Here is a 44,189-nt window from a genome sequence, read left to right as displayed (position 1 = left end):
GCCCACAGGCCGAAGTGGTATACGACCTGTTCCATGTCGTGGCGCGTTATGGCCGCGACGTGATTGACCGCATCCGGGTCGATCAGGCCAACGCGTTGAGCCATGACAAGCCCACCCGCAAAGTGGTCAAGCAGAGTCGTTGGCTGCTCCTGCGCAACCGGGACAACCTCAAAGATGAGCAGGCGGTGCAATTGCAGGAGCTACTGGTCGCCAATCAGCCACTGGCCACCGTTTACGTGCTCAAAGACGCCCTGAAAGAGATCTGGTATGCCCCCAGCGTGCGTGAAGGCTGGCAACGCTGGAGGGCCTGGTTACGCCATGCGCGGGATAGCGATCTGGCACCGCTACAGCGCTTTGCTCGAAACCTCAGGCGCTACGCCCGAGGCATCCTCGCCAGCGCTCGCTTCCACATGCATACCAGCCTGCTGGAAGGGGTGAACAACCGCATCAAGGTGATCAAGCGTATGGCCTATGGCTTCAGAGACTCGGACTACTTCTTCCTGAAAATCAAGGCCGCCTTCCCCGGGAAAGCGCGATGAACCAAATAAATGGGGCTAGTGCTGCAGCAACGCACCACTGACCCTGGCACGTTCGTGACACAACAGCAGCACCTGACGGCGCTCGGCGTTGTCCATGCGGCTCCAGCGAGTAATCTCAGCGACACTGCGCTGACAGCCTATGCAGATATCATCCTCGTCCAGCGCACAGACCTGTACACAAGGCGAGGCGAGCGGGCGTTCGACGTCCATCAAGCGTCCTGCTCGACCAGGTCGCGCGCGTAACGCTGGGCGTTATGCAGGTAATGCGCGGCGCTGGCTTCGAGCATCTGCTTCTGCGCATCGGTCAGCTCACGCACCACCTTGCCCGGTGAGCCCACTACCAGTGAGCCATCGGGAATTTCCTTGCCTTCGGCGATCAGGGTATTGGCGCCGATGATGCAATATTTGCCGATTTTGGCCCCATTGAGCACCACGGCATTGATCCCGATCAGACTGTAGTCGCCCACCGAACAGCCGTGCAGCATGGCGTTATGACCAATGGTCACGCCCTTGCCAACGGACAGCGGGAAGCCCATATCGGTGTGCATCACCGTGCCATCCTGCACGTTACTCTGCTCGCCGATGTGAATCAGCTCGTTATCGCCGCGCAGTACGGCGTTGAACCAGACACTGGCACCCGACTCCAGCCTGACCTTGCCGACCAGCGTGGCATTCGGAGCCACCCAGCTCTGCGGGTGGGCTTCGACGTGCGATTGTCCCAGGCGATACTTCATGGCTGCGTCCCCATCCTAAGCGTCAATTCAGGTTGATGAAATGTTCCGGTGGCTGATGCAAAGCGATGCCGGCGTCGTACACCAGGTTGACCAGCTCTACCAGCATGATGGCCGTCAGCCCCCAGATCTTGTATTCGCCATAGCGGTAACTCGGCACGTACCAGCTGCGCCCGAGGTAGTCGATGCGATGGGTCATTTCCCGGGGGTCGCTGCGGAAAAATGCCAGCGGTACCGAGAACACCGCCGCGATCTCGTTATCGTTGGCCTGGTACTCGACGTAGTCCGGCACCAACCCGACATAAGGCGTGACCTGAATACCGTGGCGCGATACCAGGGAGCTCAGGGGCCCGATCACCTCGACCAACCCAGGGGGCAGGCCGATTTCCTCTTCCGCCTCACGCAGTGCAGTGCGAATCAAATCGGCATCTTCCGGGTCGCGACGCCCACCGGGGAACGCCACTTCACCGCCATGGGTAGACAGGCCGCTGGCACGCAAAGTCAGCACCACTTCCGGCTCATCGTTGCGGGTGATCGGAACCAGCACCGCCGCCTCGGGGAAGCTGTGGTCGGTCTCCAGTAAACGCGGGCTGTAGCCACGCACGCGTTGGAGTAACTCGTCGAGCATGGGTACTCTCGGTGTTTTTTATGTTCCGGATGATGGCACGAAAGCGCCGACAGGCCCAAGCCCTGCACCGCCAACGGGCAATATTCAGACGACCTATCCAAGCCCCCATTGCACTTGCCGCTAAGCCCCGCCGCGCGCCAAGATATGCCGTGCACCAAGAGGATTCGGCATGAAGTTCTGCAGCCATTGCGGCAGCCCAGTCACCCAGCGCATTCCCGAAGGCGATAATCGTCTGCGCTTCGTGTGCGAGCAATGTCACACCATTCATTACCAGAACCCACGCATCGTCGCCGGCTGTCTGCCGGTATGGAATGGACAGGTTCTATTGTGTCGGCGCGCGATCGAGCCGCGCAGAGGCTACTGGACCCTGCCAGCCGGTTTTATGGAAAACGGCGAAACACTGGAACAAGCCGCCGCCCGGGAAACCCAAGAGGAGGCCTGCGCACGCGTTCGCGACCTGACCCTGTACACCCTGTTCGACCTGCCACACATCAATCAGGTGTATATGTTCTTCCGTGCCGAGCTGGTCGACCTGGATTTCGCCGTAGGCGAGGAAAGCCTGGAGGTCCAGCTGTTTCACGAGCGCGACATCCCTTGGTCAGAGCTGGCTTTCCCGACTATTGGACGTACTTTAGAATGCTATTTCACCGACCGGCAACGGCAGGTCTACCCAGTACGTAACGAGCCGCTCGATGCATTGCGCGCGCACTACAGAAAAACAGTTTGATCCTTGGGATATCGCTCCGATGCGCTGGTTACTCGCCCTACTCTGCTTGCCCATGGCGCTCGCGGCCTATGCCAATGCCACGCCCACAACCGAGGCGCTAAACGTCGACAAGGTGCTGGTGGTCAAATCCGAACGCAAGCTGCATCTGATCAGCCGTGGCCAACCCTTCAAGTCCTACCGCATTTCCCTCGGCAAACAACCAACCGGCGCTAAACAACGCGAAGGCGATCGCCGCACCCCCGAAGGCCTTTACTGGATCGACTGGCGCAAAACCAGCGAAAATTACCAGTTGTCCCTGCACATCTCCTACCCGAACGCCCGCGACCAGGCCAAAGCGCACGACAACGGGGTATCGCCGGGCGGCATGATCATGATTCACGGCACGCCAGTGGATGAGGAGTACCCGGAGTGGTTCTTCCACACCCTGGACTGGACCGAGGGCTGTATCGCCATGCAAAACAGCGACATGCGCGAAGTCTGGAAGCTGGTCAAGGACGGCACCCTGATCGAGATTCGTCCGTAGGCTGGGTGCACCCCAGCAAGCGCCACCCCGTCGCCCAGCAAAAAGGCGCCCCTCGGCGCCTTTCCATATGCCGTGACAGCTAGAACTGGATGTCGGACAAACGCCATACATCGAAGGCCGGGGTTTCATAGGGGTGAGTGCTCTTCAACGCCTTGACCGCCGCATGAATCAGCTCATCGGCGACCACCAGCTCAACCTTCCACTCCGCCACCCGCTCGATCGTGCCAACCTGCCCGAGAAACGGCTGACTGCCCTGCAACGGCCGAAACTGGCCCTGCCCCAAGACTTGCCAGCAGCAACTGTCATAGCCACCGACCCGGCCAGCACCGACGGCAAACACGGCCGTTTTAACCGCCTCTAGGTGACTTTCCGGAACATAGAAACACAGCTTGTACATCGAGGTCTCCGCAAGCAGGCCAGTTTGAAAACAGCAAAATAATGACGCCAACAAATAATGGCACTTAGCCACAATCACAGACAGCGACATCCATCACAGGTCTAAACTTCGACTGGCCAGTCGTCTGAGCGTTCAATCGGTGCATCACTCACGCGCGCCAATAATCGTCAACGACACGACCAGAAACGCTACCCCTTGGCTTTCAAAGAGCACGCCGCAGCGGCATGACTGCCATCGCAATAGGGCAGCCGTACCGAGCCCGCGCAGCGGCAGAGCAGCAACCACTGCTCACGCACTGGCTGCAGGTACAGACATGATTGGCATTCGGCAGGGCAATCGGGAAGCGTGGGCGAGCGCCCACAGCGGCACAACGACAAGTAGTCGCCGGGCTTGACCCAGCGAACCTCGGGGAGAATCGGCGCGCCCTCATCCGGCATGAGGGCGCGCCACCAGGATCAATCCACCCAAACGCGAGCGTTACGGAACATGCGCAGCCAGCCGGCATCTTCCTGCCACTCCTCGGGCCGCCAGGAGTTCTGCACGGCGCGGAACACCCGCTCCGGGTGCGGCATCATGATGGTCACCCGGCCATCGCGACTGGTCAGGCCGGTAATCCCGCGCGGCGAACCGTTCGGGTTCGCCGGGTAAGTCTCGGTGACCTTGCCGTGGTTATCGGTGAAGCGCATGGCCACACAGCCAGACAAGTCGGCCTCAAGCAAAGCCTCCTCGCTCTCGAACTCGGCATGCCCCTCGCCGTGGGCGATGGCGATCGGCATACGCGACCCGGCCATGCCCTGCAGGAAGATCGACGCCGACTCCTGCACCTGAACCATGGCCACGCGCGCCTCGAATTGCTCCGAGCGGTTACGCACGAAATGCGGCCAGAACTCGCTGCCAGGAATCAGTTCGTGCAGGTTGGAGAGCATCTGGCAACCGTTGCACACGCCCAGACTGAAGCTGTCATTGCGTTCGAAGAAGGCACTGAAGGCATCCCGCGCACGGTTATTGAACAGGATCGACTTGGCCCAACCCTCACCAGCACCGAGCACGTCGCCATAGGAGAAGCCGCCACAGGCGACCAAACCTTTGAAGCTGTCCAGATCGACGCGTCCGGCGAGGATATCGCTCATGTGCACGTCGACCGCGTTGAAACCGGCGCGATCGAAGGCCGCAGCCATTTCCACCTGACCGTTGACCCCCTGCTCGCGCAGTACGGCGATTTGCGGGCGCAGGCCTTTCTTGATGTACGGCGCTGCGATGTCATCGTTGACGTCGAAGCCAAGCTTGATATTCAAGCCAGGATTATCCTCCTCCAGCAGGGCGTCGAACTCCTGATCGGCACACTGGACGTTATCGCGCAGGCGCTGGATCTGGTAGCTGGTTTCCGCCCACTGCCGCTGCAACAGACGGCGCTGGCCGGCGAATACCGGCTGACCGTTGAAGCTGATTGCCACCTCATCGTTGTTCACCGGTTGCCCGATCACCGCCACACAGTCACCCAGGCCGGCGGCACTGAACTGCGCCAGCACCTCGGGCGTAGCATCCTGATGCACCTGAATCACCGCACCCAGCTCTTCGTTGAACAACACGGCGGCCAGCTCCTCGCTGTTGTCGGCCAGCGAGTCAAGGTACAGATTCAGACCACAGTGCCCGGCGAAGGCCATTTCCAGCGCACTGACCAGCATGCCGCCGTCGGAACGGTCGTGGTAGGCCAATAGGTAACCGTCGGCATTCAGCCCCTGGATCACCGCGAAAAACGCCTTGAGGTCTTCGGCATCATCGACATCCGGCGCCTGCCGGCCGAGCTTGCCGTGCACCTGAGCGAGAATCGAGGCACCCATGCGGTTCTGCCCTCGGCCCAGGTCGATCAGGATCAGGTCGGTTACTCCCTTATCCATGCGCAGTTGCGGAGTCAGGGTCTTGCGCACATCGCTGACTGGGGCAAAGCCGGTAACGATCAGCGACAGCGGCGAGGTGACGCTCTTTTCCGCGCCCTCGTCCTGCCAGCGGGTCTGCATCGACATCGAGTCCTTGCCCACCGGAATGGTGATGCCCAGCTCGGGACACAACTGCATGCCGACGGCCTTGACCGTGTCATACAGGCGCGCGTCTTCACCTGGATGACCGGCCGCGGCCATCCAGTTGGCGGACAGTTTGATGTCGGAGATAGCGTCGATGCGCGAGGCCGCGATGTTGGTCAGGGTTTCGCCGATGGCCATGCGTCCGGATGCCGGAGCATCGAGCAGGGCCAACGGGGTACGCTCGCCCATCGCCATGGCTTCGCCGGTGTAGACATCGAAACTGGTAGAGGTGACCGCACAATCGGCCACTGGCACCTGCCACGGACCGACCATCTGGTCGCGGGCGACCAGGCCGGTGATGCTGCGATCGCCGATGGTGATCAGGAAGTTCTTGCTGGCCACGGCCGGGTGGCGCAGTACGCGGGTAACCGCCTCGTCCATGTCCAGACCGCGGGCATCGAAATCATCGCCCAGCTCGGCCTCACGGTCGGCGCTGCGGTGCATGCGCGGCGCCTTGCCGAGCAGCACGTTGAGCGGCATGTCCACCGCGTTATTAGCGAAATGGCTGTCGGCAACGGTCAGGTGCGCCTCCTCGGTGGCCTCGCCGACTACCGCGAACGGGCAGCGTTCACGCTCGCAGATCGCCTTGAAGCGCTCGAAGTCGGCCGCACCGACCGCCATGACGTAACGTTCCTGGGACTCGTTGCTCCAGATTTCATGGGGCGCCATGCCCGGTTCGTCGTTCGGCACGTTGCGCAATTCGAAACGTCCGCCACGCCCGCCATCGTTGACCAGCTCGGGGAAGGCATTGGACAAGCCGCCGGCACCGACATCATGAATGAAGCTGATCGGATTGTGCTCGCCGAGCTGCCAGCAGCGGTCGATCACTTCCTGGCAACGGCGCTCCATTTCCGGGTTCTCGCGCTGCACCGAGGCGAAATCCAGGTCGGCCGAACTGGTGCCGGTGGCCATCGACGAAGCGGCGCCGCCGCCCAAGCCGATCAGCATGGCCGGGCCGCCGAGCACGATCAGCTTGGAGCCGATGGTGATCTCAGCCTTCTGCACGTGCTCGGCGCGGATGTTGCCCATGCCACCAGCCAGCATGATCGGCTTGTGGTAGCCGCGTACTTCTTCACCGCGCGGCGTCTGGATCGCCTGTTCGAAGGTGCGGAAGTAGCCGGTCAGCGCCGGCCGACCGAATTCGTTGTTGAACGCGGCGCCGCCCAGCGGCCCCTCGATCATGATGTCCAGGGCGGTAACGATGCGCTCGGGCTTGCCGTACGGCACTTCCCAGGGCTGTTCGAAACCGGGAATTTGCAGGTTGGAGACGGTGAAGCCAGTCAGGCCGGCCTTGGGCTTGGCACCGCGGCCGGTAGCGCCCTCATCGCGAATCTCGCCGCCGGAGCCGGTGGCAGCGCCGGGAAACGGCGCGATGGCGGTCGGATGATTGTGGGTTTCCACCTTCATCAGGATGTGCACCGGCTCCTGGGTCGCACCGTACTGACGGGTCTCGGCATTCGGGTAGAAGCGTCCGGCGGTATGCCCGACGATCACCGCGGCGTTGTCCTTGTATGCGGACAACACGCCTTCGCTGTGCATCTGATAGGTGTTCTTGATCATGCCGAACAGCGACTTTTCCTGGCTCTCACCATCAATGTCCCAGCTGGCATTGAAGATCTTGTGCCGACAATGCTCGGAGTTGGCCTGCGCAAACATCATCAATTCGATGTCATGGGGGTTGCGCCCCAGCTCGGTGAAGCTGCTGACCAGATAGTCGATCTCGTCCTCGGCCAGAGCCAGGCCCAACTCGACGTTGGCCCGCTCCAGGGCGGCGCGACCACCAGCCAACACATCGACCACGGTCAGCGGCTTGGGCTGAGCGTGACTGAACAGTGCCGCAGCATCTTCCAGTGCACTCAGTACCAACTGCGTCATGCGGTCATGCAGCACGTCGGCAACCTGCCCGGCCTGGGCAGCGCTGAGCTCGCCAGAGACGTAGTAGGCGATGCCGCGCTCGATGCGCTGAATCTTGGCCAGCCCACAGTTGTGGGCGATATCGCTGGCCTTGCTTGACCACGGCGAGATGGTGCCGAAACGCGGCACCGTGAGGAACAGGCGCCCTTGTGGCTCCTGCACCGCCACACTCGGACCGTATTTCAGCAGACGAGCCAGCACCTGCTCTTCATCGGCGGCGAGCACACCGCTGACCTCGGCAAAATGCGCGAACTCGGCGTACAGCCCAGTCACAGCGGGTACTTTGCTGGTCAGTTGCTCAAGCAATTTACCGTGGCGAAAAGCAGAAAGGGCGGGAGCGCCGCGCAGGATCAACATCGGGGACAGCCTCTGGGAAGGGGTGTACTTTGAGGCCGTGCATTCTAGCCTAAAGCGCTCGCCACGGCACCCGTGGCAGAGCATCCACAGCTGCAAAAACGACTAACAGAGATGCCTGACGCTGTCGATATATGGCGAGCCGAAGGCTTTGCGTATACTGCGCCAATGTTTGCCCAATCTGCGTTCCGTGCACGCTGCATGTGCTGGCTGTCAGCAATCGGAATCCTCCTGCTGTTCGGTGGCTGTGCTGAAGAGCCCAGCACACTCGAACGCATTCAGGCGGAGGGTGTGCTGCGCGTGATCACCCGCAACAGCCCGGCCACCTATTTTCAGGACCGCAATGGCGAAACCGGCTTCGAGTACGAGCTGGTAAAACGCTTTGCCAACGACCTGGGTCTGGAACTAAAAATCGAGACCGCCGACAACCTCGACGAACTATTTGCCAGCCTGAACAAGGCCGACGGACCCGCGCTAGCCGCCGCCGGCCTGGTAGACAGCGTTGGGCGACGAGCGCAGGCGCGCTTCTCCCGTCCTTATTTAGAAGTCACCCCGCAAATCATTTACCGCAATGGCGAGCGCCGCCCCACCCGCCCACAGGACCTGATCGGCAAACGCATCCTGGTCCTCAAGGGCAGCAGCCACGCCGAGCAACTGGCGGCCCTGAAAGTTGAACTGCCCGAACTGAACTACGAAGAGTCCGCCGCGGTGGAAGTGGTCGATCTGCTGCGCATGGTCGACGAAGGACAGATCGACCTGACCCTGGTCGACTCCAACGAGCTGGCAATGAATCAGGTGTATTTCCCCAACGTGCGCACCGCCTTCGACCTGGGCGATTCACTTGGGCTGGGCTGGGCCGTCGCACCTGGCGAGGACAACAGCCTGCTCGACGAGATCAACGCCTTTCTGCTCCGCGCCGAGGCGAACGGCAGCCTGAAACGCTTGAAGCAACGCTATTACGGCCACGTCGATGTACTGGGCTACGTCGGCGCCTACACCTTCGCCAAACACCTGCAACAACGCCTGCCGCGCTATGAAAAGCACTTCCGCCAGGCGGCGCAGAGCAACACCCTGGACTGGCGTCTACTGGCTGCCATGGGCTATCAGGAATCGCTCTGGCAGCCGACCGCCACCTCGAAAACCGGGGTGCGCGGCCTGATGATGCTGACCCTGCGCACCGCCCAGGCCATGGGCGTGTCCAACCGCCTCGACCCCAAGCAGAGCATCGAAGGTGGCGCCAAATACATCGTGCGGGTGAAGGAGCGGCTGCCCGACAGCATCGAGGAGCCGGATCGCACCTGGTTTGCCCTGGCCGCCTACAACGTCGGCGGTGGCCATCTGGAAGATGCGCGCAAGCTCACCGAGGCCGAGGGACTGAACCCGAACAAGTGGCTCGACGTGCAGAAGATCCTGCCACGCCTGGCGGAGAAACAGTGGTACAGCAAGACGCGCTATGGTTACGCCCGTGGCGGCGAACCGGTGCACTTCGTGCGCAACATCCGCCGCTATTACGACATCCTCACCTGGGTCACTCAGCCGCAGCTGGAGGGCAGCCAAGTGGCGGCGAGCGGTACCCACCTGCCCGGGATCAATAAAACCCAGCTACTGGAAGACACGCCGCCGCTGTAACGCTCCGCCCTTCCGCGCCCCTAACGGCCGCGCCGAGCCTTGAAGAACTCGCTCAACACCGCGCCGCACTCCTCGGCCAGCACCCCCCCCTCGATCAATACCCGGTGATTGAGAAAGCTCTGACTGAAAAACTCGCCGCGACTGAGCACCACGCCCGCCTTGGGTTCGGTGGCGCCATACACCACCCGCTGAATTCGCGCGTGCACGATCAAACCCGCACACATGCTGCATGGCTCCAGCGTCACATACAGGGTGCTACCGGGCAGGCGGTAATTGGCCAGGCCCTGCGCCGCGGCACGAATCGCCACCATCTCGGCGTGGGCACTGGGATCATGGCTGGAGATCGGACAGTTGAAGCCGCGCCCGACGATCTCGCCATCGCTCACCAGCACCGCCCCCACCGGCACCTCACCCAATACAGCGCCCTCGGCAGCCAAGGCCAGCGCCTCACGCATGAAGCGCTGATCCTGACTTCTGTCGATAATCTTCGGTTGACGCATTACTCGAGCCCCAGAAGCAAGCGTCGCGAGCGAGCCGAGAGCAAGGCGGACGGAACGCAGCGACGAGACATATCAGCTAGATAGGCGAGAAGCGAGTACCGCCCAACGCGGCTATCGGCTTGCGCAGTAGCTTTCCTCATGGGCTGACCTGAATCGCGGCCATCAGGCCGGTTTCCATATGATCGATGACATGGCAGTGAAACATCCACACCCCCGGATTGTCGGCCACCAGGGCGATCCGCGCGGTCTCATTTTTGCCCAGCAGGTAGGTATCGGTGTAATACGGGGTGATTTTGCGCCGATCCGAATCCAGCACCTTGAAGGTCATGCCATGCAGATGGATGGGGTGCAGGTACTGGGCCATGTTACGCAACACGAAGATATAGTGACCGCCCTGCTTGAGGGTCGCAATCGGCCGATCCGCGCAGGTCTTGTCGTTGATATTCCAGGCCTGGCCGTTGATCTGCCAGTAACGATAACCCGCGTTTTCGACGTTCTCCGAGAGCGCCGCGGTCCACTCGAAGTTGAAGCGCAGGGTCTCGGCTTTAGCCAGGTCCGGCTCGGCTATCGGGTTGGCCGGCAGTGCGGCTGGCCAGTCACCAAGCGGCTCACTACTGACTTCGCTGACCAGCGTCGCCAGGCGCAGCGGGCCGTTGCGCAGGGATAACTCGGTGCCCGCAGCCGGCACCTTGAGTGCCAGATCCAGGCGCATACCCGGCCCCAGCCAGTACTCCTTGCCCAATGGCCGCGGCGCAACCGGGTTGCCATCCAGGGCATAGATGCGCGCCTCGGCACCCGGCAGATTAAGTCGGTAGGTGACTGTGCTGTCGACATTGATCAAGCGCAGTCGTACCACCTGGCCGGCCGGCAGTGACAAGTTCGGCACATGCACGCCATTGATGGTGGCAAGCCTGCCGCGCGTACCCTCACGCGCGGCCTCTCGCGGCAGGCTGAACGCGGTGAACGCGCCCTGCTCATCCACGTGCCAACTCTTCAGGCTCAGCGTACGCTCATGGCTAAAGCCGCTCGGCTCACGCTCCTCGATCACCAGCGGGCCGACCAGGCCGCGGCCGAGCTGCTCGGAGCTGGTGGTGTGCGGGTGATACCAGAAGCTGCCGGCATCGGGCGTGACGAACTGATAGTCGAAGTACTCGCCCGGCAGCACCGGCAGCTGCGAGACATAGGGTACGCCGTCCATTTCCAGCGGCAGACGGATGCCGTGCCAGTGAATGGTGGTGGGCTGCTCGAGCTTGTTGATGAAGCGCACGCGCAACAGATCGCCCTGTCGACCCCGAATCTCCGCACCCGGCGCCAGCCCACCATAGCCCCACGCCGGGGTCATATGACCGGGCACCAGCTCGAGGTCGAGCGGCGCGGCGATCAGTTCATAGTCGTGGGTCGCCGCATTCTGCGGGCGACCCAGCCAGTAACGTACGCCGCCGGCACCCAGCCCTACGGCGGTCAAACCAAGCAGGCCACCGAGAAGTTTTCGACGTGTAAATGACATGGGTACAGACACCTCTAGATAGGGGGACTTTCTAGAACAAAACGCTGAGCCCATCGGGGAAATCAAGGTAGGCATGTAATAGCCGGTCTCTGACGGATCGGCTTTTTAGAAGCTTTAAAATCGAACAGGCAACGCAAGAAAGGGTTACTGGGCTAAGGCCAGGCAAGGCGCCCCGGAGCTTTTAAGCGCAGCGTACTGCAGTACGTGAGCATTAAAAGCGAGGACGCAACGCTGCATGGCCGACGACCAGGAAGCCGTCCTGCTAACGCATCATTCCCACTCGATGGTAGCTGGCGGCTTGCTCGACACGTCGTAGGTGACGCGCGAGATACCTTCGATCTCGTTGATGATCCGATTGCTGACCTTTTCCAGCAGCTCGTAAGGCAGGTGCGCCCAACGCGCGGTCATGAAGTCGATGGTTTCCACCGCGCGCAGGGCCACGACCCAGGCGTAACGACGGCCATCACCGACCACGCCAACCGACTTGACCGGCTGGAACACCACGAAGGCCTGGCTGGTCTTGTGGTACCAGTCGAAATTGCGCAGCTCTTCGATGAAGATATGGTCGGCGCGGCGTAGCAGGTCCGCGTACTCCTTCTTCACTTCGCCGAGGATGCGCACCCCCAGGCCCGGTCCCGGGAACGGGTGACGGTAGACCATGTCATAAGGCAGGCCCAGCTCCAGGCCGATCCGGCGCACTTCGTCCTTGAACAGCTCGCGCAGGGGCTCGACCAGCTTGAGGTTCATCTCCTCTGGCAGGCCGCCGACGTTGTGGTGGCTCTTGATCACGTGAGCCTTGCCAGTCTTGGCGCCCGCCGACTCGATCACGTCCGGGTAGATGGTGCCCTGAGCCAGGAACCTGATGTCGTGCAGCTTGGACGCTTCGGCATCGAACACATCGATAAAGGTGCGACCGATGATCTTGCGCTTCTTCTCCGGGTCAGCCTCACCGGCCAGATTACCGAGAAACTGTTCTGCGGCGTTGGCGCGGATCACCTTGACCCCCATGTTCTCGGCGAACATGGCCATCACCTGTTCACCCTCATGCAGACGCAGCAGGCCGTTGTCGACGAACACGCAGGTCAGCTGATCGCCGATGGCCTTGTGCAGCAGCGCGGCAACCACCGAGGAATCGACGCCGCCGGACAGACCGAGCAACACGTTGGAGCTGCCGACCTGGGCGCGCACCTGGGCGATGGCGTCATCGACGATATGCGATGGGGTCCACAGGGCCTCGCAGCCACTGATCTCCAGGACGAAGCGCGAGAGAATGCGCCCGCCCTGCTTGGTGTGGGTCACTTCCGGGTGGAACTGCACGCCGTAATAGCCACGGCGGTCGTCCGACATCGCGGCGATCGGGCAGCTCGGGGTGCTGGCGAGGATATGGAAACCCTCCGGCAGCGCGGTGACCTTGTCGCCATGGCTCATCCACACGTCCAGACCGAACACGCCGTCATCGTCGACATGGTCTTCGATGCCTTGCAACAGGCGACCCTTGCCGACGACATCGACGCGGGCGTAACCGAACTCGCGCACATCCGAGCCCTGCACCTTGCCGCCCAGCTGTTCGGCCATGGTCTGCATGCCGTAGCAAATACCCAGCACCGGCACCCCGAGGTCGAACACCGCATGCGGCGCACGCGGGCTGTCGGCCTGGTGCACCGACTCGGGACCACCGGCGAGGATGATGCCGCGCGGCGCGAAGGCGCGGATGTCCTCGTCACTCATGTCGAACGGGTGCAGTTCGCAGTACACGCCGATCTCGCGCACGCGACGGGCGATCAACTGGGTGTACTGGGAACCGAAATCAAGGATCAGGATGCGATGGGCGTGAATATCAGGGGCCATGGCCGTTTCTCTCAGCGGAATTCACAAATGACAAGGGGCTGCCCCGTTTTTCTCAACAGCAACAGCCCCATGTTTTCTCAACTCTTTAAAAATGGATTTGCCGTGTCGCGAGCGCAGGACCGGCCAGGCGGAGTGAGGCGAGAAAGCGGAGTTTGCTGTAGCAAATGAGCATCTCGAGCTTCTCTCCAACACCGCCGGTGCAAGCGCAGCAGCGGCACATCCATTTTTAGCCGACGCGGTAGTTCGGCGCCTCTTTGGTGATCTGCACATCGTGCACGTGCGATTCGGCCATGCCGGCACCGGTGATACGGACGAACTCCGGCTTGGTGCGCATCTCTTCGATGGTGGCACTGCCGGTGTAGCCCATGGAGGCACGCAGGCCACCGGTCAGCTGATGGACGATGCCCGACATCGCGCCCTTATAGGGCACGCGACCTTCGATGCCTTCCGGCACCAGCTTCTCGGCACCGGCGGAAGAGTCCTGGAAGTAACGATCCGAGGAGCCCTGAGCCTGGGACATGGCGCCCAGCGAACCCATGCCGCGATAGGCCTTGTAGGAGCGGCCCTGGAACAATTCGACTTCGCCCGGCGCCTCTTCGGTACCGGCCAGCATCGAGCCGATCATCACGCAGGAAGCACCGGCAACTATGGCCTTGGACAGATCGCCGGAGAAGCGAATACCACCGTCGGCGATCAGTGGCACACCGGTGCCTTCCAATGCTGCCGCGACGTTGGCCACCGCGGAAATTTGCGGCACACCGACGCCTGCGACGATCCGCGTGGTGCAGATCGAGCCTGGGCCGATACCGACCTTGACCCCGTCGGCACCCGCTTCTACCAACGCCTTGGCCGCATCGCCGGTGGCGATGTTGCCGCCGATGACCTGGACCTCGGGGAAGGTTTGCTTGACCCACCGCACGCGATCGATCACGCCCTTGGAGTGGCCATGGGCGGTATCGACGATGATCACATCGACGCCAGCAGCCACCAGCGCGGCGACCCGGTCGGCGGTATCGGCGCCGGTACCGACGGCGGCACCGACGCGCAGGCGACCCTGGTCGTCCTTGCTGGCCAGCGGGTAAGCCTTGGCTTTCTCGATATCGTTGACGGTCATCATGCCCTTGAGACGGAACTGATCATCGACGATCAGCACGCGCTCGATGCGGTGCTTGTGCAGCAGCTTGCGCACCACCTGGGTGTCTTCGCCTTCCTTGACCGTGACCAGGCGCTCTTTCGGCGTCATCACTTCACGCACTCGGGCATCCAGGCGGTTTTCGAAACGCACGTCGCGCGAGGTGACTATGCCGACCAGGTCGCCATCGGACAGCACTGGCACGCCGGAAATATTGTTCTGCCGGGTCAGGTCGAACAGATCACCGACAGTGGCATCGGCGTCGATGGTGATCGGGTCCTTGACCACGCCAGACTCGTAACGCTTGACCTTGCGCACTTCGGCAGCTTGCTGCTCGACAGTCATGTTTTTGTGGACGATGCCAATGCCACCTTCCTGCGCCATGGCAATCGCCAGGCGGGCTTCAGTGACGGTGTCCATGGCGGCTGACAGCAGCGGAATATTCAGCTCGATGCCACGGGTCAGGCGAGTCTTGAGGCTGACATCCTTCGGCAGAACTTCGGAATAACCAGGAATAAGTAGAACGTCGTCGAAGGTAAGAGCTTCTTGACTGATACGCAGCATGGCGGGGGCTCCCGGACGGGAAATTGGAAGCGCGCCATTATACCCAGCGGAGCCATCCCACTCAATGCAAAGAATACTTTAGCTGCACAGACATCTCGCTGCGCTATCCATGAAAGGAACAAAACCTATAAGATAATAATTCTCAATAACATTAGCATTATGGAAACCAATGCCCTCTTCCCGCTCGACCCACGCCTCACTCCGTGGCAAGTCCACCCTGATCGCCTTCGCACTGCTACCGACAGGCCAGGCCCTGGCAGAGCAAGCCCGCACAGAGTTGCAGTTGCCCAGCCAGGAAGTGATCGCACCCCGCGCAGCCGAGGAAGGCTACCGGGCTCAGACCGGCAGTACGGCCAGCAAATCGGACATCCCACTCAAGGAAGAGGCACAGTCAGTACAGGTGGTAACGCCACAAACGATCGAGGACTACCAGGTCAAGTCGCTGGACGATGCGATGAAATTCGTCAGCGGCATGACCCAGAGCAATACCCTGGCCGGCACTCAGGATGGCTTCGTCAAACGCGGCTTTGGTACTAACACCGACGGCTCGATCCTGCGGGATGGCGTACGCACCAACCTGTCGCGTAACTTCGACGCCACCAGCGAGCGCGTGGAAGTGCTCAAAGGCCCGGCCTCGCTGCTATATGGCGCACTGGAGCCGGGCGGGCTGATCAATGTAATCAGCAAAAAGCCGCACTACCTGGCCCACACTCGAATAGCTGGCGAGTACGCCAGCGTCGGCGGCGGCAACCTGTCGATCGACACCACAGGCCCGCTTGGCGACAGTGGTTTTGCCTACCGACTGATCACCGAGCGCCAACATGAAGATTACTGGCGTAACTACGGCAGCGACGCGCACAGCCTGCTCGCCCCCTCCCTGAGCTGGAGCGGCGATGACCTGCGCATCGACCTGGCTTATCAGTACAAGGAATTTTCCACCCCGGTGGATCGAGGCACGGTGCTGCTCAACAACCGCATTGCCGATAGCCAATACAACCGCCAGTTCGGCGAGACCTGGGCGAAAAGCGCAGGGATCGACCAAATCTTCAACGCCCGCCTGGAATACCGACTCAACCCGCAGTGGACAACCCGCCTGAGCTATAGCTGGAATCAGGAAAAGTTCGACTTTGCCGAGGCCATCCCCACGGCCGGTCAGCCCAACCTGAGCAACAACGGAAACCTGCGCCGCCGCGCCAACGGTGCCGCATACGATAATGACGTGCGGTACTTGGCCTGGGACTGGATCGGCAACAGCGATCTATTCGGGCAAGAACATGACCTGCTGCTAGGCGTCGATAACGAACGAGTCGACAACTTCCGCGGCGAGACCTATCGCGGCACCCTCAACAACGACAGCCTGAATATCTACAACCCGGTCTATGGCAGCCTTGCCGAACCCAAGCAACTGAGCACCACCCAGAGCGACCGCAACGACGAAGTCCACTCCACCTCGCTCTATGCAAAAGACAATTGGCACCTGAACGAGCAGTGGATTCTGGTACTCGGCGGACGCTATCAGCACTACGAGCAATTCCTCGATCAAGGTCGTGGCAGCGACTACAGTCGGGTGCTGGACGACAACGGCGAGAAATTCCTGCTCTTTGCCGGCCTGGTCTATGCCCTCAACGACCAGGTCTCCCTGTACGCCAACTACAGTGAATCCTTCAAGCCCAACCAGTCGGACAGCCTGGCCAATGCCGCCGCGTTTAAGCCGGAAGAAGGTGTCAGCCGCGAAATCGGCGCAAAAATCGACCTCACGCCCAACCTGAGCAGCAACATTGCCTTCTTCGCTATCGAGAAAGAGAACGTGGTGGTGACGCTCAACGGTGAAGACCAGGCCGCCGGCAAGGTCGGTTCACGCGGTGTCGAGATCGATCTCAACGGCCGTATTGCCGAACGCTGGAATATGATCGCCACCTACGCCTACACCGATACGGAAATCCTCGACGACCCGGACAACCAGGGCAACTCGCTGGTCAACGCCGCCAAACATATGGGCAGCCTCTACCTGACCCACGACCTTGCGCTACCGACACAATATGGCGCCTGGCGTGCCGGTGCCGGCGCCCGTCATGTGGGCAAACGTGCGGTCGACAATAGCAATGCGGCCTGGCTGGACAGCTACACCCTAGCGGATGCCTTCGTGTCCTGGGAGACCACCCAACTGCTGGGTGAGAAGACCAAGCTGCAACTCAACGCCAACAACCTGTTCAACAAAGAGTACTACCCGTCCAGCGGCGGCAGCCTGCGTATCGCCGTGGGCGAACCACGGGAACTGCGCCTGTCGGCCAGCGTCGATTTCTGATCAGACGCCAGCGTGACGAAACGCCGACAGCTCCGGCTCAGGGATGAGTCCTTCCTCTTCGCCCCCCCCCTAGTCCGCGACCTCGACCAGCGAAACTGCATAGCCCAAGCGCTCGGCAAACTCATCCAGAAAGCTCTGCCTGAAGCGCGCCGCGCCCCAGTTATTGAAAATAAACCCCAGGTTGGAAAAGCCGCAGGGCTGCAGGAATAGAAAGCCATTGATGTCGTCTTCATGCCCGCATTCCGGGCAGATGAAGTTATCCGTATGGCCGGGCATCCACTCCTCCAGGCTGTCGAACAACGCCTCGCCGATTTCTTGGCGACACTGGGGACAACCCGCCTCCGCCAGAAACCCCTGCTGCGGGGTAAAGATGCAGCGTTTGTAGACGATTTCCAGGCCATGCACGGGCTGACCGAACGGCAGCAACTGCGGATGACTCACGACCCGACGGGCTCCCGGGGCAATGCCATAGGCCATCTTGTTGAAGCTGCGCCCGCAGGTGCTCAGCTGCTGCTCGACGATATTCTGCTGCACCAGCCACCGCACGATGGCCCGCGACCTGGCTTCATGCCCGGGAAAACTGGAGATTTGCGGGACGATGATGGCTTGTTGCTCGCTCATGAAAAGCTCGAGGTCGGTATTAAAAGGCGCGCAGCTTAACAGGCCGCTGAAAACTACTGCGCTCGGCTATGCGGCGTTGAAGTCAGCCTCAAAATGCTCATTTACCACTCGTAAACTGCGCTTTTTCGGCTGACTTCGCCTTGCCTAGCCATCGCTCGCTACATTTTTCAACGGCCTGTTAATGCTCTGGCACTCAGGGTCAAGGTCAACGGCCTATGGCGGGCCTGGCAAAGCCTTTATCATGCCGGCCATGATCAAAGACCCTTTCCAACGCCTGAACCTCGACCGCGAGGTGCTCAGCGTCAGCCAGCTCAACAACCGTGCCCGCCTGCTGCTGGAGGATGTGTTTTCCGGCATCTGGGTCGAGGGGGAAATCTCCAACCTGGCCAAGCCGGCCTCCGGGCACATCTATTTCACCCTCAAGGATAGTCAGGCGCAAGTGCGCTGCGCGCTGTTCCGCCAGAACGCGGCCCGCGTCCGCCAAGCGTTGCGCGACGGCTTGGCGGTCAAGGTGCGCGGCAAGGTCTCACTGTTCGAAGGCCGTGGCGACTACCAACTGATTCTCGACACGGTCGAACCGGCCGGCGACGGCGCCCTGCGCCTGGCCTTCGAGGCCCTGAAGGAGAAGCTCAGTGGCGAAGGATTGTTCGCCGTCGAAAACAAGCGTGCCCTGCCCACTCATCCCAAGCGCATCGGCATCGTCAGCTCACCGACCGGCGCGGTCATTCGCGACATCATCAGCGTGTTCCGCCGCCGCGCACCGCAGGTCGAACTGACCCTGATTCCCACTGCCGTCCAGGGCCGCGAAGCCAGCGGGCAGATTGTCCGCGCCCTGCACTTGGCCGACCGCAAAGGTTTCGATGCGCTGATACTGGCCCGTGGTGGCGGCTCCCTGGAAGACCTCTGGTGCTTCAACGAAGAGGCCGTGGCGCGCGCGATTGCCGCCTGTAGCACGCCCATCGTCAGCGCCGTGGGCCACGAAACCGACGTCTCGATCAGCGATTTCGTCGCCGACGTCCGCGCACCGACGCCCTCTGCCGCCGCCGAGCTGCTGGCACCGGACAGCAGCGAACTGGTGCAACGCCTGCACAACCTGCGGCGCCGCCTGCACCTGCGCATGCAAAGCCGCCTGGAGCGTGAGCGCATGCGCCTGGACGGCCTGACTCGCCGCCTGCGCCACCCCGGCGAACGCCTGCGCCAACAGGCGCAACAACTAGATGATCTGGAGATGCGCATGCAGCGCGCCCTCGAGCGCCAGTTGAACAACCGCCGCGAGCGCCTGGCCCGCCTGGAAACCCGCCTCGCCGGCCAGCATCCCGGACGCAACCTGAAGCTCTTGCGCCAGCGCCTCGACAGCCTCGCCGAGCGCCTGCCACGCGCCATTCGCGAAGGCTTGAAGGAGCGCCGACTGCAGCTGCAAAGCCAGGTGCAGACGCTGAATGCGGTCAGCCCATTGGCAACCCTAGGCCGCGGCTACAGCATCCTCCTCGACGAGCGCAGTCGTGCGATTCGCAGCGCCGCCGACGCCCATCCCGGCCAGCGTCTCAAGGCCCGCCTGGCCGAGGGCGAACTGGATGTACGGGTCGAGGACAACCACCTGGAACCCGTGACACTGTCGCTGCTGGATTGACCATTCGCCGGTGGCTGAACCTGCCTCGCCCACCCGCCCAGAGGAAACCTGATGCGCCTGCTGCTCCTGATACTCGCTTGCTGCCTCGCTCTACCGGCCCATGCCCAAGGCTTTATCAGCCGCCTGCTGAACCAGCCGGTACCCGGCGGCGTCGCGGTGATCGACCTCGGCCCGGCTGCCGGCGCGCCACGCGCCCGCTACCAAGACAAGCCGGTGCTGGTGATCCACGAGGATGGCCAACGCTGGATTGCCATCGTCGGCCTGCCGCTCAGCACAAAACCCGGCACCCAGCAGATTGCGGTACAAAAAAACCGGGGCAAGCAAACGCTGAGCTTCGAGGTCAGCAACAAGCACTACCAAGAGCAACGCATCACGATCAAGAATCAGCAACAGGTCAACCCGAACCCCGCCAACCTCAAGCGCATCGACCGCGAGCTGGCCGAACAGACCCGGGCCTACCGGCAATTCAGCCCGCGTCAGCCGAGCAATCTGCTGCTCGACAAGCCGGTCAACGGCCCGCTGTCCAGCCCCTTTGGTCTGCGCCGCTTCTTCAATGGCGAGGAACGCAACCCGCATTCCGGCCTGGACTTCGCGGCGAGCCGCGGCACCCCGATCAAGGCCCCGGCGGCCGGCAAGGTGATTCTGCTCGGCGATTACTTCTTCAACGGCAAGACGGTATTCGTCGACCACGGCCAGGGCTTGATCAGCATGTTCTGCCACCTCTCGGAAATCGACGTGAAGCTCGGCGACGAACTGCCGCGTGGCGGCGTCCTCGGCAAGGTCGGTGCCACCGGTCGGGCGACCGGGCCGCACCTGCACTGGAATGTCAGCCTGAACGACGCACGCATCGACCCGGCAATCTTTATCGGCGCGTTCGTGCCCTGAGACACCTGCACTTACAGATCCGCCCTGGGTCAACTGCATCGGCTTTCTCGACCAGGAAACTATCGCCCGCCTGCATGGGTTCAAGCTGCTCAAGCAGTACCTGAAGAGCAAGCAAAACGAGTTACTCAGCTGGAACAGCGAACTGGCCGATGACAACCAGGAACCCGCCAACACGCGGCGCATCACCAATATCGGCACCTTGCGCGCCTACGTGGAGCACCATCTGCGCCAGCACCCCGCCATTCATCAGGAGATGACCCAGTTGGTACGCCAGCTCAGCCCTAGCGCAGATGGCTTGCCACTGGAGCTGTACTGCTTCACCAACACCACGTCCCGGGGACGTTACGAGCGCATTCAGTCGGACATATTCGACCACCTGCTGGCGATCCTCCCCGAGTTCAACATGCGGGTGTTTCAGCATCCCAGCGCGGCGGACATGCGCGAACTGGGACGCAGCCAGGCGCTGCCAACCCTACCCTGACGGCGCTCGCCAACCCTGACCGCCCGACTCGGGCGAGCAGGGAAATGCGCCGCACAATCGCTACGCATTGCGCCCGACATCCACGCAATAAAATTGCGTAAAAACCATCCACGCGATCGATATCACCAAATTTACATGAGTGCTTGCCAGCTTTGATCGCCATGGATAGGGTTGACGCCATGAACGCTAATCACACCCTTATCCTGCTGCGCCAACACGCCAACCTCTGCCTGGTCAGCCAGCGACTGCGTAGCTAATCCCTCACGCCAGCGCCTCGCCCCCTTTCTAGATTCAGCACGGCCCGCCGACTGCGACCGTCGCTAAAAGGACATTCAGATGAGCATGCTTAAAGATCCGTCCAGCAAATACCGCGCATTCCCGGCCATTGACTTGCCGGATCGCACCTGGCCCGCGAAGACCATCACCGAGGTGCCGATCTGGTGCAGCTCTGACCTGCGCGACGGCAATCAATCGCTGATCGAACCAATGGATGCGCAGAAGAAGATGCGCTTCTTCAAGACCCTGGTGCAGGTCGGCATCAAGCAGATCGAAGTAGGCTTCCCCTCCGCCTCGCAAACCGATTTCGACTTCGTGCGCAGCCTGATCGAAGACGGCCACATCCCTGATGACACCACCATCCAGGTGCTGACCCAGGCCCGTGAAGACCTGATCACCCGCACCTTCGAGTCACTCAAGGGGGCCAAGCGCGCCATCGTCCACGTCTATAACGCTACGGCACCGTCGTTCCGGCGCATCGTCTTCAACCAGGACAAAGCCGGGGTAATCGGCATCGCAGTGAATGCCGCGCGCATCATCAAGGACCTGGCTGCACAGCAACCCAGCACCGAATGGACCTTTCAATACTCGCCGGAGATCTTCACCTCCACCGAACTGGAGTTTGCCGTTGAGGTCTGCGATGCGGTGCTCGACGTATGGCAACCGACGCCGGCCAACAAGGCCATCCTCAACCTGCCGGCAACCGTGGAAGTGGCCACGCCGAACGTCTATGCAGACCAGATCGAGTGGTTCGGCCGGCATATCAGCCGCCGCGACAGCGTATTGATCAGCCTGCACACCCACAACGACCGCGGCACCGGCGTAGCTGCCAGCGAGCTGGGCCTGATGGCCGGCGCCGATCGTGTCGAGGGCTGCCTGTTCGGCAACGGCGAACGCACCGGCAACGTCGACCTGGTCAACCTGGCCCTCAACCTCTATACCCAGGGCATTCACCCGGGCCTGGATTTCTCCGATATCGACAACGTGCGCAAGGTGGTCGAGGAGTGCAACCAGATTCCGGTGCACCCGCGTCACCCCTATGTCGGCGACCTGGTGCACACCGCGTTCTCCGGCTCGCACCAGGATGCGATTCGCAAGGGCTTCAGCCAGCAGGACGCCAACGGCATCTGGGAAGTCCCCTACCTGCCGATCGACCCGGCCGATATCGGCCGTAGCTACGAGGCAGTGATCCGCGTCAACAGCCAGTCCGGCAAGGGCGGCATCACCTACCTGCTCGAACAGGAATACGGCATCTGCCTGCCGCGACGCATGCAGATCGAGTTCAGTCAGGTAGTACAGAAGGAAACCGATCGCCTGGGTCTGGAAATGAGCGCCGAGCAGATCCACCGCTTGCTCGACAGCGAATACCTGCAAGCCACTGCGCCTTATGCGCTGAAGGGCCATCGCCTGCAGGAGGAGAACGGCACCAGCGCGGTGGACGTGGAAGTCATCAGCGAAGGTGACACTCAGCACTGGCGCGGTATCGGCAAGGGCCCACTGGAAGCCCTGGTCGCCGGCTTGCCGGTGAAAGTGGAAATCATGGACTACGCCGAGCACGCCATCGGCGCTGGCACCCATGCCAAGGCGGCGGCGTACATCGAGCTGCGCGTCGACGGCGGTCGCTCGCTGTATGGCGTCGGCATCGACGAGAACCTCACCACCGCGAGTTTCCGCGCCCTGTTCAGCGCCCTCAACCGTTCGCTGAAGCAAGCCGAGGCGCAAGCCGCCTGAGCGGCGGCATAGCCACAGACAACAACGCCGGGCACTGCCCGGCGTTTGTTTGTCCCTAGGGTGAGGTGAGCGCAGCCGGGTTAGACGCTCAGCCGGAAGTCGTCCGCATCCAGATAAGCCGGAAAACGTTCCCGGTAAGCCGCCAAAGCAGCGCCAGACAGCCTGACCCGGAACACTCCGGCAGTCGCTTCGGCGTTCAGCAGCGAGTCGCCCTGAAAATCCAGTACCTGAGAGTCACCGCTATAGGGGTGGCCATTACCGTCTGCGCCGACACGGTTCACCGCCGCAACGTAACAGAGGTTTTCGATGGCCCGCGCCGGCAACAGCCGGTTCCAGTGCTGACGTCGCGCGGCAGGCCAGTTGGCCGTGTACAGCAGCAAATCGGTGTTATGCGAATCACGGCTCCATACGGGGAAGCGCAGGTCATAGCAGATCAGTGGACGCACCTGCCAGCCCTTGAGTTCCAGTAGCACCTGCTCCTCGCCCGCGCTGAAATGCTTGTGCTCGCCGGCCATGCGAAACAGATGGCGCTTGTCGTAATGCGCCAGCGAACCATCGGGACGTGCCCACAGCAGACGATTGCGGTAGCTACCGTCGGCGGCCTGGATGATCAGGCTGCCGCTGATCACCGCCTGCAACTGCACCGCCTGCGCCAGCAGCCACTGACTGGTTGGACCATCCTCCGGCTCGGCCAGGCCGGCAGAGTCCATGGAGAAGCCGGTGCTGAACATCTCTGGCAGCACCACCAGGTCGGCGCCACGCGCCTGCTCGAACAAGGCCTGAAAGTGCGCACGATTGGCCGCCGGATCATGCCAGGCCAGCTCGCTCTGAATCAGCGCCAGCTCGAGATCGGGCAAACCGGTTAAATCGCGCATAGCTTCTCCGCCGCCTGACGCAAAGTCTCTTCACGCTTGGCAAAACAGAAACGCACCAGACGCAGGTCCTTGGGCGCCTGCTGGTAGAACACCGAGACCGGGATGGTCGCCACGCCATGCTCGCGGGTCAGCCATTCGGACATGGCAACGTCCTCCAGGTCATCGCGAATCGCCGAATAATCGGCCAACTGAAAAAAGGTGCCGGCGGCGCGGGTGAAGCAGAAGCGCGAGTCGCCCAGCAGGTCGCAGAACAGGTCACGTTTGGCCTGGTAGAAGGCTGGCAATTGTTCGACATGTTCGGGGTGCTCGGCCATGAAATCGGCCAGCGCCCACTGCAAGGGTGTGACGCCGCAGAAGCTGACGTACTGATGCACCTTGCGCAGCTCGGCACTGAGGGCCGCAGGCGCGACCACATAACCGGTCTTCCAGCCGGTGACGTGGTAGGTCTTGCCGAACGAACTGACCACGAAGGCACGCTGATACAGCTCCTCGTGGGCCACGACACTGGCATGCTGCGCGCCGTCGAACACCAGGTGTTCGTAGACCTCGTCGCTGACCAGATAGATGTCCCGATCACGAATCAGGGTGGCCAGGCGATCCAGTTCGGTCCGCGAGATCAACGCGCCGCTGGGGTTATGCGGACTATTGAGGATAATCAGGCGGGTTTTCGGGCTCAGGGCATCGTTCAAACGCTGCCAGTCGATGGCGAAGTCCGGCTGCCCCAGCGGGACATGCACACAGCGACCACCAGCCAGTTCCACCGCAGGCTCATAACTGTCGTAACAGGGATCGAAAACGATGACCTCATCGCCGGCTCGAATCAGCGCCTGAATCGCGCAAAAGATCGCCTGAGTCGCGCCGGGGGTAATGGTGATTTCGCTGTCCGCACTGACCGCACGGCCGTAGCAGCGTTGGATTTTCGTCGCCACCTGCTCACGTAAGGCCGGCAGCCCGGTCATCGGCGAGTACTGGTTATGCCCGGCTGCGATATGTCGGCCCACCGCGTCACGCAACGCTTGCGGCCCATCGAAATCCGGGAAGCCCTGAGACAGATTGAGCGCCCCGGTTTCCATCGCCAGCTGCGACATGCGGGTGAAAATCGTGGTGCCTACATTGGGTAATTTGCTGGTGATCATGGGCGCTTCCAGGTTCCGTGACAGTGCGGGCTTGCTCGCAGCCAGCCCTGCCTACAACCGTCATAAGTCTGTACCTGGATTGTGGATCCAGGCGAGGACTGTGGTCGATGCGGCAGGATAGCCGATCGACCAGATGCGCAAAAGGCACCCGAAGGTGCCTCTGCGGGCCGAGCAAGCCCGACTCCGTAATGCCACTGCCGGCGGGTGGGCAAAGTCGGGCGAACCTGTCGCTCACCCCGCAGCGTTGACTCTTCTAGCGGGCTAAAAGCGTAGCAAGATCACTTCTTGTCTTTACGCTTCTTCTCGGCCTTCTTGTGGTGGCTCATCAAGCGGCGCTTCTTGTTCACCTGGCGGTCAGTGAGGGTGTTCTTGTTGCCCTCGTAGGGGTTCTCCCCGCCCTTGAACTCGATTCGAATCGGCGTACCGACCAGCTTGAGTACCCGCCGGTAGGTGTTTTCCAGGTAGCGGACATAGGCCTTGGGCACCTTATCCACCTGATTGCCGTGGATCACGATCAACGGCGGGTTGGCGCCGCCGAGGTGGGCATAACGCAGTTTGATCCGGCGATTGTTGACCATGGGCGGCGCGTGATCGCCGACCGCATCTTCGAGGATCTGCGTCAGGCGGTTGGTTGGCCAGCGGGTGATCGCCGACTTGAACGAGGCCTGCACCGACTTGTACAGGTGACCGACACCGGTGCCATGCAGGGCCGAGATGAAGTGGATGTCGGCGAACTCGACGAAGAACAACCGCCGCTGTAGCTCGGTCTTCACGTAATCGCGCTCGCCGGGCTCCATGCCATCCCATTTGTTCAGCGCGATGACCAGGGCGCGACCGCTTTCCAGCACGAAGCCGAGCAAGTTGAGGTCGTGGTCGACCACCCCTTCGCGGGCATCCATGACGAACACCACGACGTTGGAGTCCTGGATCGCCTGCAGGGTTTTCACTACCGAAAACTTTTCCACCGCTTCGAAAATCTTGCCGCGGCGGCGTACCCCAGCGGTGTCGATCAGGGTGTATTTCTCATCGTCGCGCTCAAACGGGATGTAGATGCTGTCCCGCGTGGTGCCGGGCTGGTCATAAACAATCACCCGGTCTTCACCGAGCATACGGTTGACCAGGGTCGACTTGCCGACGTTGGGCCGGCCGATGATTGCCAGCTTGATCCCGTCCTTTTCACTCGGCCCCGGAATCCGCTTGGCCTCCTCGCCTTCGGCGACTTCCTCATCCTCGATCGACTCGGCTTCACCGGCATCCTTGGGGAAACCGCCCAATACCGCTTCGAGCATCTGGGTGATACCCCGGCCATGCGCACCGGCGACGGCCAATGCCTCGCCCATACCCAACGGGCTGAACTCGGCACGCGCCAGATCGGGGTCGATGTTATCGACCTTGTTCACCACCAGAAAGGTGTGTTTGTTGCGTTTGCGCAGGTGCTCGCCGATCATCTGGTCGGCCGCCGACAACCCGGCCCGGGCATCCACCATGAACAGAACCGCATCGGCCTCTTCGATCGCCTGCAGCGACTGCTCGGCCATCTTCTCGTCGATGCCCTCCTCATCCCCGGAGATACCACCGGTGTCGATAAGGATGTAGGTCCGTCCCTGCCACTTCGCCTCACCGTATTGACGATCACGGGTTAAGCCCGACAGGTCGCCGACAATTGCGTCGCGGCTCCTGGTCAAGCGGTTAAAGAGGGTGGACTTGCCGACGTTAGGGCGGCCCACCAGGGCAATTACGGGAACCATTCGGCTCTCCACTTCGTTATTTCAAAAAATACAAAAGCCGCTGCATAGGCAGCGGCCGGAAATTATCGCGGCATCACGATGGCTGCAATGCGCTATCGAGTGCATTGCAGCTTAGCCAAACCTGCTAGCGAATGGTCAGGGCAACCAGCTTGCCGCCATTGCCGTAAGCATACAACCAGCCGCCCACCACCAGCGGACGGGCACGCAGGCCATCGCTGTCAACGCGAACACGGCCGACAAAGCGACCATCGACCTGACTGATCAGGTGCAGGTAACCTTCCAGATCACCGAAGGCCACATAGCTGGAGAACACCTCGGGTGCCGACAACTGACGACGGGCCAAGGCATCGTTGTTCCACAAGGCCGAGGCAGAGCGTTCATCAATGCCCTCCACGGTCCCGTTGGCCAAGCTGACGTAGACGTTACCGAAACCCTGGGCCACGCCTACCGAACTGGAAGCTTCGCGCTGCCACAGTATGCGACCGCTTTCCAGCTCCAGTGCGGCAACCCGGCCCTGATAACTGACCACATACAGGGTACCGCCGGAGAGCAGTAGGCCACCGTCGATATCGACCACTCGATCCAGTTCGGAACGGCCTTGCGGGATCGCCACGCGTTGCTCCCACACTGGCAAGCCGCGCTGGGCGTCAAGGGCGATGACCTTGCCGCTGGACAGACCGGCAATCGCCAGACGGTTGGTCAACACCGGGCTACCAGTGCCGCGCAGAGTCAGTACCGCCGGGGTGCTTTCGTAAATCCAGCGCTGGCTGCCGGTATCGGCATCGAGTGCAATCAGGCGGTCATCCTGGGTCTGTACCAGCACCACGTCGCCGTTGATCGCCGGCGCCGCCAGGACTTCACTGGTCACCCGCGCCCGCCACTTTTCCTCGCCAGTGCTGGAATCCAGGGCAATCACTTCACCCTTGAGGGTACCGAGCAACACCAGGCCATAACCGGCGCCCACCGCGCCGGACACCGGCGCCTCGAGATCCTCTTTCCAGATCACCTCTCCGGTCATGCGGTCGAGCGCCATGACCAGCCCCTCGACGTCGGCGGCATAGATACGTTCGCCATCGACAGCCGGTACCAGCATGTTGAAGGTTTCGCCCTGGCCTTCGCCAATCGAACGGCTCCACTCCTTCTGCAGCTGCACTTCTTCTGTGAAGTCAGGCAAGTCAGCCGGTGGCAATTCCTTTTTACTGTTGCTGCTGCAACCCACGACCAGAACGGCCAGGGCCAGCAGTGCGGCATTCTTCCAGCGCATCACGTCACGCATCCCCTTTCGCCAGGTCGTCGAGCTTCATTTGCAAACCGCCCACGGCGGCATCGTCAGACAGTGCTGCCTTGGCTTTCACATAGGCGGCATGCGCTTCATCGCTACGGCCCAGTTTTACCAACAAGTCACCCTTGAGTTCTTCGCGGCCGGCCAGATACGCCTGATCGACATCGCCTTCGAGCAGCTTGAGCGCCTCCTCGGCCTTGTCTTGCGCGGCCAACACGCGGGCAAGCCGCTGGCGAGCCAGTTCGGCCAAGGTCGCATCCGCCGGCGCATCGACAATCGCTTGCAGCGCAGCGGCGGCATCGTCCAGCTGGTCGGCCTCGACCGCCACCTTGGCGGCAAACAGGCTGGCGTACTGGGCGTAATGAGTGCCCGCGAAATCGCTGTTAAGCTTACCCGTCAGCTCGGCGACCTTGGCCACATCGGGCTGACCGCTCGGGTTCAGTACGGCTTCCAGCAACTGCTGGTAGAGCAGCGAAGCACTCTGCTGCTGGTTGGCCTGGTATCTTTCCCAGCCCTGCCAGCCGAATACGATCACCAGCGCCAACACACTGCCGGTGAGCAGCGGCTTGCCATTGCGTGACCACCACTCCTTGACTACCGCCAGCTCTTCTTCATCGGTACGCGAAACCACCCCAATACTCCTATTCGCTAAATCGGCGTGTGCCTTAAGCCTGCTCGAGGCAGGTTGTCAGGTGCTCGGCTAGAGCGCCCCAGGCGATACTCTGCTGCTCGCCCTGATCGCGCAGCGGCTTGCAACCTACCACTTGCTGGGCCAGTTCGTCTTCACCCAAGATCAGGGCATACAGCGCACCGCTCTTGTCGGCCTTTTTAAATTGGCTCTTGAAACTACCCGCACCGGCATTCACCTGCAGACGCACGCCGGGTAACTGGTCACGCAGGCGCTCGGCCAGGCTCAGCGCGGCCAACTCCGCCGGCTCGCCAAAAGCGCACACATAGAGATCAACCTGACGGGCGATTTCCGCCGGCACTTTACCCAGGGTTTCAACCAACAGCACCAGGCGCTCGATCCCCATGGCAAATCCCACACCCGGGGTCGGCTTGCCGCCCATCTGCTCGACCAGACCATCGTAACGGCCACCGGCGCATACGGTGCCCTGCGCACCGAGTTGGTCGGTGACCCACTCGAACACGGTCTTGCTGTAATAATCCAGACCGCGAACCAGCTTCGGGTTGATCACATAAGGAATACCCGCCGCATCCAATCGCGCCTTCAGCCCTTCGAAATGCACGCGGGACTCGTCATCCAGGTAATCCGCCAGCTTGGGCGCATCGATCAGCAGGGCCTGAGTCTCAGGCGACTTGCTGTCGAGAATCCGCAGCGGGTTGCTACTCAGACGACGGCGACTGTCCTCGTCGAGCCGATCGGCACGTGCCGCCAGGTATTCGACCAGCGCCTCACGGTAAGTGGCGCGCGATTCGCTGGTGCCCAGACTGTTCAGCTCCAGGGTCACCGCGTCACGAATCCCCAGCAAGCCCCAGAGACGCCAGGTCAGCACGATCAACTCGGCGTCGATGTCCGGGCCGTCGAGGTTGAACACCTCCACGCCGATCTGGTGGAACTGACGGTAACGGCCTTTCTGTGGTCGCTCATGGCGGAACATAGGGCCTATGTACCAGAGCTTTTGAGTTTGCCCAGCCCCCGCCAGGCCGTGCTCGAGCACCGCGCGTACGCAGGCGGCAGTGCCTTCGGGGCGCAGGGTCAACGAATCGCCATTGCGGTCGGCAAAGGTGTACATCTCTTTTTCGACGATGTCGGTGACTTCGCCGATCGAGCGCTTGAACAGCTCGGTGAACTCGACGATCGGCATGCGTATCTGCCGATAGCCATAGCCATCCAGCAGACGCGCCACGCTGTCCTCGAAGTAACGCCAAAGCGGGGTCTGTTCAGGCAGGATGTCATTCATGCCACGAATGGCTTGCAGGGACTTGCTCAATTCAATTCCTTAGACGCTCGTGGGTCCGAGAGGCTCAACCGCGTACGATCAGGGCCGCATCGGCAGCCACCTTCTCGGCCGCTTTCTGCCGAATCAGCCTTTCCAGCTCATCCACCAGGTTATCGTTATTCAGTTTTCGCGCCGGTTTGCCGTCGATGTAGATCAGGTTGCTCGGCGAACCGCCAGTCAGACCGACATGCGCCTCCTTGGCTTCGCCCGGGCCATTGACCACACAGCCGATCACCGCCACATCGAGCGGCACCAACAGGTCCTCCAGACGCCCCTCGAGATCGTTCATGGTTTTCACCACGTCGAAATTCTGCCGCGAGCAGCTCGGGCAGGCGATGAAATTGATGCCACGGGAACGCAGACGCAGTGACTTGAGAATGTCGTAGCCGACCTTGATCTCTTCTACCGGATCGGCCGCCAACGAGATACGGATGGTATCGCCAATCCCCTCGGCCAGCAGCATGCCCAGGCCGACGGCCGACTTCACCGTACCGGAACGCAGGCCACCAGCTTCGGTGATGCCCAGATGCAGCGGCTGCTCGATTTGCTTGGCCAACAGACGATAGGCCGCGACCGCCATGAATACGTCCGAAGCTTTGACGCTGACCTTGAAGTCGGGAAAGTTCAGGCGATCCAGGTGCTCGACATGACGCAAGGCCGACTCGACCAAGGCTTCTGGGGTCGGTTCGCCGTATTTCTTCTGCAGGTCTTTTTCCAGAGAACCGGCGTTGACGCCGATGCGAATCGGAATGCCCTTGTCACGCGCGGCTTCAACCACAGCGCGAACCCGATCTTCGCGACCGATATTACCTGGATTGATGCGCAGGCAATCGACGCCCAGTTCGGCCACGCGCAGCGCGATCTGATAATCGAAATGAATGTCGGCGACCAGCGGCAAGTTGACCAGCTTCTTGATTTTGCCGAACGCCTCGGCGGCGTCCATGTCCGGCACCGAGACCCGCACGATATCCGCGCCGGCCTCTTCCAGGCGGCGGATTTGCGCCACGGTCGCGGCCACGTCGTTGGTGTCGGTGTTGGTCATGCTTTGCACCGAAATAGGCGCATCGCCGCCCACAGGCACCTGACCAACCCAGATTTTGCGCGACTGGCGACGCTTGATCGGTGATTCGCAGTGCATGGCTTACAACCCCAACTTCAGGCGTGCAGTTTCGCCAGTTATGAAGGGCGAAACATCGACGGCTTGGCCGTTGTAACTCACCTGAGCGCCCCGGGCGAAGCCCAGTCGCAGCTCCAAGGGCGCCTTACCCACGATTTTCAAGCTTTCGCCACCGCGCTTGAGGGCACTGAACAGAATCTTGCCATTGGCGTCGGTCAGTTGAGTCCAGCAGTCGGCGGTGAAGGTCACATTCACCTGGCCTTGTCCTGCGGCCAACACGGGTTCCGCAGCGGGCGCGGGGCTGTCGACGGCGGCGCTCTCGACTGCGGAGTCCGGCTCGTCCGCCAGCGCATCGTTCGCTGCCGCACCGGCACTGGTTTGCGGCTGCACCGGGGCGTCGGCTAGCGCCTGCTCCTGCGCAACCTCCGTTTCAGATTCTGCGGTCGGCTCGGCGGAAATGCTCGGCAAGCTCAACTCGATGCCGCCTTGGGCGGCCATGACGGCCTGATCCTCAGGCTCATCCAGCGGATGAATTTGCGTGGTGCCATCCGCACCTTCGACTTCGACATGTTCAATGCTGGTCGCAGTCGACTCATCCGTTTGTCGCTCAGTGTGTTCCTGCCACCAATACAAACCCGCGCCGACCAGCCCCAACAGCAAGGTAAAGCTGATGAAGCGCAAGATACGCTGCGAGTAACTCGCCGGCTGCTCGATGCGCCCCAGGCTGTGCACACTGCTGCCTGCCGCATCGGTGCCGGTGAACTGGTCGAACTCCAGCACCAGACGATTTTGATCCAGTTCCAGCAACTTGGCGTAAGCGCGAATATAACCGCGAGCAAAGGTGCTACCGGGCAATTTGTCGAAATCACCGTCTTCAATCTGGCTCAGGCGTTGAGACGTCAGATTCAAGCGCTCAGCCGCTTCGGCAACCGTCCAGTTTTTACTCTCGCGGGCCTCGCGCAGGGACTCACCGGGATTGACGCGCTGAACTGTTACAACTTCAGGATGAGCCGCTTTCATCTTTGCTCCGACAGGTATTGCTGATATTCCGACGTACCGGGATAGAGACGCTTCAATTGCAGACCGAGGCTAGCGGCTTTATCACGGTCCTCAAAAATTGTCGCCAGACGCGTACCCAGCAACAGGCTGCGAGCGTCCTGCTCGACCAAGGCGCTATAGCTGTCGTAATAGCCGCGGGCTGGGACGTAGGCTTTGTCTTCATAGGACATCTGCGCCATTTCCATCAGGGCCTTAGGCTGACGACTGTTGAGCCGCAGCGAGCGCTGAAAGTACAGTTTTGCCTGTTCACGCTGTTTTAGCTCCAGGGCGGTCAAGCCGAGGTTCTCGAACACCCGTGAACGCTCGGGATAAAGAGTGTCCTGGGCCGCTTGCTGATAGCGTTCAAGAGCTTCCTCGTAACGCTTCTGCTCGAACAGAAAGCTGCCGTAGTTGTTCAACAAGCGGGCATCGTCACCGCGCTGCGACAGCGCCTTACGGTAATGCTCATCGGCCAACTTGGGCTCCATTTCGACCTGAAACACCAACGCCAGCGCAGCATGCGCATCGGCACTGGACGGGTCGAGATCGAGGGCTTTTTTCAGCGGGACCTTGGCGCGACCACTGGCGCCCTGCTGCAAATAGCCAATCCCCAGCTGGATATAGGCATCACGGGCCTCATCGCGCCCCTTGTCGGTTCTCATTGGATCTACATCGCCGGTCGAGACGCAACCGACCAACAGGCTGGCGACTAACAAGAACAGCGCTGGGCGCAATAGCATTAATTTCCCCTTAGGTTTTCTGATCGGCGGAACGCTGCGCATCGGTTTCGTGGCTCAACTGACGCACGGCAATATAGCGTTCGCTACGGCGAGTACGGTCCATTACCTGGCCGACCAACTGTCCACAGGCGGCATCAATGTCCTCGCCACGCGTCGTGCGCACGGTGACGCTGTGTCCGGCTTTGTGCAGCAGGTCCTGAAAGCGGCGAATGGCATTGTTACTCGGCCGCTCGTACCCGGAGTGGGGGAAAGGATTAAACGGAATCAGGTTGATCTTGCAAGGTACTTCTTTGAGAAGTGCGATCATCTCCTCAGCATGTTCGGGCTTATCGTTGACATCCTTGAGCAGGGTGTACTCGATGGTCAGCACACGTTTTTCGCCAAGACCGGAGATATAACGCTTGCACGCGGCCAGCAGCATCTCCAGCGGGTACTTCTTGTTGATCGGCACCAACTGGTTACGCAGCGCATCGTTGGGTGCATGCAGCGACAGCGCCAGAGAGACGTCGATGACCTCGCCCAGCTTGTCGATCATAGGCACCACACCCGAGGTGGACAGCGTCACCTTGCGTTTGGAGATGCCATAACCGAGGTCGTCCATCATGATTTTCATGGCGGCGACCACGTTGTCAAAATTCAGTAACGGCTCGCCCATGCCCATCATCACCACGTTGGTGATGGCGCGATCGATTTTCGCTGGCACGGAGCCAAAAGACTTATTGGCGATCCATACCTGACCGATCACTTCGGCGGCACTCAGATCGCTATTGAAACCTTGTTTACCGGTGGAGCAGAAGCTGCAATCCAACGCACAGCCAGCCTGCGACGACACACAGAGCGTGCCTCGCGAGCCTTGCGGGATATACACAGTCTCGACACAGCTGCCGGAAGCTACACGCACCACCCACTTACGGGTGCCGTCAGTCGAGATATCCTCACTGACCACTTCGGGCCCACGAATCTCAGCACAGATCTTGAGCTTTTCGCGCAAGACCTTGCTGACATTGCTCATGGCATCGAAATCATCGACACCAAAATGGTGAATCCACTTCATCAGCTGACCGGCACGGAAACGTTTTTCTCCGATGCTATCGAAGAACTGTTCCATTTCTGCCTGGGTCAGACCCAGCAGGTTAATTTTACCGGTAGCTTCAGTCATGGCTTCACCCTCGCACCATTCGCCTTAGCGAATGCGCGCGCAGACCTCGGTGGCCGCAAAGAAGTAGGCGATTTCACGAGCGGCGGACGCCTCGGAATCGGAACCGTGTACGGCGTTTTCGTCGATGGAAACCGCGAAATCGGCACGGATGGTGCCAGCGGCGGCTTCTTTAGGGTTGGTAGCGCCCATCAGCTCACGATTCTTGGCGATGGCACCCTCACCTTCCAGCACCTGGACGATAACCGGACCGGAAACCATGAAAGCCACCAGATCTTTGAAGAAGCCACGCTCGCTGTGCTCGGCGTAGAAACCGCCCGCTTCGCGCTCGGACAGCTGAACCATCTTGGAGGCAACGACACGCAGACCCGCTTTTTCAAAACGAGTAACGATCTCGCCAACCACGTTCTTGGCAACAGCGTCCGGTTTGATGATGGAAAAAGTACGTTCAACAGCCATGAAAAACTCCAGAAACAAGGATTAAAGCGAAAAATTAAACCCGCGGATTATACGCGGGTTACGGTTAAATGCGTAGGGCGGCGCCAGTACGGCGCACAGCTCAGCCGGCCTCTTCGATCCAGGCGGCCTGAATCGCCTCCAGAACCTTCTCCCCACCTCGCTGCGCATCATCGGCGAACTCCGGCAAATCCATCACCCAGCGGTGCAGATCGACGAAATTGACGAAACGCGGATCGACATCGGGCTTGCTCTCCGCCAACTGGATGGCGATTTCCAGTACATCAGTCCACTGCAGACTCATGACCTGCTCCTATGACGAAATGATCAGTGACCTTCGGACACCTGGTTGATGGTGTACTTGGGAATCTCTACCACCAGATCCTGCTCAGCGACTACCGCCTGGCAGGACAACCGCGAGGTAGGTTCCAGCCCCCAGGCCTTATCGAGCATGTCGTCTTCCAGCTCGTCGGAAGGCTCCATGGAATTGAACCCCTCACGAATCACCACATGACAGGTGGTACAGGCACAGGACTTTTCGCAGGCATGCTCGATATCGATACCATTGCGCAATGCAGCGTTGAGCACAGTTTCGCCTGCCTGCACTTCGAACACCGCCCCCTCAGGACAATGCTCGGCGTGGGGCAGAAAAATGACCTGCGGCATGCTTACTCCTCAATCTCATTAAGACTACGGCCCGCCAGCGCGGACTTTACCGTTGCATCCAGGCGACGCGCGGCGAAGGCGTCGGTCACCTGGGTCAGACGCTTGGTCTGTCGCTCGATGGCCAAGCCATCGCTACTCGCCATCAACTCACGCAACTGTTGCATCTGCGCGTCGATTGCCAGGCGCTCATCGGCTTCCAGCAAGCGTTCGCCATCCACTTCCAGGGCAGCCTCAACCGCCTCAAGCAGACGCTGCGCATCCACCTGTTGCTCACGCAACACACGCGCCACCTTGTCATCGCCGGCATGCTGGAAGGAGTCCTGCAGCATTCTGGCAATTTCGCCATCGGTCAGACCGTAGGATGGCTTGACCTGGATGCTCGCCTCAACGCCCGAGGCCAACTCACGTGCCGAGACACTGAGCAAGCCATCTGCATCGACCTGGAAGGTCACGCGAATCTTCGCCGAGCCGGCAACCATGGGCGGAATACCGCGCAACTCGAAGCGTGCCAGGGAACGACAATCACTGATCAATTCGCGCTCGCCCTGCAGCACATGAATCATCATGGCCGTCTGACCATCTTTGTAGGTGGTGAACTCCTGAGCACGCGCCACCGGGATAGTGGTGTTGCGCGGAATAACCTTTTCCATCAAGCCGCCCATGGTCTCCAGACCGAGCGACAATGGAATCACATCCAGCAGCAATAGCTCTTCACCGTCGCCACGCTTATTACCGGCCAGCGTATCGGCCTGGATCGCCGCGCCAATGGCGACCACCTGATCCGGATCAATATCGCTCAACGGCTCGCGCGCGAACAACTCGGCGACCGCCTGACGCACACGCGGTACCCGTGTGGACCCGCCGACCAGCACTACCGCCTCGACCTCTTCGATCTCGATGCCGGCATCGCGCACCGCACGCCGGCAAGCCTTGAGGCTGCGCGCAACCATCGGCTCGATCAGCTCAGCAAACGCCTCTCGGGTCAGCAAACCAGACCAAACGCCATGACTCACCTCAACCGAGGTATCAGTGGTCAACGCCTCTTTCGCCGCACAGGCCTCGCTCAACAGTGTGCGCTGCGCGCCCGGATCGAGATCGGCAGACAAGCCAGCCTGCTCGACTATCCAGCCGGCGATGGCATGATCGAAATCATCGCCACCCAGCGCGCTGTCGCCGCCGGTAGCCAGTACTTCGAACACGCCAGCGGTCAGACGCAGAATCGAAATATCGAAGGTACCGCCACCCAGGTCATAGATCGCCACCAGGCCCTCGGCCTGCTGATCCAAGCCATAGGCCACGGCAGCAGCGGTCGGCTCATTGAGCAGACGCAGCACGCTCAGACCGGCCAAACGCGCGGCATCCTTGGTTGCCTGACGCTGCGCATCATCGAAATAGGCTGGCACGGTAATCACCGCACCGACCAACTCGCCGCCCAACACGGCCTCCGCTCTATGGCGCAGTGCCTTGAGGATGTCGGCAGACACTTCCACCGGGCTTTTCGGCCCCTGCACGGTGTCGATGAACGGCATATGCGACTCGCCATCGACAAAGCGATAGGGCAACTGCTCACCCAACTGCTTAACATCGGCCAGGCCGCGCCCCATCAGGCGCTTGACCGACAACACGGTGTTCAGCGGGTCGCCGGGAGCAGCCAATTTGGCGGCTTCGCCCACTTCGACGCGATCAGCGTGGTAGCGCACCGCCGACGGCAGGATCAGCGCGCCTGCGGCATCGGCCAGCGGCTCGGACAGTCCACTGCGCACCGCAGCGACCAGCGAATTGGTAGTACCCAGATCAATCCCCACGGCCAGCCGACGCTGGTGTGGCTGGGGGCTCTGTCCGGGCTCAGCGATCTGCAGTAGGGCCATGATTAATAAATGCTTATCTGAATATCAGGCGCGCCAGACTGGCCGCGCGAGTGTTAATCGTCGAGGCGCTCTTCCAATTGGCGCACCTCGTGGGAAAGTTTGTCGAGAAACTGCATGCGACGCATTAGGCGCTCGGCCTCTTCGCGGCGCAGGGGATCATCCCAACAAACGGCAAAGCTCTCGTTCAGCTCATCCTGAGCAACTTTCAGGCGCCGCTTGAACGTCGCCACGCCACTCAGGTCGGCGCTGTCTTGCAGATCTTCGAGCTCTTCGCGCCAATGCATCTGCTGCATCAGGAAGCCAGGGTCTTGCACCGTGACTTCAAGCGGCAACTCCGGCCCACTCAGCGCAAGCAGATAGCGCGCGCGCTGCGGTGCGTTCTTCAACACCCGGTAAGCCTCATTGAGGCTCGCAGACTGCTCCAGCGCCAAGCGTTGATCTCGCTCGGAGGCATCGGCAAAACGATCCGGATGCACCTGCCGCGCCAGCTCGCGATAACGCACGGCCAACCGCTCAAGGTCCAAACGAAAGCTGGGTTGCAGCTCAAACAAGGCGAAATGACAAGGACTACCCACAACGCGCCTCAGATATTGAAGCTCTCGCCGCAGCCACATTCGCCACGCACGTTAGGGTTATTGAACTTGAACCCTTCGTTCAAGCCCTCCTTGACGAAATCCAGCTCGGTACCATCGAGGTACACCAGGCTCTTGGGATCAATGATCACCTTGACCCCGTGACTCTCGAACACCTGATCCTCACTGGCGGTTTCGTCGACGAACTCCAGCACATACGCCAGGCCAGAGCAACCGGTCGTGCGAACGGCCAGGCGGATACCCTCACCCTTGCCTCGCCCATCGAGAGAGCGACGCACATGCTGAGCGGCAGCTTCGGTCATGCTGATAGCCATCGACAACCTCCTTTAGAGCAAGCCTTTCTTCTGCTTGTAATCGCGTACGGCCGCCTTGATGGCGTCCTCGGCGAGCACCGAACAGTGGATCTTCACCGGTGGCAACGCCAATTCTTCGGCGAGCTGGGTGTTCTTGATGGTTTCCGCCTCATCCAGCGTCTTGCCCTTCATCCACTCGGTAGCGAGGGAGCTGGAGGCAATCGCGGAACCGCAGCCGTAAGTCTTGAACTTGGCGTCTTCGATCACACCCAGCTCGTTAACCTTGATCTGCAGGCGCATCACGTCGCCGCAGGCCGGCGCGCCGACCATGCCAGTGCCGACACTGGGATCTTCCGCGTCCATCTTGCCGACGTTGCGCGGGTTCTCGTAGTGGTCAATGACCTTTTCACTGTAAGCCATGCTGTTATTCCTCTCTCATCAGGCGCCGCTCATCGGCAGCTTTAGTGTGCCGCCCATTCGACCTTGGACAGATCGACACCTTCTTTGAACATATCCCACAGCGGCGACAACTCGCGCAGCTTGGTGACCGCCTCGCGAACTTTCTGCGCGGCATAATCGATATCTGCTTCAGTGGTAAAACGACCGAAGCTGAAACGAATTGAACTGTGCGCTAACTCGTCGTTACGACCCAAGGCACGCAGAACGTAAGACGGCTCCAGCGACGCAGAAGTACAGGCCGAACCCGAAGACACGGCGAGGTCTTTCAGCGCCATGATCAGCGACTCACCTTCTACATAGTTGAAGCTCAGGTTGAGGTTATGCGGTACGCGGGCAGCCATGCTGCCATTGACGTAGACCTCTTCCATCCCCTCAAACTGCTGATAAAAACGATCACGCAAAGCCAAAATCCGCTGATTCTCCTGCGCCATCTCTTCCTTGGCGATACGGAAGGCCTCGCCCATGCCGACGCACTGGTGCGTGGCCAGGGTGCCAGAACGCATACCGCGCTCATGGCCACCACCATGGGTCTGAGCCTCAAGGCGGACACGCGGCTTACGCCGCACATACAAGGCACCAACGCCCTTGGGGCCGTAGGTTTTGTGTGCCGAAAACGACATCAGATCGACATTGAGTTTTTCCAGGTCGATCGCAACCTTGCCGGTGGACTGCGCCGCATCCACATGGAAGAACACGCCACGCGAACGGGTCAGCTCGCCAATCGTAGCGATATCGTTGATCGTGCCGATTTCATTGTTCACGTGCATGATCGACACCAGAATGGTGTCCTCACGCAACACCGCCTCAACCATCGCCGGCGTGATCAAGCCATCTTCGCCCGGCTCGATGTAAGTCACTTCAAAACCTTCACGCTCCAGTTGGCGCGTGGTATCCAGCACGGCTTTGTGCTCGATCTTCGAGGTGATGATGTGCTTGCCTTTGCTGCTGTAGAAGTGAGCAATACCCTTGATTGCCAGGTTGTCGGACTCGGTGGCGCCGGAGGTCCAGACAATCTCGCGCGGATCGGCGTTGACCAGCTCGGCGACCTGGCGGCGAGCGTTCTCTACCGCTTCTTCGGCCTTCCAGCCGAACACGTGGGAACGCGACGCCGGGTTACCGAAGTTGCCATCCACCAACAGGCACTCACTCATCTTCTGCGCAACACGCGGATCGACCGGTGTCGTCGCGGAATAATCGAGGTAAATCGGCAATTTCATTGATTCTCTCCTATCAGTCGTCAGGCCTTGCAGGCCGACGCCCTATATTTCATTCGACGGTGGACGCTTCAATTTTATCCAGGCGCGGCATCCCGCCATGACAATGGCGCTGATCCTGGCGCTGGGCGACTTCTTGCACCTCACGGCGAGTAACCAAATCAGCCAGACTGATACCGCTGAGGAATTCGTGAATTTGGTGGCTGAGGTCGCACCACAGATGGTGGGTCAGACAGGTGTCGCCGGCATGGCAATCACCCTGGCCTTGGCAGCGCGTGGCATCGACCGACTCATTAACCGCATCGATCACCTCTGCCACCTGTATCCCCTGCATATCGCGGGAAAGCTGATAGCCACCACCCGGACCGCGCACGCTGGAAACCAGATTTCCGCGGCGCAGTTTGGCGAACAGCTGTTCCAGGTAGGACAGAGAAATGCCCTGCCGTTCAGAGATATCGGCGAGGGACACCGGCCCATGCTGTGCATGCAGCGCCAAGTCGAGCATGGCGGTGACGGCATAACGGCCTTTGGTGGTCAGTCGCATGAAGGGTTACCACGGGAATTTCAGTGTGCGCGAGTATGCAATTCCCGAGCATTTAAGTCAACTATAAGACCTAGCGTTTTACTCGGGATTAGCAGCAGCGAAGGGTGGGCAGCATAGCAAAACGCCCACCCCGCCGCATCACCCTGCGGGCTTGCCGTCTGGCTCCTTGACGACACACGCAAAGTCCTCATCGCGCAACGCCGGTAGATCCTTGCCGCAATAGTCGCTACCCAGCTCCTTGAGCGCACCACACATACCCTCCAGCCGCCCATCCACTGCATGCAAGTGATCGAGCAACTGGCCGATGGCTCGCGCGACCGGATCCGGCATGTCCTGACTGACGCCATAAGCATCGAAGCCCAACTTCTCGGCGATCGCCTGCCGCTTGGCTTCCTGCTCATCATCTACCTTGACGATAATCCGCCCCGGTATACCGACTGCCGTAGCGCCTGCTGGCACCGCCTTGGTCACCACCGCATTCGAGCCAATCTTGGCGCCCGCACCCACGGTGAACGGCCCCAACACCTTGGCCCCCGCCCCAACCACCACACCATCCTCCAGAGTCGGATGGCGCTTACCCTTATTCCAGCTGGTACCGCCCAGCGTCACCCCCTGATACAGGGTGACATCATTACCAATCTCGGCCGTCTCGCCGATGACGATCCCCATACCATGATCGATAAAGAAACGCCGGCCTATCTTCGCACCCGGATGGATCTCGATCCCGGTCAGCCAACGCCCAAAATTCGACACCACCCGCGCCAGCCACTTCCAGCCGGACACCCACAACGCATGCGCCACACGATGCAACCACACGGCGTGCAAACCCGGGTAGCAGGTGACCACCTCCAGCGTATTGCGCGCAGCCGGATCTCGATGAAACACGCTCTGGATATCTTCTTGCATACGCTCAAACATCAGACTTCCCCCGCCCTCGGTGCTCACCGCGCGCAGCCTTGACGGTTTCCGTCAAAATGCCACGCAAGATATTCATTTCCAGCTTGCTGACGCCGCTGCGCCCATACAAACGCCGCAAGCGACTCATCAAGTGCCGCGGTTTGGCCGGATCGAGAAAATCAATTTCGATCAAGGCGCGCTCAAGGTGCACATAAAAGGACTCCATTTCATCCGCCGTCACCGGCTGCGAACTCTGTATCGCCGTGGTTTCCAGCTTGGCCATCTTGGTCGGCATATTCTGCACCGCCAGCCAGGCCATGCGCACCTCATAAGCCAGCACTTGCACAGCCGCCGCCAGATTCAACGAGCTGAAGTCGGGATCCGTCGGGATGTGCACATGAAACTGACAGCGCTGCAGCTCTTCATTGGTCAGGCCAGCGTATTCTCGGCCGAACACCAAAGCCACCTCACCGCCTAGCAGCGCCTGCTCACAGACAGCCGCCGCACACTCCCGAGGATCGAGCAACGGCCAAGGAATCCGCCGATCACGTGCACTGGTTCCAAGCACCAGGCTGCAACCGACCAGCGCCTCCTCAAGCGTGCCGACCACCCGTGCCGCATCGAGAATATCAGTAGCCCCCGAGGCACGCGCCACCGCATCGCCACTGGGAAAATCCATCGGATCAACCAGCACCAGTTGCGACAGACCCATATTTTTCATGGCGCGCGCAGCCCCACCGATATTGCCGGGATGACTGGTATTGACCAGAACCACTCGTATATTTTGCAGCAACGGCAACACTCACACGGACAGCAAAGGGGGAACAAATCTTACAGAACCCCTTCCACTAATGCCATGCAAGACACAGGCAACTCTTCATCCGCCAGGCTTTTCTGCTAGAATGGCCGGCTTTCTTTAACGACCCAGGTGAAACATCCATGCAGCCCATGCTGAATATCGCGCTGCGCGCAGCCCGTAGCGCCGGTGAAATGATCTTCCGCTCTACCGAACGCTTGGACGTCATCTCGGTCGACGAGAAAGATGCCAAAGATTACGTGACCGAGATTGACCGCTCTGCCGAGAATCTGATCATTCAGGCCCTGCGCAAGGCTTACCCGACTCACGGCTTTCTCGGCGAAGAAAGCGGCCTGACCGAAGGCAGTGGTGATGGCGCAGATTACCTGTGGATCATCGACCCACTGGATGGCACCACCAACTTCGTCCGCGGCATCCCACACTACGCCGTCAGCCTGGCCTGCAAATACCGCGGCCGCCTCGAGCATGCCGTGATCATCGACCCGGTCCGCCAGGAAGAGTTCACCGCCAGCCGCGGTCGTGGCGCAGCCCTCAACGGCCGCCGCCTGCGCGTCAGCACCCGCAAGAGCCTAGACGGCGCACTGCTCGGCACCGGCTTCCCGTTCCGCGACAGCCAACTCGACAACCTGGAAAACTACCTGGGCATGTTCCGCAGCCTGGTTGGCCAGACTGCCGGGGTACGCCGCGCTGGCGCCGCCAGCCTGGACCTGGCCTATGTCGCCGCAGGGCGCTTCGATGCCTTCTGGGAATTCGGTCTATCCGAATGGGACATGGCCGCCGGCGCCCTGCTGATCCAAGAGGCAGGCGGCCTGGTCAGCGACTTTAGCGGCAGCCACGAATTCCTTGAGAAGGGTCAAATCGTCGCTGGCAACACCAAGTGCTTCAAGGCTGTACTGACGGCGATTCAGCCACACCTGTCTGCGTCACTGAAACGATAAAAAGCGCTGCACAAAAAAAACCGGCCAAGTGTCGGTTTTTTATACCCATAAAAAAGCGCCCCGCAGGGCGCTTTTTTATTATTTGGTTTTACTGAGCTGTTTCGACCAGCACCAACTGACCATCTTTGACTGGGATCCGAGCGCCCGGATCACGCTGCATGCGCACCTGAGCGACCTTGCCGTCCAATTGATACTTCACGTCGTAACCAACCAACTTGTCACTGGTGTCGGTGACGGTGTTGCAGCGGGTTTCCGTAGTGGTGTAGGTATCATTGGCCTGCATACTGCCCTGCACCTTGTTGCCGGCATAACCGCCGCCGACCGCGCCAGCCACCGTGGCGATCTTTTTACCGGTGCCACCACCTACCTGATTGCCAAGCAACCCACCAACCACCGCACCGATCGCCGTACCGGCAATTTTATGCTGATCCTTGACCGGTCTCTGTCGGGTCACAGCGACGTCCTTGCACACTTCTCGCGGAGTCTTGATGGTTTCCTTGACCGGCTGCACAGCAAGAACTTCCGCATACTCAGGGCCACTTACCAGGTTGTAAGTTGCAACAGCACCACCTGCAGTGACACCCACCGCACCCAGCACCGCACCAACGAGCATTGATTTGTTCATGACAATCTCCTGACCTTCACGCTAAGTGGCGAATTACGCCTTTTGTTCCAGCCTTCGACTCTCGTGACTCACAGCAAGTTCCACCCCCATGAGCCGCACAGCACTCACTGCGAGAGAAGCTGAAACCTCAAGGACGCTCATCGACCTCTTCGGCCACCACCGGTGGAATCAGATCCTCGACAGTCAGGCTGAGCCACACCAGTACCACGTTGGCGATGTAGACCGACGAATAGGTACCGGCAAATACACCAATAAACAGCGCAATGGAGAAACCAAACAGGTTATCGCCCGCAAACACCAACAAGGCCGCGATCGCCAACAGCGTGGAAATCGAGGTGGCCAAGGTGCGCAACAGGGTCTGCGTGGTGGAAATATTGATGTTTTCGATCAAGCTAGCCTTGCGCAGCACACGGAAATTCTCGCGCACGCGGTCAAACACCACGATGGTGTCGTTCAACGAGTAGCCGATAATTGCCAGTATCGCCGCCAGCACAGTCAGATCGAAGGTAACCTGGAAGAACGACAGGATACCCAGCGTCACCACAACGTCATGCACCAAAGACACGATGGCGCCCACGGCAAATTTCCACTGAAAGCGGAAGGCCAAGTAGAGCATGATTCCGCCGAGCGCCAAGAGCATGCCGATACCGCCCTGATCGCGTAGCTCCTCACCAACCTGAGGGCCGACAAACTCGACCTTGCGCACCTCAAGGTGATCACCCGACTGCCGCAACGCTGCAGCGACCTTATTGCCCAGATC

General features: G+C 60.7%; 43 protein-coding genes and 1 pseudogene (1 of these 44 running past the window's edge). 10 read left to right on the top strand and 34 right to left on the bottom strand.

Features of this window, described 5'->3' with window-relative positions; translation table 11 throughout:
• A partial coding sequence (locus FBY03_RS10225; protein WP_147172100.1) for a transposase occupies nt 1-539 on the top strand: 539 nt, incomplete at its 5' end.
• A 15-nt stretch (nt 540-554) separates the two neighbouring features.
• Here the strand turns inward: FBY03_RS10225 and FBY03_RS10220 are convergent.
• Genes FBY03_RS10220 through FBY03_RS10210 form a run of 3 tightly spaced genes read right to left on the bottom strand, consistent with a single transcriptional unit; the run spans nt 555 to nt 1,898 of the window.
• On the bottom strand, nt 555-752 hold the full coding sequence (locus FBY03_RS10220) for a DUF1289 domain-containing protein (protein ID WP_147172098.1): 198 nt from the start codon (nt 750-752) through the stop codon (nt 555-557).
• Nucleotides 749-1,273 (bottom strand): gamma carbonic anhydrase family protein, encoded by a 525-nt coding sequence (locus tag FBY03_RS10215; protein WP_147172096.1) that lies wholly within the window; start codon nt 1,271-1,273, stop codon nt 749-751. The genes FBY03_RS10220 and FBY03_RS10215 overlap by 4 nt, the downstream gene beginning before the upstream one ends.
• Nucleotides 1,274-1,295: 22 nt before the next feature.
• Nucleotides 1,296-1,898 carry a CoA pyrophosphatase gene (locus FBY03_RS10210; protein ID WP_147172094.1) on the bottom strand — a complete coding sequence of 201 codons (603 nt, stop codon included), beginning with the start codon at nt 1,896-1,898 and terminating at the stop codon, nt 1,296-1,298.
• A 169-nt stretch (nt 1,899-2,067) separates the two neighbouring features.
• Here FBY03_RS10210 and FBY03_RS10205 point away from each other — a divergent pair, with 169 nt between their 5' ends.
• Complete coding sequence (locus tag FBY03_RS10205; protein ID WP_147172093.1) at nt 2,068-2,625, top strand: NUDIX hydrolase; 558 nt, start codon at nt 2,068-2,070, stop codon at nt 2,623-2,625.
• 19 nt (nt 2,626-2,644) lie between these two features.
• Nucleotides 2,645-3,148, top strand: a complete 504-nt coding sequence (locus FBY03_RS10200; protein WP_147172091.1) for a murein L,D-transpeptidase family protein — start codon at nt 2,645-2,647, stop codon at nt 3,146-3,148.
• A 79-nt stretch (nt 3,149-3,227) separates the two neighbouring features.
• Here FBY03_RS10200 and FBY03_RS10195 read toward each other — a convergent pair whose 3' ends face one another.
• The 3 genes from FBY03_RS10195 to purL form a co-directional block, all read right to left on the bottom strand.
• Nucleotides 3,228-3,545 carry a YqfO family protein gene (locus FBY03_RS10195; RefSeq protein WP_147172089.1) on the bottom strand — a complete coding sequence of 106 codons (318 nt, stop codon included), beginning with the start codon at nt 3,543-3,545 and terminating at the stop codon, nt 3,228-3,230.
• Nucleotides 3,546-3,733: 188 nt separating this feature from the next.
• Nucleotides 3,734-3,982: a CDGSH iron-sulfur domain-containing protein gene (locus FBY03_RS10190; RefSeq protein ID WP_147172087.1), complete on the bottom strand. Its 249-nt coding sequence runs from the start codon at nt 3,980-3,982 to the stop codon at nt 3,734-3,736.
• 18 nt (nt 3,983-4,000) lie between these two features.
• The gene (gene purL, locus FBY03_RS10185; protein WP_147172084.1) at nt 4,001-7,897 is read right to left on the bottom strand and encodes a phosphoribosylformylglycinamidine synthase; all 3,897 of its coding nucleotides are present in this window, start codon (nt 7,895-7,897) and stop codon (nt 4,001-4,003) included.
• A 165-nt stretch (nt 7,898-8,062) separates the two neighbouring features.
• Between purL and mltF the strand changes: the two genes are divergently transcribed.
• Complete coding sequence (mltF, locus tag FBY03_RS10180) at nt 8,063-9,523, top strand: membrane-bound lytic murein transglycosylase MltF (RefSeq protein ID WP_147172082.1); 1,461 nt, start codon at nt 8,063-8,065, stop codon at nt 9,521-9,523.
• A 20-nt stretch (nt 9,524-9,543) separates the two neighbouring features.
• On the opposite strand, the gene tadA is transcribed toward mltF, so the two are convergent.
• The 4 genes from tadA to guaB all read right to left on the bottom strand — a co-directional run bounded on the left by tadA (nt 9,544) and on the right by guaB (nt 15,074).
• Entirely contained in the window at nt 9,544-10,023 is a 480-nt protein-coding gene (tadA, locus tag FBY03_RS10175) for a tRNA adenosine(34) deaminase TadA (protein ID WP_147172080.1), read from the bottom strand.
• A gap of 136 nt (nt 10,024-10,159) precedes the next feature.
• Nucleotides 10,160-11,530: a multicopper oxidase family protein gene (locus FBY03_RS10170; RefSeq protein WP_147172078.1), complete on the bottom strand. Its 1,371-nt coding sequence runs from the start codon at nt 11,528-11,530 to the stop codon at nt 10,160-10,162.
• Between the two features lie 270 nt (nt 11,531-11,800).
• The gene (guaA, locus tag FBY03_RS10165) at nt 11,801-13,378 is read right to left on the bottom strand and encodes a glutamine-hydrolyzing GMP synthase (RefSeq protein ID WP_147172076.1); all 1,578 of its coding nucleotides are present in this window, start codon (nt 13,376-13,378) and stop codon (nt 11,801-11,803) included.
• Between the two features lie 226 nt (nt 13,379-13,604).
• Nucleotides 13,605-15,074: an IMP dehydrogenase gene (guaB, locus tag FBY03_RS10160; protein WP_147172074.1), complete on the bottom strand. Its 1,470-nt coding sequence runs from the start codon at nt 15,072-15,074 to the stop codon at nt 13,605-13,607.
• Nucleotides 15,075-15,243: 169 nt separating this feature from the next.
• On the opposite strand from guaB, the gene FBY03_RS10155 reads away from it, so the two are divergent.
• Entirely contained in the window at nt 15,244-17,379 is a 2,136-nt protein-coding gene (locus FBY03_RS10155; protein WP_147172072.1) for a TonB-dependent siderophore receptor, read from the top strand.
• Between the two features lie 69 nt (nt 17,380-17,448).
• On the opposite strand, the gene FBY03_RS10150 is transcribed toward FBY03_RS10155, so the two are convergent.
• Nucleotides 17,449-18,000 carry a sugar ABC transporter ATPase gene (locus tag FBY03_RS10150; RefSeq protein WP_147172071.1) on the bottom strand — a complete coding sequence of 184 codons (552 nt, stop codon included), beginning with the start codon at nt 17,998-18,000 and terminating at the stop codon, nt 17,449-17,451.
• A 250-nt stretch (nt 18,001-18,250) separates the two neighbouring features.
• Between FBY03_RS10150 and xseA the strand changes: the two genes are divergently transcribed.
• From xseA to leuA, 4 genes and pseudogenes are all read left to right on the top strand, one after another.
• Nucleotides 18,251-19,630, top strand: a complete 1,380-nt coding sequence (xseA, locus tag FBY03_RS10145; RefSeq protein WP_147172070.1) for an exodeoxyribonuclease VII large subunit — start codon at nt 18,251-18,253, stop codon at nt 19,628-19,630.
• A gap of 51 nt (nt 19,631-19,681) precedes the next feature.
• Nucleotides 19,682-20,515: a peptidoglycan DD-metalloendopeptidase family protein gene (locus tag FBY03_RS10140; protein WP_147172069.1), complete on the top strand. Its 834-nt coding sequence runs from the start codon at nt 19,682-19,684 to the stop codon at nt 20,513-20,515.
• A gap of 37 nt (nt 20,516-20,552) precedes the next feature.
• Nucleotides 20,553-20,996 (top strand): annotated as a pseudogene (locus tag FBY03_RS10135) (mechanosensitive ion channel family protein); the annotation flags it as partial.
• A gap of 336 nt (nt 20,997-21,332) precedes the next feature.
• Nucleotides 21,333-23,003, top strand: coding sequence for a 2-isopropylmalate synthase (gene leuA / locus FBY03_RS10130; protein WP_147172067.1), 1,671 nt, complete (start codon nt 21,333-21,335; stop codon nt 23,001-23,003).
• Nucleotides 23,004-23,083: 80 nt separating this feature from the next.
• On the opposite strand, the gene FBY03_RS10125 is transcribed toward leuA, so the two are convergent.
• The 21 genes from FBY03_RS10125 to trmJ all read right to left on the bottom strand — a co-directional run bounded on the left by FBY03_RS10125 (nt 23,084) and on the right by trmJ (nt 41,842).
• Entirely contained in the window at nt 23,084-23,878 is a 795-nt protein-coding gene (locus FBY03_RS10125; protein WP_147172066.1) for an amidohydrolase, read from the bottom strand.
• Nucleotides 23,866-25,014 (bottom strand): pyridoxal phosphate-dependent aminotransferase, encoded by a 1,149-nt coding sequence (locus FBY03_RS10120; protein WP_147172065.1) that lies wholly within the window; start codon nt 25,012-25,014, stop codon nt 23,866-23,868. The genes FBY03_RS10125 and FBY03_RS10120 overlap by 13 nt, the downstream gene beginning before the upstream one ends.
• 278 nt (nt 25,015-25,292) lie before the next feature.
• A complete protein-coding gene (der, locus tag FBY03_RS10115; protein ID WP_147172064.1) occupies nt 25,293-26,762 on the bottom strand; it encodes a ribosome biogenesis GTPase Der in 1,470 nt (489 codons plus the stop codon).
• A gap of 124 nt (nt 26,763-26,886) precedes the next feature.
• Entirely contained in the window at nt 26,887-28,029 is a 1,143-nt protein-coding gene (gene bamB, locus FBY03_RS10110; protein WP_371920765.1) for an outer membrane protein assembly factor BamB, read from the bottom strand.
• 1 nt (nt 28,030) lies between these two features.
• Nucleotides 28,031-28,675 carry a tetratricopeptide repeat protein gene (locus FBY03_RS10105; RefSeq protein WP_147172062.1) on the bottom strand — a complete coding sequence of 215 codons (645 nt, stop codon included), beginning with the start codon at nt 28,673-28,675 and terminating at the stop codon, nt 28,031-28,033.
• 34 nt (nt 28,676-28,709) lie between these two features.
• A complete protein-coding gene (gene hisS, locus FBY03_RS10100; protein ID WP_147172061.1) occupies nt 28,710-29,999 on the bottom strand; it encodes a histidine--tRNA ligase in 1,290 nt (429 codons plus the stop codon).
• 34 nt (nt 30,000-30,033) lie between these two features.
• A complete protein-coding gene (gene ispG / locus FBY03_RS10095) occupies nt 30,034-31,146 on the bottom strand; it encodes a flavodoxin-dependent (E)-4-hydroxy-3-methylbut-2-enyl-diphosphate synthase (protein ID WP_147172060.1) in 1,113 nt (370 codons plus the stop codon).
• 3 nt (nt 31,147-31,149) lie between these two features.
• Entirely contained in the window at nt 31,150-32,145 is a 996-nt protein-coding gene (locus FBY03_RS10090; protein ID WP_147172059.1) for a RodZ family helix-turn-helix domain-containing protein, read from the bottom strand.
• Entirely contained in the window at nt 32,142-32,903 is a 762-nt protein-coding gene (gene pilW, locus FBY03_RS10085) for a type IV pilus biogenesis/stability protein PilW (RefSeq protein ID WP_147172058.1), read from the bottom strand. The genes FBY03_RS10090 and pilW overlap by 4 nt, the downstream gene beginning before the upstream one ends.
• 10 nt (nt 32,904-32,913) lie before the next feature.
• Nucleotides 32,914-34,062: a 23S rRNA (adenine(2503)-C(2))-methyltransferase RlmN gene (gene rlmN / locus FBY03_RS10080; RefSeq protein WP_147172057.1), complete on the bottom strand. Its 1,149-nt coding sequence runs from the start codon at nt 34,060-34,062 to the stop codon at nt 32,914-32,916.
• Nucleotides 34,063-34,086: 24 nt separating this feature from the next.
• The gene (gene ndk, locus FBY03_RS10075; RefSeq protein ID WP_025165067.1) at nt 34,087-34,518 is read right to left on the bottom strand and encodes a nucleoside-diphosphate kinase; all 432 of its coding nucleotides are present in this window, start codon (nt 34,516-34,518) and stop codon (nt 34,087-34,089) included.
• A 100-nt stretch (nt 34,519-34,618) separates the two neighbouring features.
• Nucleotides 34,619-34,819, bottom strand: a complete 201-nt coding sequence (iscX, locus tag FBY03_RS10070; protein WP_147172056.1) for a Fe-S cluster assembly protein IscX — start codon at nt 34,817-34,819, stop codon at nt 34,619-34,621.
• 23 nt (nt 34,820-34,842) lie between these two features.
• Nucleotides 34,843-35,181, bottom strand: a complete 339-nt coding sequence (gene fdx / locus FBY03_RS10065) for an ISC system 2Fe-2S type ferredoxin (protein ID WP_147172055.1) — start codon at nt 35,179-35,181, stop codon at nt 34,843-34,845.
• Between the two features lie 2 nt (nt 35,182-35,183).
• The gene (gene hscA, locus FBY03_RS10060) at nt 35,184-37,049 is read right to left on the bottom strand and encodes a Fe-S protein assembly chaperone HscA (RefSeq protein ID WP_147172054.1); all 1,866 of its coding nucleotides are present in this window, start codon (nt 37,047-37,049) and stop codon (nt 35,184-35,186) included.
• Nucleotides 37,050-37,102: 53 nt separating this feature from the next.
• Nucleotides 37,103-37,624, bottom strand: coding sequence for a co-chaperone HscB (gene hscB, locus FBY03_RS10055; protein WP_147172053.1), 522 nt, complete (start codon nt 37,622-37,624; stop codon nt 37,103-37,105).
• An 8-nt stretch (nt 37,625-37,632) separates the two neighbouring features.
• Nucleotides 37,633-37,956, bottom strand: a complete 324-nt coding sequence (iscA, locus tag FBY03_RS10050; protein WP_025165062.1) for an iron-sulfur cluster assembly protein IscA — start codon at nt 37,954-37,956, stop codon at nt 37,633-37,635.
• Between the two features lie 12 nt (nt 37,957-37,968).
• The gene (gene iscU / locus FBY03_RS10045; protein ID WP_147172052.1) at nt 37,969-38,355 is read right to left on the bottom strand and encodes a Fe-S cluster assembly scaffold IscU; all 387 of its coding nucleotides are present in this window, start codon (nt 38,353-38,355) and stop codon (nt 37,969-37,971) included.
• A 41-nt stretch (nt 38,356-38,396) separates the two neighbouring features.
• On the bottom strand, nt 38,397-39,611 hold the full coding sequence (locus FBY03_RS10040; RefSeq protein ID WP_147172051.1) for an IscS subfamily cysteine desulfurase: 1,215 nt from the start codon (nt 39,609-39,611) through the stop codon (nt 38,397-38,399).
• 49 nt (nt 39,612-39,660) lie between these two features.
• Nucleotides 39,661-40,152, bottom strand: coding sequence for a Fe-S cluster assembly transcriptional regulator IscR (gene iscR / locus FBY03_RS10035; RefSeq protein ID WP_147172050.1), 492 nt, complete (start codon nt 40,150-40,152; stop codon nt 39,661-39,663).
• 138 nt (nt 40,153-40,290) lie between these two features.
• Nucleotides 40,291-41,070, bottom strand: a complete 780-nt coding sequence (cysE, locus tag FBY03_RS10030) for a serine O-acetyltransferase (protein WP_147172049.1) — start codon at nt 41,068-41,070, stop codon at nt 40,291-40,293.
• Nucleotides 41,063-41,842: a tRNA (cytosine(32)/uridine(32)-2'-O)-methyltransferase TrmJ gene (gene trmJ / locus FBY03_RS10025; protein ID WP_178090623.1), complete on the bottom strand. Its 780-nt coding sequence runs from the start codon at nt 41,840-41,842 to the stop codon at nt 41,063-41,065. Before trmJ ends, cysE begins: the two co-directional genes overlap by 8 nt.
• Before the next feature lie 146 nt (nt 41,843-41,988).
• Between trmJ and suhB the strand changes: the two genes are divergently transcribed.
• Nucleotides 41,989-42,804, top strand: coding sequence for an inositol-phosphate phosphatase (suhB, locus tag FBY03_RS10020; RefSeq protein WP_147172047.1), 816 nt, complete (start codon nt 41,989-41,991; stop codon nt 42,802-42,804).
• A gap of 88 nt (nt 42,805-42,892) precedes the next feature.
• On the opposite strand, the gene FBY03_RS10015 is transcribed toward suhB, so the two are convergent.
• Together FBY03_RS10015 and secF are read right to left on the bottom strand one after the other, a co-directional pair.
• The gene (locus FBY03_RS10015) at nt 42,893-43,429 is read right to left on the bottom strand and encodes a glycine zipper 2TM domain-containing protein (protein ID WP_147172046.1); all 537 of its coding nucleotides are present in this window, start codon (nt 43,427-43,429) and stop codon (nt 42,893-42,895) included.
• Nucleotides 43,430-43,556: 127 nt separating this feature from the next.
• Nucleotides 43,557-44,189, bottom strand: partial view of a protein translocase subunit SecF gene (gene secF, locus FBY03_RS10010; protein WP_147172045.1) — the 3' portion only. Its footprint extends 273 nt past the window's final position; only the last 633 of its 906 coding nucleotides appear in the window; its start codon lies off the right edge, out of view; the stop codon is at nt 43,557-43,559.

This window comes from Pseudomonas sp. SJZ079 (genome assembly GCF_007993865.1).
Taxonomy (GTDB): Bacteria; Pseudomonadota; Gammaproteobacteria; order Pseudomonadales; family Pseudomonadaceae; genus Aquipseudomonas.
This window is presented reverse-complemented; position numbering and strand designations above follow the sequence as displayed.

Excerpts from the sequence above, each read along its gene's own strand:
- FBY03_RS10215 (WP_147172096.1), bottom strand. The coding sequence starts at position 1,273 with ATGAAGTATCGCCTGGGACAATCGCACGTCGAAGCCCACCCGCAGAGC.
- FBY03_RS10210 (WP_147172094.1), bottom strand. The coding sequence starts at position 1,898 with ATGCTCGACGAGTTACTCCAACGCGTGCGTGGCTACAGCCCGCGTTTA.
- FBY03_RS10205 (WP_147172093.1), top strand. The coding sequence starts at position 2,068 with ATGAAGTTCTGCAGCCATTGCGGCAGCCCAGTCACCCAGCGCATTCCC.
- FBY03_RS10200 (WP_147172091.1), top strand. The coding sequence starts at position 2,645 with ATGCGCTGGTTACTCGCCCTACTCTGCTTGCCCATGGCGCTCGCGGCC.
- FBY03_RS10195 (WP_147172089.1), bottom strand. The coding sequence starts at position 3,545 with ATGTACAAGCTGTGTTTCTATGTTCCGGAAAGTCACCTAGAGGCGGTT.
- FBY03_RS10190 (WP_147172087.1), bottom strand. The coding sequence starts at position 3,982 with ATGCCGGATGAGGGCGCGCCGATTCTCCCCGAGGTTCGCTGGGTCAAG.
- purL (WP_147172084.1), bottom strand. The coding sequence starts at position 7,897 with ATGTTGATCCTGCGCGGCGCTCCCGCCCTTTCTGCTTTTCGCCACGGT.
- mltF (WP_147172082.1), top strand. The coding sequence starts at position 8,063 with ATGTTTGCCCAATCTGCGTTCCGTGCACGCTGCATGTGCTGGCTGTCA.
- tadA (WP_147172080.1), bottom strand. The coding sequence starts at position 10,023 with ATGCGTCAACCGAAGATTATCGACAGAAGTCAGGATCAGCGCTTCATG.
- FBY03_RS10170 (WP_147172078.1), bottom strand. The coding sequence starts at position 11,530 with ATGTCATTTACACGTCGAAAACTTCTCGGTGGCCTGCTTGGTTTGACC.
- guaA (WP_147172076.1), bottom strand. The coding sequence starts at position 13,378 with ATGGCCCCTGATATTCACGCCCATCGCATCCTGATCCTTGATTTCGGT.
- guaB (WP_147172074.1), bottom strand. The coding sequence starts at position 15,074 with ATGCTGCGTATCAGTCAAGAAGCTCTTACCTTCGACGACGTTCTACTT.
- FBY03_RS10155 (WP_147172072.1), top strand. The coding sequence starts at position 15,244 with ATGCCCTCTTCCCGCTCGACCCACGCCTCACTCCGTGGCAAGTCCACC.
- FBY03_RS10150 (WP_147172071.1), bottom strand. The coding sequence starts at position 18,000 with ATGAGCGAGCAACAAGCCATCATCGTCCCGCAAATCTCCAGTTTTCCC.
- xseA (WP_147172070.1), top strand. The coding sequence starts at position 18,251 with ATGATCAAAGACCCTTTCCAACGCCTGAACCTCGACCGCGAGGTGCTC.
- FBY03_RS10140 (WP_147172069.1), top strand. The coding sequence starts at position 19,682 with ATGCGCCTGCTGCTCCTGATACTCGCTTGCTGCCTCGCTCTACCGGCC.
- leuA (WP_147172067.1), top strand. The coding sequence starts at position 21,333 with ATGAGCATGCTTAAAGATCCGTCCAGCAAATACCGCGCATTCCCGGCC.
- FBY03_RS10125 (WP_147172066.1), bottom strand. The coding sequence starts at position 23,878 with ATGCGCGATTTAACCGGTTTGCCCGATCTCGAGCTGGCGCTGATTCAG.
- FBY03_RS10120 (WP_147172065.1), bottom strand. The coding sequence starts at position 25,014 with ATGATCACCAGCAAATTACCCAATGTAGGCACCACGATTTTCACCCGC.
- der (WP_147172064.1), bottom strand. The coding sequence starts at position 26,762 with ATGGTTCCCGTAATTGCCCTGGTGGGCCGCCCTAACGTCGGCAAGTCC.
- ispG (WP_147172060.1), bottom strand. The coding sequence starts at position 31,146 with ATGCACTGCGAATCACCGATCAAGCGTCGCCAGTCGCGCAAAATCTGG.
- FBY03_RS10090 (WP_147172059.1), bottom strand. The coding sequence starts at position 32,145 with ATGAAAGCGGCTCATCCTGAAGTTGTAACAGTTCAGCGCGTCAATCCC.
- pilW (WP_147172058.1), bottom strand. The coding sequence starts at position 32,903 with ATGCTATTGCGCCCAGCGCTGTTCTTGTTAGTCGCCAGCCTGTTGGTC.
- rlmN (WP_147172057.1), bottom strand. The coding sequence starts at position 34,062 with ATGACTGAAGCTACCGGTAAAATTAACCTGCTGGGTCTGACCCAGGCA.
- ndk (WP_025165067.1), bottom strand. The coding sequence starts at position 34,518 with ATGGCTGTTGAACGTACTTTTTCCATCATCAAACCGGACGCTGTTGCC.
- iscX (WP_147172056.1), bottom strand. The coding sequence starts at position 34,819 with ATGAGTCTGCAGTGGACTGATGTACTGGAAATCGCCATCCAGTTGGCG.
- fdx (WP_147172055.1), bottom strand. The coding sequence starts at position 35,181 with ATGCCGCAGGTCATTTTTCTGCCCCACGCCGAGCATTGTCCTGAGGGG.
- hscA (WP_147172054.1), bottom strand. The coding sequence starts at position 37,049 with ATGGCCCTACTGCAGATCGCTGAGCCCGGACAGAGCCCCCAGCCACAC.
- iscA (WP_025165062.1), bottom strand. The coding sequence starts at position 37,956 with ATGGCTATCAGCATGACCGAAGCTGCCGCTCAGCATGTGCGTCGCTCT.
- iscU (WP_147172052.1), bottom strand. The coding sequence starts at position 38,355 with ATGGCTTACAGTGAAAAGGTCATTGACCACTACGAGAACCCGCGCAAC.
- FBY03_RS10040 (WP_147172051.1), bottom strand. The coding sequence starts at position 39,611 with ATGAAATTGCCGATTTACCTCGATTATTCCGCGACGACACCGGTCGAT.
- iscR (WP_147172050.1), bottom strand. The coding sequence starts at position 40,152 with ATGCGACTGACCACCAAAGGCCGTTATGCCGTCACCGCCATGCTCGAC.
- cysE (WP_147172049.1), bottom strand. The coding sequence starts at position 41,070 with ATGTTTGAGCGTATGCAAGAAGATATCCAGAGCGTGTTTCATCGAGAT.
- suhB (WP_147172047.1), top strand. The coding sequence starts at position 41,989 with ATGCAGCCCATGCTGAATATCGCGCTGCGCGCAGCCCGTAGCGCCGGT.
- FBY03_RS10015 (WP_147172046.1), bottom strand. The coding sequence starts at position 43,429 with ATGAACAAATCAATGCTCGTTGGTGCGGTGCTGGGTGCGGTGGGTGTC.